Origin of the sequence: Erythrobacter westpacificensis, from assembly GCF_039542285.1 — a bacterium.
In the GTDB taxonomy this organism is placed as follows: Bacteria; Pseudomonadota; Alphaproteobacteria; order Sphingomonadales; family Sphingomonadaceae; genus Alteraurantiacibacter; species Alteraurantiacibacter westpacificensis.
On sequence record NZ_BAABHV010000017.1, the window covers coordinates 1 to 56,407 of the forward strand.

At 63.1% G+C, this 56,407-nt stretch carries 58 protein-coding genes (1 of these 58 cut by a window edge); 34 read left to right on the forward strand and 24 right to left on the reverse strand.

Going from position 1 to position 56,407, the window contains the following annotated elements; all coding sequences use genetic code 11:
- The 7 genes from ABFX23_RS10905 to ABFX23_RS10935 all read right to left on the reverse strand — a co-directional run.
- The coding region (locus ABFX23_RS10905; protein WP_346033088.1) for a DUF305 domain-containing protein at positions 1–422 on the reverse strand (422 nt) is incomplete at its 3' end.
- Positions 419–832 carry a potassium channel family protein gene (locus tag ABFX23_RS10910; protein WP_007163852.1) on the reverse strand — a complete coding sequence of 138 codons (414 nt, stop codon included), beginning with the start codon at positions 830–832 and terminating at the stop codon, positions 419–421. The genes ABFX23_RS10905 and ABFX23_RS10910, both read right to left, overlap by 4 nt.
- Positions 829–1,578: a glutaredoxin family protein gene (locus ABFX23_RS10915; protein WP_090480206.1), complete on the reverse strand. Its 750-nt coding sequence runs from the start codon at positions 1,576–1,578 to the stop codon at positions 829–831. The genes ABFX23_RS10910 and ABFX23_RS10915 overlap by 4 nt, the downstream gene beginning before the upstream one ends.
- 112 nt (positions 1,579–1,690) lie before the next feature.
- Complete coding sequence (locus ABFX23_RS10920) at positions 1,691–2,974, reverse strand: APC family permease (RefSeq protein WP_232725834.1); 1,284 nt, start codon at positions 2,972–2,974, stop codon at positions 1,691–1,693.
- A 281-nt stretch (positions 2,975–3,255) separates the two neighbouring features.
- A complete protein-coding gene (locus ABFX23_RS10925; RefSeq protein WP_007163855.1) occupies positions 3,256–3,531 on the reverse strand; it encodes a hypothetical protein in 276 nt (91 codons plus the stop codon).
- A 44-nt stretch (positions 3,532–3,575) separates the two neighbouring features.
- Complete coding sequence (locus tag ABFX23_RS10930) at positions 3,576–4,043, reverse strand: DUF411 domain-containing protein (RefSeq protein WP_346033089.1); 468 nt, start codon at positions 4,041–4,043, stop codon at positions 3,576–3,578.
- Positions 4,040–4,726 carry a class I SAM-dependent methyltransferase gene (locus ABFX23_RS10935; RefSeq protein WP_251105522.1) on the reverse strand — a complete coding sequence of 229 codons (687 nt, stop codon included), beginning with the start codon at positions 4,724–4,726 and terminating at the stop codon, positions 4,040–4,042. The genes ABFX23_RS10930 and ABFX23_RS10935 overlap by 4 nt, the downstream gene beginning before the upstream one ends.
- A gap of 148 nt (positions 4,727–4,874) precedes the next feature.
- Between ABFX23_RS10935 and ABFX23_RS10940 the strand changes: the two genes are divergently transcribed.
- From ABFX23_RS10940 to ABFX23_RS10970, 7 genes are all read left to right on the forward strand, one after another.
- A complete protein-coding gene (locus ABFX23_RS10940; RefSeq protein ID WP_346033090.1) occupies positions 4,875–5,171 on the forward strand; it encodes a hypothetical protein in 297 nt (98 codons plus the stop codon).
- A gap of 3 nt (positions 5,172–5,174) precedes the next feature.
- The gene (locus ABFX23_RS10945; RefSeq protein ID WP_346033091.1) at positions 5,175–5,609 is read left to right on the forward strand and encodes a periplasmic heavy metal sensor; all 435 of its coding nucleotides are present in this window, start codon (positions 5,175–5,177) and stop codon (positions 5,607–5,609) included.
- Positions 5,610–5,624: 15 nt separating this feature from the next.
- Positions 5,625–6,182 carry an RNA polymerase sigma factor gene (locus tag ABFX23_RS10950; protein WP_156777181.1) on the forward strand — a complete coding sequence of 186 codons (558 nt, stop codon included), beginning with the start codon at positions 5,625–5,627 and terminating at the stop codon, positions 6,180–6,182.
- A gap of 48 nt (positions 6,183–6,230) precedes the next feature.
- The gene (locus ABFX23_RS10955) at positions 6,231–8,081 is read left to right on the forward strand and encodes a copper resistance system multicopper oxidase (protein ID WP_346033092.1); all 1,851 of its coding nucleotides are present in this window, start codon (positions 6,231–6,233) and stop codon (positions 8,079–8,081) included.
- Positions 8,078–9,394, forward strand: a complete 1,317-nt coding sequence (locus tag ABFX23_RS10960; protein ID WP_007163862.1) for a copper resistance protein B — start codon at positions 8,078–8,080, stop codon at positions 9,392–9,394. The genes ABFX23_RS10955 and ABFX23_RS10960 overlap by 4 nt, the downstream gene beginning before the upstream one ends.
- Positions 9,395–9,485: 91 nt before the next feature.
- Positions 9,486–9,971 (forward strand): YybH family protein, encoded by a 486-nt coding sequence (locus ABFX23_RS10965; protein WP_007163863.1) that lies wholly within the window; start codon positions 9,486–9,488, stop codon positions 9,969–9,971.
- A 53-nt stretch (positions 9,972–10,024) separates the two neighbouring features.
- Entirely contained in the window at positions 10,025–10,726 is a 702-nt protein-coding gene (locus tag ABFX23_RS10970) for a PepSY domain-containing protein (protein WP_007163864.1), read from the forward strand.
- 13 nt (positions 10,727–10,739) lie between these two features.
- Here the strand turns inward: ABFX23_RS10970 and ABFX23_RS10975 are convergent, their stop codons facing one another.
- Both ABFX23_RS10975 and ABFX23_RS10980 read right to left on the reverse strand, forming a co-directional pair.
- Positions 10,740–11,180, reverse strand: coding sequence for a hypothetical protein (locus tag ABFX23_RS10975; protein WP_346033093.1), 441 nt, complete (start codon positions 11,178–11,180; stop codon positions 10,740–10,742).
- Positions 11,181–11,273: 93 nt separating this feature from the next.
- Positions 11,274–11,561 carry a hypothetical protein gene (locus ABFX23_RS10980; protein WP_007163866.1) on the reverse strand — a complete coding sequence of 96 codons (288 nt, stop codon included), beginning with the start codon at positions 11,559–11,561 and terminating at the stop codon, positions 11,274–11,276.
- Between the two features lie 223 nt (positions 11,562–11,784).
- On the opposite strand from ABFX23_RS10980, the gene ABFX23_RS10985 reads away from it, so the two are divergent.
- On the forward strand, positions 11,785–12,174 hold the full coding sequence (locus ABFX23_RS10985; protein WP_346033094.1) for a hypothetical protein: 390 nt from the start codon (positions 11,785–11,787) through the stop codon (positions 12,172–12,174).
- 215 nt (positions 12,175–12,389) lie between these two features.
- Positions 12,390–13,019 (forward strand): DUF2231 domain-containing protein, encoded by a 630-nt coding sequence (locus ABFX23_RS10990; protein ID WP_346033095.1) that lies wholly within the window; start codon positions 12,390–12,392, stop codon positions 13,017–13,019.
- A 646-nt stretch (positions 13,020–13,665) separates the two neighbouring features.
- Here the strand turns inward: ABFX23_RS10990 and ABFX23_RS10995 are convergent.
- Both ABFX23_RS10995 and ABFX23_RS11000 read right to left on the reverse strand, forming a co-directional pair.
- Positions 13,666–15,480, reverse strand: a complete 1,815-nt coding sequence (locus ABFX23_RS10995; protein WP_346033096.1) for a DEAD/DEAH box helicase — start codon at positions 15,478–15,480, stop codon at positions 13,666–13,668.
- A gap of 187 nt (positions 15,481–15,667) precedes the next feature.
- Entirely contained in the window at positions 15,668–16,267 is a 600-nt protein-coding gene (locus ABFX23_RS11000) for an SDR family oxidoreductase (RefSeq protein WP_346033097.1), read from the reverse strand.
- A gap of 146 nt (positions 16,268–16,413) precedes the next feature.
- Between ABFX23_RS11000 and otsB the strand changes: the two genes are divergently transcribed.
- The 3 genes from otsB to ABFX23_RS11015 are packed head-to-tail and all read left to right on the forward strand — an operon-like array spanning position 16,414 to position 20,366.
- Positions 16,414–17,160 carry a trehalose-phosphatase gene (otsB, locus tag ABFX23_RS11005; RefSeq protein ID WP_346033098.1) on the forward strand — a complete coding sequence of 249 codons (747 nt, stop codon included), beginning with the start codon at positions 16,414–16,416 and terminating at the stop codon, positions 17,158–17,160.
- Positions 17,157–18,956: a glycoside hydrolase family 15 protein gene (locus ABFX23_RS11010; RefSeq protein ID WP_346033099.1), complete on the forward strand. Its 1,800-nt coding sequence runs from the start codon at positions 17,157–17,159 to the stop codon at positions 18,954–18,956. The genes otsB and ABFX23_RS11010 overlap by 4 nt, the downstream gene beginning before the upstream one ends.
- Positions 18,957–18,965: 9 nt before the next feature.
- On the forward strand, positions 18,966–20,366 hold the full coding sequence (locus ABFX23_RS11015; RefSeq protein ID WP_346033100.1) for an alpha,alpha-trehalose-phosphate synthase (UDP-forming): 1,401 nt from the start codon (positions 18,966–18,968) through the stop codon (positions 20,364–20,366).
- Positions 20,367–20,386: 20 nt separating this feature from the next.
- Here ABFX23_RS11015 and ABFX23_RS11020 read toward each other — a convergent pair whose 3' ends face one another.
- Together ABFX23_RS11020 and ABFX23_RS11025 are read right to left on the reverse strand one after the other, a co-directional pair.
- Positions 20,387–20,830, reverse strand: coding sequence for an MAPEG family protein (locus ABFX23_RS11020; RefSeq protein ID WP_346033101.1), 444 nt, complete (start codon positions 20,828–20,830; stop codon positions 20,387–20,389).
- Between the two features lie 79 nt (positions 20,831–20,909).
- Positions 20,910–21,884 carry a threonine ammonia-lyase gene (locus ABFX23_RS11025; RefSeq protein WP_346033102.1) on the reverse strand — a complete coding sequence of 325 codons (975 nt, stop codon included), beginning with the start codon at positions 21,882–21,884 and terminating at the stop codon, positions 20,910–20,912.
- 124 nt (positions 21,885–22,008) lie between these two features.
- On the opposite strand from ABFX23_RS11025, the gene ABFX23_RS11030 reads away from it, so the two are divergent.
- On the forward strand, positions 22,009–23,064 hold the full coding sequence (locus ABFX23_RS11030) for a 1,9-bis(guanidino)-5-aza-nonane synthase (protein ID WP_346033103.1): 1,056 nt from the start codon (positions 22,009–22,011) through the stop codon (positions 23,062–23,064).
- Between the two features lie 56 nt (positions 23,065–23,120).
- Here ABFX23_RS11030 and ABFX23_RS11035 read toward each other — a convergent pair whose 3' ends face one another.
- On the reverse strand, positions 23,121–24,059 hold the full coding sequence (locus tag ABFX23_RS11035; RefSeq protein WP_346033104.1) for a DUF3137 domain-containing protein: 939 nt from the start codon (positions 24,057–24,059) through the stop codon (positions 23,121–23,123).
- An 88-nt stretch (positions 24,060–24,147) separates the two neighbouring features.
- On the opposite strand from ABFX23_RS11035, the gene ABFX23_RS11040 reads away from it, so the two are divergent.
- Entirely contained in the window at positions 24,148–24,705 is a 558-nt protein-coding gene (locus ABFX23_RS11040; protein WP_346033105.1) for a LemA family protein, read from the forward strand.
- Between the two features lie 137 nt (positions 24,706–24,842).
- Positions 24,843–26,048: a type III PLP-dependent enzyme gene (locus ABFX23_RS11045; protein ID WP_346033106.1), complete on the forward strand. Its 1,206-nt coding sequence runs from the start codon at positions 24,843–24,845 to the stop codon at positions 26,046–26,048.
- A gap of 30 nt (positions 26,049–26,078) precedes the next feature.
- Here ABFX23_RS11045 and ABFX23_RS11050 read toward each other — a convergent pair whose 3' ends face one another.
- The 4 genes from ABFX23_RS11050 to murI all read right to left on the reverse strand — a co-directional run bounded on the left by ABFX23_RS11050 (position 26,079) and on the right by murI (position 31,109).
- Complete coding sequence (locus ABFX23_RS11050; protein ID WP_346033107.1) at positions 26,079–26,618, reverse strand: hypothetical protein; 540 nt, start codon at positions 26,616–26,618, stop codon at positions 26,079–26,081.
- Positions 26,619–26,698: 80 nt separating this feature from the next.
- Positions 26,699–28,864, reverse strand: a complete 2,166-nt coding sequence (locus tag ABFX23_RS11055) for a putative bifunctional diguanylate cyclase/phosphodiesterase (RefSeq protein ID WP_346033108.1) — start codon at positions 28,862–28,864, stop codon at positions 26,699–26,701.
- Between the two features lie 117 nt (positions 28,865–28,981).
- Entirely contained in the window at positions 28,982–30,202 is a 1,221-nt protein-coding gene (gene hemA, locus ABFX23_RS11060; protein WP_346033391.1) for a 5-aminolevulinate synthase, read from the reverse strand.
- A 106-nt stretch (positions 30,203–30,308) separates the two neighbouring features.
- Positions 30,309–31,109: a glutamate racemase gene (gene murI, locus ABFX23_RS11065; protein ID WP_346033109.1), complete on the reverse strand. Its 801-nt coding sequence runs from the start codon at positions 31,107–31,109 to the stop codon at positions 30,309–30,311.
- Positions 31,110–31,221: 112 nt separating this feature from the next.
- Between murI and plsY the strand changes: the two genes are divergently transcribed.
- From plsY to ABFX23_RS11095, 6 genes are all read left to right on the forward strand, one after another.
- Positions 31,222–31,821: a glycerol-3-phosphate 1-O-acyltransferase PlsY gene (gene plsY / locus ABFX23_RS11070; RefSeq protein WP_346033110.1), complete on the forward strand. Its 600-nt coding sequence runs from the start codon at positions 31,222–31,224 to the stop codon at positions 31,819–31,821.
- Complete coding sequence (gene dprA, locus ABFX23_RS11075; RefSeq protein WP_346033111.1) at positions 31,818–32,915, forward strand: DNA-processing protein DprA; 1,098 nt, start codon at positions 31,818–31,820, stop codon at positions 32,913–32,915. The genes plsY and dprA overlap by 4 nt, the downstream gene beginning before the upstream one ends.
- Positions 32,908–33,279, forward strand: a complete 372-nt coding sequence (locus ABFX23_RS11080; RefSeq protein WP_346033112.1) for a hypothetical protein — start codon at positions 32,908–32,910, stop codon at positions 33,277–33,279. The genes dprA and ABFX23_RS11080 overlap by 8 nt, the downstream gene beginning before the upstream one ends.
- 87 nt (positions 33,280–33,366) lie before the next feature.
- Entirely contained in the window at positions 33,367–35,946 is a 2,580-nt protein-coding gene (gene topA / locus ABFX23_RS11085) for a type I DNA topoisomerase (protein ID WP_346033113.1), read from the forward strand.
- Positions 35,946–36,128, forward strand: a complete 183-nt coding sequence (locus tag ABFX23_RS11090) for a hypothetical protein (RefSeq protein ID WP_346033114.1) — start codon at positions 35,946–35,948, stop codon at positions 36,126–36,128. The genes topA and ABFX23_RS11090 overlap by 1 nt, the downstream gene beginning before the upstream one ends.
- Before the next feature lie 60 nt (positions 36,129–36,188).
- Positions 36,189–37,595, forward strand: a complete 1,407-nt coding sequence (locus tag ABFX23_RS11095) for an MFS transporter (RefSeq protein ID WP_346033115.1) — start codon at positions 36,189–36,191, stop codon at positions 37,593–37,595.
- Between the two features lie 350 nt (positions 37,596–37,945).
- Here ABFX23_RS11095 and era read toward each other — a convergent pair whose 3' ends face one another.
- Genes era through lepB form a run of 3 tightly spaced genes read right to left on the reverse strand, consistent with a single transcriptional unit; the run spans position 37,946 to position 40,313 of the window.
- Positions 37,946–38,848 carry a GTPase Era gene (gene era / locus ABFX23_RS11100; protein ID WP_346033116.1) on the reverse strand — a complete coding sequence of 301 codons (903 nt, stop codon included), beginning with the start codon at positions 38,846–38,848 and terminating at the stop codon, positions 37,946–37,948.
- Positions 38,845–39,516 (reverse strand): ribonuclease III, encoded by a 672-nt coding sequence (gene rnc, locus ABFX23_RS11105; RefSeq protein ID WP_346033117.1) that lies wholly within the window; start codon positions 39,514–39,516, stop codon positions 38,845–38,847. The genes era and rnc overlap by 4 nt, the downstream gene beginning before the upstream one ends.
- Positions 39,513–40,313, reverse strand: coding sequence for a signal peptidase I (lepB, locus tag ABFX23_RS11110; RefSeq protein WP_346033118.1), 801 nt, complete (start codon positions 40,311–40,313; stop codon positions 39,513–39,515). The genes rnc and lepB overlap by 4 nt, the downstream gene beginning before the upstream one ends.
- Positions 40,314–40,554: 241 nt before the next feature.
- Between lepB and pgi the strand changes: the two genes are divergently transcribed.
- Positions 40,555–42,063 (forward strand): glucose-6-phosphate isomerase, encoded by a 1,509-nt coding sequence (pgi, locus tag ABFX23_RS11115; RefSeq protein ID WP_346033392.1) that lies wholly within the window; start codon positions 40,555–40,557, stop codon positions 42,061–42,063.
- A gap of 90 nt (positions 42,064–42,153) precedes the next feature.
- Positions 42,154–42,822, forward strand: coding sequence for an EF-hand domain-containing protein (locus ABFX23_RS11120; RefSeq protein WP_346033119.1), 669 nt, complete (start codon positions 42,154–42,156; stop codon positions 42,820–42,822).
- A gap of 101 nt (positions 42,823–42,923) precedes the next feature.
- On the opposite strand, the gene ABFX23_RS11125 is transcribed toward ABFX23_RS11120, so the two are convergent.
- Entirely contained in the window at positions 42,924–44,165 is a 1,242-nt protein-coding gene (locus ABFX23_RS11125; protein ID WP_346033120.1) for an NRAMP family divalent metal transporter, read from the reverse strand.
- A 296-nt stretch (positions 44,166–44,461) separates the two neighbouring features.
- Here ABFX23_RS11125 and ABFX23_RS11130 point away from each other — a divergent pair, with 296 nt between their 5' ends.
- The 7 genes from ABFX23_RS11130 to ABFX23_RS11160 all read left to right on the forward strand — a co-directional run bounded on the left by ABFX23_RS11130 (position 44,462) and on the right by ABFX23_RS11160 (position 51,699).
- The gene (locus ABFX23_RS11130; protein ID WP_346033121.1) at positions 44,462–45,856 is read left to right on the forward strand and encodes a DEAD/DEAH box helicase; all 1,395 of its coding nucleotides are present in this window, start codon (positions 44,462–44,464) and stop codon (positions 45,854–45,856) included.
- An 81-nt stretch (positions 45,857–45,937) separates the two neighbouring features.
- On the forward strand, positions 45,938–46,954 hold the full coding sequence (locus tag ABFX23_RS11135; protein ID WP_346033122.1) for a hypothetical protein: 1,017 nt from the start codon (positions 45,938–45,940) through the stop codon (positions 46,952–46,954).
- 143 nt (positions 46,955–47,097) lie between these two features.
- On the forward strand, positions 47,098–48,447 hold the full coding sequence (gene gorA / locus ABFX23_RS11140) for a glutathione-disulfide reductase (RefSeq protein WP_346033123.1): 1,350 nt from the start codon (positions 47,098–47,100) through the stop codon (positions 48,445–48,447).
- A gap of 75 nt (positions 48,448–48,522) precedes the next feature.
- Positions 48,523–50,055, forward strand: coding sequence for an acyl-CoA carboxylase subunit beta (locus ABFX23_RS11145; RefSeq protein WP_346033124.1), 1,533 nt, complete (start codon positions 48,523–48,525; stop codon positions 50,053–50,055).
- A gap of 53 nt (positions 50,056–50,108) precedes the next feature.
- Positions 50,109–50,558: a DUF488 domain-containing protein gene (locus ABFX23_RS11150; RefSeq protein WP_346033125.1), complete on the forward strand. Its 450-nt coding sequence runs from the start codon at positions 50,109–50,111 to the stop codon at positions 50,556–50,558.
- A 32-nt stretch (positions 50,559–50,590) separates the two neighbouring features.
- Positions 50,591–51,136: a DUF421 domain-containing protein gene (locus ABFX23_RS11155; protein ID WP_346033126.1), complete on the forward strand. Its 546-nt coding sequence runs from the start codon at positions 50,591–50,593 to the stop codon at positions 51,134–51,136.
- A 35-nt stretch (positions 51,137–51,171) separates the two neighbouring features.
- The gene (locus ABFX23_RS11160; RefSeq protein WP_346033127.1) at positions 51,172–51,699 is read left to right on the forward strand and encodes a DUF421 domain-containing protein; all 528 of its coding nucleotides are present in this window, start codon (positions 51,172–51,174) and stop codon (positions 51,697–51,699) included.
- Here the strand turns inward: ABFX23_RS11160 and aroB are convergent.
- Positions 51,696–52,805, reverse strand: coding sequence for a 3-dehydroquinate synthase (gene aroB, locus ABFX23_RS11165; protein WP_346033128.1), 1,110 nt, complete (start codon positions 52,803–52,805; stop codon positions 51,696–51,698). The genes ABFX23_RS11160 and aroB overlap by 4 nt on opposite strands.
- A complete protein-coding gene (locus ABFX23_RS11170; RefSeq protein WP_346033129.1) occupies positions 52,796–53,371 on the reverse strand; it encodes a shikimate kinase in 576 nt (191 codons plus the stop codon). The genes aroB and ABFX23_RS11170 overlap by 10 nt, the downstream gene beginning before the upstream one ends.
- An 81-nt stretch (positions 53,372–53,452) precedes the next feature.
- Between ABFX23_RS11170 and ABFX23_RS11175 the strand changes: the two genes are divergently transcribed.
- The 4 genes in view from ABFX23_RS11175 to ABFX23_RS11190 are tightly spaced (at most 10 nt apart) and all read left to right on the forward strand, a layout consistent with a single transcriptional unit that may run on beyond the window.
- Entirely contained in the window at positions 53,453–53,593 is a 141-nt protein-coding gene (locus ABFX23_RS11175) for a hypothetical protein (RefSeq protein WP_346033130.1), read from the forward strand.
- The gene (locus tag ABFX23_RS11180; RefSeq protein WP_346033131.1) at positions 53,590–55,440 is read left to right on the forward strand and encodes a hypothetical protein; all 1,851 of its coding nucleotides are present in this window, start codon (positions 53,590–53,592) and stop codon (positions 55,438–55,440) included. Before ABFX23_RS11175 ends, ABFX23_RS11180 begins: the two co-directional genes overlap by 4 nt.
- 4 nt (positions 55,441–55,444) lie before the next feature.
- Positions 55,445–56,323, forward strand: a complete 879-nt coding sequence (locus tag ABFX23_RS11185) for a tyrosine recombinase (protein ID WP_346033132.1) — start codon at positions 55,445–55,447, stop codon at positions 56,321–56,323.
- A 10-nt stretch (positions 56,324–56,333) separates the two neighbouring features.
- Positions 56,334–56,407, forward strand: partial view of an acetyl-CoA carboxylase carboxyltransferase subunit alpha gene (locus ABFX23_RS11190; RefSeq protein ID WP_346033393.1) — the 5' portion only. Its footprint extends 886 nt past the window's final position; 74 of the gene's 960 nt are visible here — the first part of the coding sequence; its start codon is at positions 56,334–56,336; the stop codon falls past the right edge of the window.

Sequence of the window (56,407 nt, forward strand, 5' to 3'; positions counted from 1 at the left end):
ATGATCGCTTGAGCGAGTTCGCGCACGCGAGGATCTTTCAGGCTCGCGCGTTCGCTGGTCATGATCGCGATTGAGTGGTGCGGGATCATTGCTGCCATATATTCGGTATCGTCAACGGTGGTCTGGCTGCGCACCAGCCATAGTGCGAGCGCGAACACAAAGGCCCCGACGCCCAGGATGATCAAGTTCTTGGTCCGGTCCTTGTACATGCCCCACATGAAGAGCAGCATGACAACCATCATCATCGCGCCCATGACGAACATCATCCAGAAGCGCGTTTCGCTCCAGAAAAGATCATCGACGGTAAAGGTGTTGGCATACATCAGGAAGAACATGATCACGGTCGAGGTCGACACCATGGCCATGAATCGCCAGTAGCTGCCGCCCCCTCCCTTGTCCGAGTGGGAGGTCTTTTCGGTCATGCTTTTTCTCCTTTTTGCATCATGGTCCAGAATAGCTGCGCCGAGCAGCTGATGAGAGCGAAGCCGGTAAGGGCCTCGACGCCGGCGAGAACTCTCAGGTGCTCGGTCGGATAAATGTCGCCCAGGCCCAGTGTGGTCACGTTGATGAGCGAGAAATAGAAGTAGTCCATCCAGTCCATGGAAGGCGCCTTGTCGAACCCTCCCAGGCCCCATTGCGCGCCCAGCCAGAAACCTGCGGCAAAAAGAATCGCGACCAGGAAATGCGACGCGAGCACGAGTAGCGAGACTGCAAGCTTTCCCAGCGTATCGCGGCGGCGATCGAGAAGCCGGTGGCCGACACCCAGAATGGCAAGGTGGGAAGCGACGGCTGCAAGGAACAGAAAGACGGCGAGAAGGAGCGCGGTGATCATGCGAGAAGCTTCGCGCCCATCCACAGACCCATTCCGATCATGAACAGATTTTCGGTCAGCGAGACGAAGCCGAGCGGCACATTGCTGCCCCCACCGACGCAAGCGCATTTGAGCTCACGCTTGTCGATGTAGACAGCCTTGAAGACGCTGACAGTGCCGACGGTGCCAATGAACAATGCCAGCGGGGCCGAGAGCCAGGTCAGCGCGCCTGCGGTCATCAGAATGCCGGCAGCGGCTTCGCCGAACGGGTAGACGAAGCCATAGGGCACCCAGCGCCGTGCGAGCAGATCGTAGTTGAGGAACATTGTCGAGAAACTGCGCACGTCCTGAAGCTTCTGGACGGCGAGCAGGGTCATCGACAGGCTGACGAACCATTCCGCGGCCCGGACGGTGAACAGATCGTCAAAAAACGCCCAGCTCAGCCCTAGCGCGAGCAGCAGCGCGACCGCGAAAATCGCAATGACCGGCTGATAGCTGGTCTCGCCTTCCTCTGGCTGCGAACGGCTCTTGCCGAAGAACTCGCGGACATCGTCATAGCCGCCAATGCGCTTGTCTTCGATAAAGGTCTGCGGGGTGGTCTCGACGTTGTGCTTGTCCTTGAATGCGTCGGTTTCCTCCCTGCTGGTCAGGTGATGATCCTCGACCTCGAAGCCTTGCCGTGTGAGGAGATCGACCGTCTTGATGCCATAGGGACAGACATGGTCCTCCATGACCATACGGTAGACCGCCGCTGTTCGGGTCGTCATGAATCGCTCCATCTGTTTTGCCTGACGTTTCTCGTGCTCAACGCCGGTTTTCGGTGAACGGTTTCGAAAAAGCCCGGCGTAAAAGCGGCAAAGCTGGTTGAAGAAGGTGCCATCACCTTTTCTCTCCTGACCCATCATCTTCAGGAGATGCGGGCGCTTCGGAATTGCGCGAGAGGTAGATCCATTCTCCCACGAAGACTGCGACGATGCCGATCGCCGCGTAGGCGACAACGGCAGGATCGCTGCGCAATTTGGCCGCGGTAAAGGCTGCGAGGACCACGCCATCTGCCGCGAGCGCTGTCAGAAGTATTGTTGCGCGCGCGCCGACTTCCTTGCGCAGGTGGCGCAGGACGCCCCAGTGAACCAGCATATCCATGACGAGGTAGAAGAAGGCGCCCAGCGAGGCGATCCTTGACAGATCGAACAGGACGGCAAGCGTCCCGGCAATGACCACCGTATAGACCAGCATGTGGCTGCGAATCCCGCCGCTCATGCCGAAATGGCTGTGCGGGATCATCTTCATATCGGTCAGCATCGCAAGCATGCGCGACACGGCAAATACGCTCGCTATCACGCCCGAAGTGGTGGCGGCGATCGCGATCGCCACGGTGAAATAGAAGCCCAGTTCTCCCAGCGCCGGACGCGCCGCAGCCGCGAGCGAATAATCGCGCGCCTCGACGATCTCGGATATGCTCAGGCTCGAACCCACCGCCACTGCGACAAGCAGATAGATCACGATGCAGACGGCTATCGAGATCATGATGGTTCGGCCGACATTCTTGTGCGGGTCAACGATTTCGCCGCCGCTATTGGTAATCGTGGTGAAGCCTTTGAAGGCGAGGATCGAGAAAGCAACCGAGGCGAGCAGGGCTTCTGCATTGGTCAGCGAAACGGACTGCGAAAATGCGCCTGATGAAAATCCGCTGGCCCAGATCGCCGCGACTGCGAACAGCGCGATACCGCCGATCTTGATGGCGGACATGATGAGCGAGAAGCCGCTTACCGACTTGTTGCCCGCTGCATTGACGAGATAGGCGAAGATGATGAGTGCAAGCGCTGCCAGCGAAACGAGCCACCCGCTGCTTTCGAGGCCAAACGGGCGCAGCGCGTAAGTCGCAAAGGTGCGGGCCACGAGGCTTTCATTGATGACCATCGACAGAGCCATCAGGAGCGATGCCGACGCGGCAATGACGCCGGGTCCGTAGGCCTTCTGCAAGATCATCGCGATGCCGCCCGAAGACGGCCATTTGTTCGACATCTTGATATAGCTGTAGGCCGCCAGCGAAGTTACCAGCGCGCCGGCGATGAAAGACAGGGGGAAGAGCGGACCGGCGAGCTCGGCGATCTGCCCGGTCAGCGCGAATATGCCGGCACCGATCATGACGCCGGTACCCATCGCAACGCCGCCCAGCAGGGTTATCGAGCCAGCCGTTTCGCTTTGATTCTCGTGCTCATGGTCTTGCAAGACTTTCCCCTGTCGATGGTCTCCCGTGAAAGAAAGATTATGTCGACCAGTACGTTCGCCCTTGCCGCGTCCCTCAAAAAACTTTCAGGACAAAGCCGGAGAGTTGCGTTTTGCTCGGGGCGCTCGAGCAAATTGCGGCCTAAAGCGGACTGCCTGCGCGACCGAAAAACGCTCCGCGAGTTTCAAGGCAAGCGGCCATCGCCGCCGATCTGCTACGTCCTGAATCGGTTCCGGAAAAATCGCAGCATTGGCACCCCAATGATCGCGATGTACCAACCGTACAAAAAGCTGCCGAGAGCGCCTGCCAGAAAGCCCGAGATGGTCAGCCATTCGAACCCGGGAAGCAGCGGCGCCCACGCTTCGTGCATGTGCGCCTGTTCGGGCGCGAGCAGGCCGAAACCGATGCAGATCAGGTAGCTGAAAAGCAGGAAGAGGCTGAGTGTCCAGCCCCATATCAGTATTGAGGTTTTGACCGAATAGTCTGACATGATGGTCCTCCGTTAGAGTTGGCGCTGAGATGGCTTGTCCATGGTCACGGGTAGGATGCGAAAACGCGCTGCCCGCCTGAGCCGAAGGCGATGACATCATACGGCTGCACCCGGTCCCCGGCTTCCATTCCGGGCGAGCCAAGCGGCATTCCGGGCACGGCCAAGCCAGCAACGCCTTCGGGTCGTTCGTGCAACAGCTTCGCGACCGCACCGGCGGGAACGTGGCCTTCAATGATATAGCCATCGACTTCCATCGTGTGACACGACCACAGATCCTGCGGCACGCCCTTGGCTGTCTTGAGCGCAGCCATGTCGTCGGTGTCGACCGAGGCGACCTCTGCTTCGAGCCCATGTTCTACGTGACCGGCCCAGCTGAGACAGCAGCCGCACCCTGCGTCGCGGAACATGGTGTAGGTGGCCGCCTGAGCCGCACTCGAGCAGGCTGCAAGGGCGAGGAGGAGCGAGGCCGCCAGCGAACGGCGCAGCGGTCTCGAGTCTTTCATGAGGTTCATTGAACATTGCCTTTCTTGATGCCGCGCCAGAGAGAAATGGTTCCGGTCGCGGTATGGATACGATCGAGCAATTCGGCGTCCGCGAAAATCTCGGCGAGCAATTTCTCGACGGCTCCGTCGGCGCTCGGCTGGGTGTCCTTCACGCCGTCGAGTAGCTGAACGCTCGAACGGAACAGCGCGCGCATGAGTGGAGCATCCTGCCCCATATAGTCAGCAATCAGCGCCATGCCCCCGGGGGCCAGCAGGTTCTCGATCTGCTCGAGGATCGCGCGTTTTTGCGAAACGGGCACCTGGTGAAGGACGAGGGTGCTGACGATCTTATCTGGTTGCCAGCCGCCGGAAAGCTCGAGACTGTCAAGAAAGCCGTTGTGCCACCGGACCATATCGACTCCGGCACCGAATTTGCGCTGCGCAATTGCCAGCGCTGCGGGGTCTGGCTCAACGCCGATGAAGCCGGCTTCGGGGCAGTTGGCCATCAGCGCCCTTAGCAAGGTCCCGGTGCCGCACCCGACATCAATGACCTTGTCGCCGGGCACCAATGCGGCCTCCTCGACGATTGCGCGGCGCCACCGGCTCTCGCGCGTAAAAAATGCGATCGCGCCATCATAGAGCGGCGTGAGCCAGCTTTTGCCAAGCGGCGGAGTGAACTCGAGCTCTTTTGGCGGAACTGCCGCATCTTTCATGCCATGGCTCCCATTCGATGTTGGCACATAGCGCTTCCGCCAGACCTACACTTCTTACGCACCGCCGCCCCGCAGCCCTCAAAAAAGAAACTTGAGGGTTTGCGCGAAGTGTCGCGTATAGAAACCGTGCAACCGACAGGAGCAAGGGATGCGTGATAATCAGACACTCGATGCGATGCTCGGCAACATGGCCTCGCAGGAGGCTGGCGACGTGCCGCCCGACTTCATGAACGGCGTCTGGCAGCGCGCGGGACAGCTTGGCGAAATTGCCGATCAGCGGCGCAGAATGGCCTTGTTCGCCGGTCTGTTTGTCGTCGGCCTAACGGCAGGCGCAGGGACCAGCGGATGGCCGTCCGAAAACGGCGCTCCTACAGAAATTGTTGGCGAGAGCCTCGTTGGCGGAGAATCCCTGTCACCCGCTGCATTGCTTCATGTGGGGTCATAGACGTTGAAGAAGTTTCACCTTGTCCTTGCGGTCCTGCTGGCGGCGCTCGCCGGATGCCTAGGAGCGCTTGCCGCCGATCGCTGGGCCAACAACGATGCCGAGGGCGGCCTGCACCAGTTCGTGCACGATGAGCTGTCGCTCACGGCTGACCAGGAGGAGCGGCTCGATGCGCTCGAAGCGCGTTTCGCGGTAGAACAGGCAAGGCTCGAAGCCTCTGCGCGCGCAGCCAACGCACAGCTCGCCCAGGCAATGGAAACCGAGCACGAATACGGGCCCGAAGTCAGTGCCGCGATCGACGAGGTGCATGCGCGCATGGGCGATTTGCAGAAAGCGACCGTGCGGCACGTCTTCGATATGCGGGAAATTCTCGATCCCGATCAGCAGCTCCAGTTCGACCGGAAAGTGTCCGCGGCCCTCACGCGCGATCCGCGTGACTGATCAGCCTTGGCAGCGGTGGATGACACTTCGAACGAAGCGCTGATCGGGCGGGCAATAGCCGGTGACAAGCGGGCGTTCACAGCTCTCGTCGAGAGCGAGATCGCCCGGTTGATCGCGCTTGCCACGCGTATGCTGGGTTCACCATCGCAGGCCGAAGATGTCGTCCAGGACGGTCTCGCGTCGGTCTGGCTGACACGTCATCGCCTCGATCCGAGCAAGCCCATCGGTCCCTATTTGACGACAATCGTTCTCAACCGGTGCCGCGACAAGCTCCGCCGCAGGAAAGTTATTGGCTTCCTTGGTTTGCCGGATGGGCGGGAAGCCGACGCCGTTGCCGACGATGCCCCTAATCCCGAAAATGTTGCCGGAGCCCGCGAACAGCTGCGGCTGGTCCAGGCCGAAATCGGGCGCTTGCCGGTGCGCCTGCAAGAGGCGCTCGTGCTGGTCACTGTCGAGGGGTACAGCCAGGCCGAGGCTGCCGAGCTGCTCGGCACCACCGAGAAAGCCGTCGAGACGCGCATCTATCGTGCGCGCAACCGGCTGAAGGAGCGGTTCGAAAAGTTTGAGGGGTAGGGCAGCTGACCGCGTATGTGACGGTATACGCATTTTCAGGAGCCCCCTATGCCTGCCCTCAATCGCCGAAGATTCCTTGGAACAAGTGCTAGCGGGCTGGGCCTGCTTGGTCTCTCCGGTGCCATGCCGGCCTGGGCGCGCGGCGCGGACATCCTTGCAGGAAACGCCCGCAAAGGGCTGGATGAAGTATCCGGGCCGAATATCGACCTCACTGTCGCGCGGTCTGCCTTTGCAACCGGCAACAGACGCGGCGGCGCCATCGCCGTCAACGGCACGATCCCCGGCCCGTTGTTGCGTTTGAAGGAAGGCACGACCGTCCGATTGAACGTCCATAACCAGCTCGAGGAAGACACCTCAATTCACTGGCACGGTCTGCTCGTGCCGTTCCAACTCGACGGGGTGCCAGGTGTAAGCTTCCCCGGCGTCAAGCCCGGAGAGACCTTCACCGCTGAATTCCCGGTGCGCCAGTCGGGCACCTATTGGTGGCACTCGCATAGCGGGTTGCAGGAACAGGCCGGGCACTACGGCGCTATCGTGGTCGATCCCGCCGGACCCGATCCGGTGCGGGCCGACCGCGAATATATCGTGGTGCTGAGCGAATTCAGCGAAATGTCGCCCCACACGATCTTCGACAAGCTCAAGAAGGGGGAAGGCTACTTCAACTACAAACAGAACACCTGGACCGACGACTATCCGCTTTCGGGCGAGGATCGCCGTATGTGGGCCAGGATGCGCATGATGCCTACCGACATCCTCGATGTGTCGAGCGCTGCCTACACTTACCTTCTTAACGGTCACGGACCGCTCGACAATCTGGAATATCTCTTCCGTCCGGGCGAGCGCGTGCGGCTGCGCTTCATCAATGCCGGAGCCATGACCTTTTTCAATATCCGTATTCCCGGTCTGCCGATGACTGTCGTGCAGGCGGACGGGAAGGATGTCGAACCGGTCGAGGTCGACGAGTTCCAGATCGGCGTCGCCGAAACCTACGATGTCGTCGTGACGCCGGGCGAGCAACAGGCCTACACGCTGGTGGCCGAGTCGATGGACCGCTCGGGCATGGGCATTGCGACGCTGGCGAGCACGCCCGGCGCGCGCGCCGCCATCCCGTCGCTGCGCGATCCCCCGCTGCTGACCATGGCCGATATGGGCATGAGCGGCATGGACCACGGAGCCGGCGAGAGCGATGCTGGTATGGCCGGCATGGACCATGGCGCCAGCGGGATGGCCGGAATGGATCACGGATCGAGCGGAGCGGCTGGCGCGGATGGGATGTCCGGTATGGATGGCGGTTCGGCGGAGATGGCCGGAATGGCTGGCATGGCGGGAGGTATGCAGATGCGCGATACATCGCTCCTGCCTCCCGACGTGCAGGTCGGGCCCGGCCTCGACATGGTCTCGATGAACCCGGTCGACCGTATGGGCGACCCCGGCATCGGTCTCGCCGATGTCCCCCACCGCACGCTTGATTATCGCAAGCTACGCTCGCTGACACCTCATCAGGAGGGCCGGACTCCCTCGCGGCGGATGGAAATCCATCTCACCGGGAACATGGAACGCTACATGTGGTCGTTCGACGGCAAGAAGTTCTCCGCCGTCTCCGACGAGCCGATCCGCTTTGCCTATAACGAACGCGTGCGTGTCAAATTGATAAACAACACGATGATGGCGCACCCGATCCACTTGCATGGGCACTTCTTCGAACTGGTTAACGGCGCACCTGCCGATCGTCAGCCGCTCAAGCACACGGTTAACGTGCAGCCGGGCGGCAGCGCGCAGTTCGACCTGACGGCGGACGAGCCGGGCGACTGGGCCTTCCACTGCCACCTTCTCTACCACATGCATGCCGGGATGTTTCAGATCGTCACTGTCGCCAATCCCGATGGGAGCGAAGCATGAAGATTCGTATTACCAGCCTGCTCGCATCGATCGCAGTCGGCTCAGTTCTCGCCTCCCCCGCTGCGGCGCAGCATGCCGGTCATTCGCCCGCGGAGCCGCAGCAGAGCGCCGAGGCGCAGGCTGACGCCAAGACAAAGTGCGAAGAAGAAGCCCAGCGCCATCGCGCGATGGGGCACCCGGTAGCCGAAGGAGCTTGCGAACCAGTGGCCCAGCCTGAAGTTGCCATGGATCATTCGACGATGGACCATTCGACGATGTCTCATGGTTCGACGACCGCTCAGGATGGTCATTCGGGCATGGCAATGCCGATGGACGCTGCCCGTCCGGAGACTACACCCGGGAGTCATGAAGGAATGGATCATGGCTCGATGCCGCATGGCACGCCTGCCGAAGGCGCGATGGATCATTCGCAGATGAACCAAGGCGACATGGGTCAGGCGGAAGCCAGCAACTCGTCGATGGACCATGGGCAGATGGATCACAGCCAGATGAACCATGGGCAGACGGGATCGCAGGACATGCAGGGCATGGACCATTCGGCGATGCAGATGGGCTCGAACGACGATATCCCGCTGCTGCCGCCTCCTCCCGAAGCCGGGAGCGGTCCCGCGCGCGCGGCGGTCGCGATCTGGGGCGAGGAAGCCATGAACGAAGCGCGGCGCGAACTTGTCCGCGAGACCGACGGCGGGATGCGCTTCTGGTTTCAGGGCGACCGGCTCGAATACCGCGCCCGCGAGGGAGTGGATGGATATCTTTGGGACATCCAGGGCTATTATGGTGGTGATATCGACAAGTTCTGGTTCAAATCCGAGGGCGAAGGCAGCTTCGGTGAGCCTGTCGAGGGAGCCGAAGTCCAGGCACTCTGGAGCCGGGCGATCGCTCCCTTTTTCGACCTACAGACAGGTGTGCGCCAGGATTTAACAGGACCCGAGCGCACCCATGCTGTCATTGGCATACAGGGCATTGCTCCCTACCAGTTCGAGGTCGACGTTGCAGCGTTCGTATCGAACAAGGGTGATGTAACCGCGCGCTTCGAGGGCGAGCTTGATCAGCGCATCACGCAGCGGCTGATCCTCCAGCCGCGAGCCGAAATCGCTCTTTCGGCTCAGGATATTCCCGAACTCGGCATTGGCGCTGGCCTCGACCGGATCGAGGCAGGTCTGCGTCTTCGCTACGAGTTCGCACGCGAATTCGCGCCCTATGTCGGCGTCTCCCAGGAGTGGCGGATCGGTCAGAGTGCCGATTTTGCACGCGCCGCAGGGGAAGACCCTAGCGTGACGAATTACGTCGTGGGCATGCGATTCTGGTTTTAAGAGAAGGAAATATACAATGAGGACAAGACTATCCCTAAGCGCGGTCGCCCTGGCCTTGGCTGCAGGGGGCACTCCCGCCCTGGCACAATCCATGGACCATTCGGCGCATTCGGAACATTCGGTATCAACGCCGATGGACCATACGGAGCAGGGCATGAACCATGCCGAGCATATGGCTGCGATGAACGACGACGTCGCTGGGGCAGAAGCGGTTCTGACATCATATCGCGATGCCCTGACGTCGCGCGATGCAGAGGCCATGGCCGCGCTGTTTGCCGAGGAATCCTTCGTTTACGAAAACGGCAAGGCGGAAGGCAGCTTCACGCACTACATGGAGCATCACCTGGGACCGGAACTCGATGCAATAACCAGCTTCACCTTCGGCGAACCGACGCTCGCAGTCACCCGGATGGGACATATGGCTTATGGCCGCGAAACTTACACCTATCGGATCGAACTGGCCGACGGCCGCGTAATCGACCGCGAAGGGGTTGCGACCTCGGTCCTCGCTCATGATGCAGATGGCTGGAAGATCGTTCAGTACCATTCGTCGTCACGCGCACCGCGTAACAACTGATTTGATCGGGGGAACACCGATTGGCGTTACGCTCTTTCAAGCTGCGTCTTCATGTGCTGGGCAGCAAGCTTCACAAATGGCTGGCGATCTTTGTCGGCGTCCAGGTGCTCCTGTGGATGATCACCGGGGCGCTGATGTCGTTTCTCGACATCGAAGAGGTTCGGTCCGAACATGTCGTTTCGCGCGCGCCGGAGGTCCTGCCCGCTGATGCTGTCATGCCCCAATGGCTCGATAGCAGCGAGGGGGTGGTTTCCCTTGCGACGCGCGCGGTCGGCGGCAGGGCAGTAACCGAGGTCCGCCGGGACGATGGAAGCGTCACGCTCCGCGACCCGGATAGCGGGATGCTCCTCTCGCCCCTTCCCGCCGCGAGTGCACGGGCCATCGCCCGACGTGCCTGGACCGGGCCATCGACCACCATAGCGACCACACGCCTCATCGAAGACGCTGTCGGGACCGAATTCCGGGGTCCGTTTCCGGCGTGGCAGATCACCTACGGCGATGAGGACAATACCCGCGTCTACATCGATGCATCGAGTGGCTCGGTGCTCGCTGCCCGCAGCGACACCTGGCGCCTGTTCGATTTTATCTGGGGGCTGCATATCATGGACTGGACGCAGCGCGACCGCATCAACAGCTGGTGGCTGCTACTGTTCGGGATCGGCGGGACGATTATCGCGGTTTCGGGCTTTGTCCTGCTTGCGAACCGGTTTCCCAGGATCAGGCGGCGGGCGAAACATGTGCCGAATGCACCCTGAAGCCGCTCCCAGTTTAATCAGGTTCGGCTCGGGCAAAGCAGACCAGAAGGATCGTTAGCGCCGGCACGATCGTCCACATCGCGATCGGGATCAGCGCTAGTCCCGTCACTGGCTCGTGCGGCATCAACTCGCTGTAGCGCCAGCTCAGGAAACTGTTTGCCGGAAGCGATGTGGCGATCATTTCGACGGCGATCGCGACGACAAGCCCGAAGCCGAAATAGACCGCATAGGGCATTTTGGCGGCTTGCCAGGGCCATGCGTGCCCGCCACGTAATGCTGCAAGGCTATAAGCTGTCAGCAGGATCACGCCATCGCCCAGGCTTGCAATGCCGCAGCGAATGGTCCGCTCGAAGGGTTCGAGATCACCCGGTTCGAAGAATGGCATCTGGAAAATCTCCCAGACGAACGCGACCAGGCTCCCGCAAATAAGGATCAGCCAATGGGTTCTGGTCATGCTGCAGGTACGCCGGAATAATCTGCGCCAGCAAATAGCAAGCGGCCGGATTTCCACTTCCTGCATAGCGCCTTCGCTGCCCCAAAGCCCGGATCAGTCATGATTTTCGCGGCCCTCCGACTCGGCCATGCGAGCAGCGCGTTTGAGAAATTTCCGCATGTCACCTGCTGCCAGTTCGGTAAGCGGGTGCCGGCTCGCATCGGGGCGCGGTTCGATCATGTCCGCACGTTTCCTAATCTGTTCGATCTGTTCATCGCTCGCCCCGGACAAAAGGCCAAGAACTATGTTCTCGAGAGTAATGAGGCGAATGCGCATTTGCACCAGATCGGCATGATCGGGCTCCGGGATATCCCAGCTGCCGTTCTCATTGACCGTGCTCACGACTGCTTCTCCGACGGCTCTGCTGGCACCATGATACTCCCCATTCGTCGTTATCGGCTTCTCTCAAAAAGGTGGCCGAAAAACAGCACCGCTGCAACCGGCCGTGCTTCGGCCCACCAGCCCCACCGCTGCTGCGGATTGTTTGAGGGGAAGAGATGGCGGCTGCGTAAAGAGGATGACTGCACACAGCATCCACCGCAAGACCGACGAAAGGAAATCGACCATGAAACTGACAGTTCTAGCTTTCGCGCTCGCCACCGGCCTGGCAACCACCCCGGCAATGGCCCGGCAACAGCATGACCACGGGGATCAAGCGGCGGCGCAGCAGCAGTCACACGCTGGCCATATGATGCAGGATTCGGCGGCCATGACGGCCCACCGCGAGAAGATGGCTGAAATGCGCGCGCTGATGCAGCAGGCCCACGCGGCGAGCGATCCTGCCGAACGCCAAAGGCTTATGGCCGAACATCGTGCAAAAATGCAGGAACACATGACGGGCATGATGCAGGGGGACAACGCCGATATGATGGCGGCCTGTCACCAGCGCATGATGATGATGCACGACATGATGGAGCAGATGGCGGCTCACCAGAACATGCCGCAAGACGATTAGGAGGCGGTGGCCGGGCTCTCGCTTAGTGCCTGAGCCTGGCCACACTCTTACCAGGGCGCGGTGCAAGGCAGGAGGTCCGACCATCTCGTGAGTAAAATTTGAACCCTCACGCGTCGACGATCGCCGCGCTCTATCACCGCAAGAGATGAAGGTTCGCAGAGCATTACAGACACAATAGGTTGCACGACCATCGCCAAGACCGGAGCCCGTAGAGAATGAAACGAATACAATTCATGGCTATTGTGGCCGCCAGTCTGCTCTGGATAAGTCCGGCCCAGGCCCATGGCGACGAGGAACATGGCGAAGCGGCCAGTGCTGTCGTCTCCGATGCGGCGTCAAAAGATATCCAGGCTGCGCAGGGGCACGGCGACACGGCTGCTGATCATGACGGGGCGAAGGGACAAGATGCAGACGAAGGCGACAAGGGCGTGGTCGGTGTGCTCAAGTCGCTGCATCCCGCCACCGTACACTTTCCGATCGCCTTGTTCTTTATGGCAGCTCTCACCGAGCTATTCATCATCGCACGGAAGGGCACAGGCCTAGAGCCGGCAGTGCGCGTACTTGTTTATGGCGGTGCCGCCGGGGCGGTCGCGGCGGCCATATTCGGTTGGATCCATACCGGTCTATGGTTCGGCGGAGATACCGCGATGCAGGTTCATCGCTGGAACGGAATGCTGATCGCCGTCCTCGGTCTGGCGATGGCCTATCTGGCGAGCCGTGCTTCCGCGAGCAGGACCCCGCTTCGCGCCGCAATCTTTGCCATGGCCGCTCTCGTGCTGGTGCAGGGCTTTCTGGGCGGCGAGCTTGCGCACGGTGCCAATCATCTTGGTATCTCCTGGCTTTGAAGGATAGGATGATGCGCAGATCAAATCGGAACGCGTTTGTTGCCCCCCTTTCTGCGGCGGCATTGGGGCTAGGGCTCGCTGCCTGTGATCAGACGCAGGACACTTCATCAGAAGCTGAAGCCTTGCCACTGTATACGGCCCCGCCGACCGAGAGCACAGGTGCTGGCGAAGGCGAAAGAGACAACGCTGCCTCTCCCGCTGGAGAGGCCAACACGAACCGGTCGGGTGAAGCTGCGACTGCCGGTAGGCAACCAGACCGACCGGCGAGCACTCCGGTAGTAGCGTCGTCCCCTGCGGCCACTCCCCCGCCGGTGAATGCCCAGCCTAGCAACACACCCGATCCTCATGCGGGCCACTATATGCCATCCATGCCCGACCATGACATGCCCTCGATGTCCGATCAGGCGGATGGATCGTGACCTGGCGTTTCGCCTTCTGATCGGCCCAAAAACGGCCGACGCTCGTTTTACCAGTCACTACGAATAACAAGTCGTCGTTTGCCAAAGGCGCTTTATCTCATCTGTCCGATTTTGGGGGTATTGATGGGGGTATTTGCAAGACGACTCAAAAAGTTTATTAGGTAAATCAGCACGTTATATGCTCTCTATATTTCCCTCCTCCGCTACCATTCCCGAAAAACTACCCTTCAGTTTCGCTTCCCCTTGGGTGACGGCTTCTGGCCGCGGTGCGGCTTCGTGGGCTTTCCTGCCGGACGGCGCTTCTTGTCCTTGTTTTCGAAGCCGTCCTTGCCCTTGGCGGACTTGCCGAATGCGGGTTTCGCCTTCACGCGGGGCCCTGCGGCGTTGTCGCGACCCATGCGGCCCTTGCGATTGCCGCGAGCCACTTCGCGCGGGCCGGTGTCCGAGCGTTCGATGTGCACCGGCTCCTCGTCGCCGTCGGCCAGGGCCGAGCGGGTGGCGGCATCGGCGAACTTGTCGGCGATCTGGCGCGGGATCTGGAAGAAGGTCTCCTCAGGGCCGATCCGGATGGCGCCGATCTCGTTACGGGTGATGTGACCGCGGCGGCACAGCAATGGCAGTATCCAGCGCGGATCGGCGTTCTGGCGGCGACCAAGGTCCATGCGGAACCACACGGTGTCCTCGAAACCCGGGCGGTGGCGCTCCTTCTGCGCTTCGCGGCGGGCTTCGGGGGTATTCGCGATCAGATCTTCGGGCTCAGGCATGGAGGCGCGATGCGCCTGCACGAGCATCGCCGCGATCTCTTCCGGCGAACGCTCGGCCAGCAGGCGCTGCGCCAGTTCGCGATCCCCGTCGTCGACTTCGACGGGTTGCAACAGCTTTTCCATCAGCCGATCCCGGTCCTTCGCCTTGATCGCGTCCCTGTCCGGCGTGTCGATCCACTCGGCGCTGACCTTGGCGTGGCGCAGCATCGATTCGACGCGGCGGCGCCGCGAGAACGGCACGATCAGCACTGCTGTGCCCTTCTTGCCCGCGCGTCCGGTGCGGCCCGAGCGGTGCTGCAGGGTCTCCGCGTCGCGCGGAATCTCCACGTGGATGACAAGGCTGAGAGATGGCAGGTCGATCCCGCGCGCGGCGACGTCCGTTGCCACGCACACGCGGGCGCGGCGATCCCGCAGCGCCTGCAAGGCCTGGTTGCGCTCGGACTGCGAGTGTTCACCGGAAAGAGCGACGACGGCAAAGCCGCGCTCCTGCAAGGTCGCGTGCAGGTGGCGCACCTTCTCGCGCGTGGCGCAGAACAGGATGGCCGTGTCCGCCTCGTGATAGCGCAGCAGGTTGACGACCGCGTTCTCGATTTCCGGCGGGGATACTGTCACCGCCTGGTAGGAAATATCGCCGTGGCCACGGCCGTCGCTGATGGTGGCGATGCGCAGCGCGTCTCGCTGGTAGCGACGGGCCAGTGCCTCGATGGGCCTGGGCATGGTGGCGGAAAACAGCAGCGTGCGGCGCGTTTCCGGCGTCGCGTCGAGGATTTCCTCCAGCTCTTCGCGAAAGCCCATGTCGAGCATCTCGTCGGCTTCATCCAGAACCACGGCGCGCAGGCCCGACAGGTCGAGCGCGCCGCGTTCGAGGTGATCGCGCAAGCGGCCCGGCGTGCCGACCACGATGTTCGCGCCCCCGCGCAATGCCTTGCGTTCAGCCTGCGGGTTCATGCCGCCGACGCAAGTGGCGATATGGCCGCCCGCCTTGGCATAGAGCCAACCGAGTTCGCGGCTGACCTGCAACGCCAGTTCGCGCGTGGGAGCGATGACGAGGGCGAGGGGGCCTTGCGCGTAATCGAAGCGATCACCATCCCCCAGCAGTTCGGCTGCCATGGCAAGGCCGAAGGCGATTGTCTTGCCGGAGCCGGTCTGTGCGGAAACCACCAGGTCGCGCCCGGCGGCCTGGTCTTGCAACACCTCGGCCTGGACCTGTGTGGCATTCTCGTATCCGCGGTCTTTCAGGGCCGCATCGAGACTGGCGGGGAGTTCGGGAAATTTCATCATACGCGCTCATATGCGGGCACCCTCCGCAGGAGCGGGGGAGCGTCGGGTTGGCTTCGGAAAGCGGGAGGGGGCACGTGCTGCCGCACTCTGGTGCCGCGCCCCATAGACGCTCGCGACGCATTTGGCTTCAAAAAAGTGGGCGGGGACCGTCTGCGTTCTTGGTTCCCGACCACACCGGAGATGATCAAGCCAGGCTTTCCATCAGGAAAACCTTGTTCTTCAACGCTTCGTCACTGGTCGCCCGCGCGAGGATAGCGGCCACATCGCCCCGCGCGGCCTCGCCATGCGGATCGACCTCGTCTCCAAGGCGCACGTTCCGCTCGCCATCTTCGTCGGTGAGCGCCACGGGCCGTACGATCGTATAGCTGAGTCCGGAATTGATAAGGTGTTCGTCGGCGTCATGCTTTGCGTAGAGATAGTGAGACAGGTCGGATTCCGGATCGGGATCGCCAGCGCCGACCGAACTCAACATCACGAAATGCTGCGTGCCGACCGCTGCCGCGATGTCGATGAGGTTTTTCGCCCCGTCCCGGTCGATCTTGTCGGTCATGGATTCGTCGGTATCTCCGCCCGAACCGGCCGCGAAGACGACCACGTCCGCTCCATCGCAAACGTCACCGTCAAGGTCTCCCAGATCGGCCTGGCGCAGCCTGGCGTCGCTGGGAAGAACGCTGGTGTCCGACGATTCGCGGTGCATCGCGATCACCTGGTGGCCAGCGGTCTGCAATTGGCGAGCGAGGCGAGAGCCGGTCTTGCCGGTAGCGCCAGCGATGAGGATGTTCATGAGGGTTACTCCTTTTCCTTGGGACTCCGCGCCGCCTCGGGCGCAGGTGCCGTGTTCTCGAGTTCAACGTGCCGAGGCGGCGATTGTGCCGAGTAAGGGGCCTGGAGTTCTTGACCCGGTGGCATGCCTCGCTAGACCACCCGCCGATGACGCAACTGCCACCTCCGCCCGATTTCGCCAGACTGCTGGAAAGCGGTTTGGACGAGCGGCCCCTGGCGCTGTTCCTCGATTTCGATGGTACCCTTGTCGACCTGGCGCCCACGCCCGACGGCATCGAGGTGCCCGAGTACCTTGCCCGCAGCCTGCACGAACTGGGCGAGCGTCTGAACGGGCGGCTCGCGCTGGTAAGCGGGCGGGCGATTGTCGACCTGGAGAAGCATCTCGGGCCCGTGAAATTGGCCTGTGCCGGTTCGCACGGCAGCGATTGCCGGGGCGCGGATGGCATGAATATTGGCGAGATACCCGATGGGCTGCCGCCGAAACTGCTGGCTGAAGTCGCGGAATTTGCCGAGCAGAGCGGCTTCGCGCTGGAAGACAAGCCGCACGGGGCGGCGCTGCATTTCCGGTCCGATCCCTCGCTGGAGGACAAGGGGCTGGCCTTTGCGAAGCGCGTGGCCGAGGAAGGCGATCTCGACATCAAGCGCGGCAAGTGCGTGATCGAACTTGTCGGGCGCGGGGCGAACAAGGGTTCGGCCTTGCGCGCCTTCATGGAAAAAGAGCCGTTCGCAGGCGCTCGCCCGGTCTTCGTGGGCGACGATATCACCGACGAGGATGGCATGCGCGCCGCGACCGACCTGGGCGGTTACGGCGTGATCGTGGGGGACCGTGAGCCGACTTGTGCCAAATACGGCCTTGCAAGCCCTGCTGCAGTGCACCATTGGTTAGGGCTGTGACAGCACATCAAAGCAATCTCGACCTTTGGCCGATCGGCAACTGCCAGGTTTCCGGCCTTATCGACAATCGCGGCGGAATAGTCTGGGGCTGCGTTCCCAGGGTGGATGGCGATCCCGCCTTTTGCGCACTTCTCAACGGCGAATCGCAGGACGTGGGCGTCTGGCGGTTCGAGCTGGAAGGCCAGTGCAACACGCACCAGGAATATATCCGCAATACGCCGATCCTCGTCACCCGGCTCGAATCACAAGATGGCAGCGTCGTGGAAGTGCTGGACTTCTGTCCGCGCTTCGAACGTTCGGGCCGGATGTATCGTCCCGTGGCCTTTGCCCGGATCGTGCGACCCATCGCGGGCAATCCGCGGATCAGGGTCGTGCTCAACCCGATGCGAAATTACGGCGCCGAAGTGGCCGATACCACCAGCGGCACCAACCACATCCGATATCTCACGCAGGGGCAAGCGCTGCGCCTCTCCACCGATGCGGCGGTCGGCTATATCCAGGACAAGCGGACCTTCCGCATCGAGGACGATACGCACTTCTTCCTTGGTCCGGACGAGCCTTTCGTCGGCAACCTGCGTGAGCAGGTGCGCCGCATGGAACAGTCTACGCGCAGCTACTGGCAGAACTGGGCGCGCAGCCTGGCGACACCGTTCGAATGGCAGCAGGAAGTCATTCGCGCCGCGATCACGCTGAAACTATGCCAGCACGAGGAAACGGGCGCCATCGTGGCCGCCCTGACCACCTCGATACCCGAAGCGCCCCATTCGGAGCGCAACTGGGACTATCGCTACTGCTGGATCCGGGATTCCTATTACACGGTACAGGCCCTGAACCGCCTTGGCGCGCTCGACGTGCTGGAGAAATATCTCGCCTATTTGCGCAACATCGTCGATTCGGCAAAGGGCGGGCAGATCCAGCCACTCTATTCGGTGATGGGCGTTGCCGAACTCAACGAGACGACGGCCAGTTGGCTCGCGGGTTATCGTGGCATGGGGCCGGTGCGTGTAGGCAATGCGGCCTACAAGCAGATCCAGCACGACTGCTACGGCCAGATCGTGCTGCCAACGGTGCAGGGCTTCCTCGACAAGCGCCTTTTGCGGATGGCGGACGACCGCGATTTCGAAAGCCTGGAGCAGGTGGGTGAGATGGCGTGGAAGATGCACGACCAGCCCGATGCCGGCTTGTGGGAATTCCGCACCCGGCAGGAGGTCCACACCTATTCCGCCGTGATGAGCTGGGCCGCTTGCGACCGTTTGGCCACGGCTGCCCATTACCTAGGCAAGGACGACCGCGAGGCATTCTGGCGCGAGCGCGCGAACAAGATCGCCGCAACGATCGAGGCGAAGGCCTGGAAAGAGAACGGGGAGGGCGGTCATTACGGCGCCAGCTTCGAAAGCGACTACCTGGACGCGAGCCTGCTGCAATTGCTGGAACTGCGTTTCATCGACCCGGACGACGACAAGTTCCTCTCCACGTTCGAGATGATCGAGCGCGACCTTCGCCGGGGCGAGCACATGCTGCGCTATGCGGCGGAGGACGATTTCGGGGCGCCCGAGACCGCGTTCAACATCTGCACCTTCTGGCTGATCGAGGCGCTGGCGCTGATGGACCGGAAGGACGAGGCGCGGACCCTCTTCTGCACCATGCTGGACCATCGCACCGCGTCGGGCCTGCTGTCCGAGGACATGGATTTCGAAACCGGGGAACTGTGGGGGAACTTCCCGCAAACCTATTCCTTGGTTGGTATAATCAACTGCGCCTCGCTGTTGTCGAAAAGCTGGAACACTGTTCGCTAGGAGGCTGAAATGCCGCGTCTTGTTGTCATCTCGAATCGCGTCGCCGTACCCAAGGCCCGCGGGGTCGCAGGGGCACAGGGCGGGCTTGCCGGTGCGCTCAATTCCGCGCTGAAAACCAATGGCGGCATCTGGTTCGGCTGGTCCGGGCAGGAGACCGAGGAGTTTACAGGCTCGATCAACTACGTCCGCTCCGCCGAGGGCGTGACGACGGCGACGATCGACCTCGAACACCAGGATATCGAGGAGTATTACAACGGCTACGCCAATTCGACGCTGTGGCCGCTGTTCCATTACCGCATCGACCTGACCCAATACGAACGCGAATTCGGTAAGGGCTACGAGCGCGTGAACGAGCGGTTTGCGGAAAGCGCGCTACCCCTGATCGACGATGGCGACCTCGTCTGGGTTCACGATTATCACCTGATGCCGCTCGGCGAACGCCTGCGCTCCATGGGCGTGAAGAACCGCATGGGGTTTTTCCTGCACACGCCGTGGCCGCCGTCCAACCTGTTCGTCTCGCTGCCCTATCACGAGCGACTTGTTAAGGCGCTGCTGCACTACGACCTTCTCGGCTTCCAGTGCGACGCCTGGCTCGACAGTTTCATGCACTATTGCTGGAAAGAACTGGGCGCCAAGGTCGATTACAAGACAGGTGAGATAACGCTCGACGGACGCACCACGATCGCCCGAGCCTATCCCATCGGCATCGACTTCGATTTCTTTACCAGCAAGGGCGAGACCGGCGAGGCCCGTCAGGCCGCGCAGCGCCTGCTTTCCTCCACGCGCCACCGCACGGCGATGATCGGGGTGGACCGGCTGGACTATTCGAAAGGTCTGCCCGAGCGATTGGACGGCATTTCCCGGTTCTTCGACCGCTATCCGGAGCGGGTTCGCGACCTGGTGTTCATCCAGATCGCTCCGCCCAGCCGGGAGGATATCGGCAGCTACCAGGAAATTCGCGCCACGCTCGAGCAGAAGACCGGCCAGATCAACGGCGCTCGGTCCGACGTGGACGTTGTGCCGGTGCGCTACGTGAACAAGGGCTATCCGCAGGAGGAGCTGTTCGGTTTCTACCGCGCGGCCAAGATCGCGCTTGTCACGCCGCTGCGTGACGGGATGAACCTTGTCGCCAAGGAATATGTCGCGGCGCAGGATCCCGAGGATCCCGGCGTACTCATCCTCTCGCGCTTCGCCGGTGCGGCCCAGCAACTCGATTGCGACGGGGAAGGTGCACTGCTCGTCAATCCGCACAGCTCGGACGACATCTCACACAATATCCGCATCGCGCTGGATATGTCGCTGGAGGAGCGCAAGGCGCGCTACGAGAAGCTGATCGTGACGGTGCGCGATGAAAACGTGCAGCGCTGGACCGAGAACTTCATCACCGATCTGGCCGAGGACGCGGGCTGACGCGCTTTTGCCTGACGCCGTTAGAGTGTCAGCAAGAGGGCCCGCACGCCGAGATAGGCGAGCGCCAGAGTGGATAGCAGGAACAGCGTGAAACGCACCGGCAGCGTGTTCACCAGCGACTGCCACAGAGAGTGGGCGATCCGCAGGCCGGTATAGATCCACGCTGCGATAACCGTGTCCTGAGAACCGCCGGCAATCGCGAGGATGACGACGACCGCGTAGAACAGCGTGGGCTGTTCCATCAGGTGCGTATAGTTGTGCGCTTTCCAGTTCACCTCGTCCGGGATGCGACCTTCGAGATCCTGCCCCCGCGCGCCGGGCTTGGCCTTGCTCAGTCCCGCGCCGCTGCCGCCGCTCTTGCCCATCTTCGCCATTGCGGGAAAGCGGGTGAGGGCCATCCATACGAGCATGACGATCGACCACACGATCAGCACCGCTGCGGGCGCGAGTATCTGGGTATTCATGGCAATGGCTCTCCCCTTGATTGGGAAGAAGACTGCGTGCCGTCAGTTAGATTGTCAATTGAAACCCAATTTCAGGCGCTCAGCCCTCGGCGATAGTCCGCGCAAATTGCTGCGGATCGACATTGCCGCCGGATAGAATGATCGCGGTCGTACCATCAAGTTCGGCTTTCCCTGTCAGGGCAGCGGCAAGAGCCACCGCGCCGCCGGGTTCCAGCACCAGCCGCAGGTTGGCGAATGCAAAACGCTGGGCGTTGCGCACCTCCTCTTCGGATACGCGCAGGCCGTATTCGCAGCGATCCTTCAGGACGCCGAAATTGATCGGGCTGGTCTGGAACGTCTGCAAGGCATCGCAGGCTGTGGCCGGTGGGTTGCTGCCAACGGAGTGGATTTCGCCTGTTTCGAGGGAGCGGCAGACGTCGTCCCATCCTTCCGGCTCCACCGGCACCACGAGGGCATCAGTGCAGGCAAGGGCAAGTCCGGCGGACAGTCCGCCCCCGCCGCAGCAGGCAAGGATGCGGGTCGGGGCGGGCGCGCCTTGTGCGGCAAGCTGTTCGAGTATCTCGATCCCGGCGCTCCCCTGGCCTTCGATCACCCAGGGATCGGCAAAGGCATGGGCGTAGGTCGCCCCTTTCTCGGCGGCGAGGTTCTGCGCGATTTCCTCGCGGTTCTCGGTCATGCGGTCGTAGGTGACGACACTCGCCCCCAGTTCCCGCGTGCGCGCCAGTTTTATCGGCGGGGCATCCTGCGGCATCACGATGGTCGCATCGATCCCCAGACGCCGTGCCGCCCACGCTATGCCCTGCGCGTGGTTGCCGCTGGATACGGCCACGACCCCGCGGGCCCGCTCCGCCTCATCAAGCGCGGTCAGCCGGTGCCAGGCCCCGCGAATCTTGAATGCGCCGATGGGTTGCAGGCACTCGGCCTTCACCCACACCTTCGCCGAGCCGATCTCGAGCGGAATCAAGGGGGTAGGTGGCAGGATCGCAGCCATCTTTGCGGCGGCTTCCAGCACCCCTTCGCGGGTGGGCGATCTTTGTGGCTGTGCTTCGCTCATGGGCGCGTTATTACGGCTTTACCAAAGCCGCGCCAGCACCTAATGGCGCGCGCCGCTTGACCGCGGAACCCACGCAGCCTGTTCCCCGTTGTTCCGGGGAATACGGACAGGAGAATTTGAAAGAATGGCCGACAGCAAGATCAACGACACGCGCAAGAAGGAACTGCTTTCCACCGAGGTCGAACATATCGACATCACCAGTTTCGATGCCCGTCCGATCATCGATTCGATGAAGAAGATGAGCTTCACCAGCCGCGATCTTGCCAACGCCACGGGCATCTACAACCAGATGCTGGCCGACAAGGACTGCACGATCTTCCTCGTCATCGCCGGTTCCACCAGCGCGGGCGGCTGCATGGATGCCTATGCAGAACTCGTGCGCTCCAACATGGTGGACTGCGTGGTGGCGACAGGCGCAACTATCGTCGACATGGATTTCTTCGAGGGGCTTGGCCACAAGCACTACCAGGCGCTGGAAGTGCCCGACGACGATACGCTGCGCTCGCTCTACATCGACCGTATCTACGACACCTACATCGACGAAGAGCAGTTGCAGGACTGCGACTTCACGATCAACAAGATCGCCAACGAACTGCCGCCGGGGCCGTACTCCAGCCGCGCGTTCATCCGCGAAATGGGCAAGTACCTGTCCCAGCACGGCAAGAAGGAAAACAGCCTCGTCAAGCTCGCCTACGAGCACGACGTGCCGATCTTCTGCCCCGCGTTCGTGGACAGCTCCGCCGGATTCGGCCTGGTGAAGCACCAGGTCGACCAGATGGAAAAGGGCGAGCCCTACCTGATGATCGACGCCGTGGCGGACTTCCGCGAACTGACCGACATCAAGATCAAGGCCGGTGAATCGGGCCTGCTGATGGTGGGCGGCGGCGTGCCGAAGAACTTCATCCAGGATACCGTCGTCTGCGCCGAGATCCTCGGTCACGAAGACGTGGCCGTGCACAAGTACGCCGTGCAGATTACCGTGGCCGACGTGCGCGATGGTGCCTGCTCCTCGTCCACGCTCCAGGAAGCGGCGAGCTGGGGCAAGGTCTCCACCGCAATCGAGCAGATGGTGTTTGCCGAAGCCGGTTCCGTCATCCCGCTGCTGGCGAGCGATGCCTACCACCGCGAACATTGGAAAACCCGCGACAAGCGCCGCTGGGCCCAAATTTTCGACAAGTAGGGCTGTTCGACAAGTAAGACTGTTCGACAAGCAAGTCTGCCGACGGGGCGGGGCGCTTAGCGCTCCGCCTCGTTCAGTTGTGCGCACAGGTCCGCCATCGCCATGAACTGGTTGACGCAGGTCTCCACCATCTCGCGGTCACGGTTGTGATCGAGGTGGCCGCTTTCGAACATGTTTTCGCTCTTCAGCACGATGGTAAGCTCGCCGTCCTTGAACAGCGTCTTGATGTCCTTGCCGTGGAAGGCGTTTTCCAGCGCGATAAGCCGCTCGATATAGGTCGGATGGACGAGGTATCGCGCTTCGGTCTGGTCGCTGGTGAAGACGGTGAAGGCATCCTCGAAATCGGGGTGCACCATGTCGGCTTTCTGCAAGGTTTTTCCGCCGACTTTCAGCGTGTCCTTTTCCCCGAAGAACAGCAGCTTCGTGTGACGGCCCGATCGCTCGACGAGAGTGGTGGCGTGGAACCTGCGCGCGAAGCCTATGGTGATTACGGGGCCGCGAAATACCGTCACCCAGCGCCGGTTCTTGCCGCTGCCGCGCTGCTCTTCCAGGTGCGCCTCGTGCAAGGAGAAAGGCTTTCCGGCCATCTCGCCCCACCACAGATCCTCGAATTTCGAGCGATCATGGCTGGGAAACATCTTGTGCGTCTTCGCCCGCATGAATCCGTGGCCCTCGGTGCAGTCGTGCCGGTAATCCAGCCCAAGCGCCTGCGCGATTGCGGCGTTGATGCCAGACTTGGTCTGCTTCTTTGCCTTGTTGATCGGAATACGGCTCCACCACCATGCGCCCATGGCGATTACTGCAGTGATGAAGAACCGGAAATCACCCAGCGGGGAGAACCACACGAAGCCGAGGATCGGCAAGGCTATCGCCGCGCAAATGACGTAGCGCCCCCGCGTGCTTTCCCTGGCCACCTCTCGCACGGCAATCTGCCGTTGCAGGAATTGCCCTAACTCGCCCTCCATCAGGGCATCTACGTCGGGTCGCTCGATCATTCATCCCCCCTGACGGTGCCGATAACCGTTGCCTTCGCCAGCCTTCATGGCACACATTTATTTAACAAGGGTAGGCTAGGGGGAACACATGGAACTGATAATCTTGCTCGCCGTGATCGTGGTGCTGCTGCTCGTGCTGGTCGGTATCTACAACCGACTGGTCGGCCTGCGGCAGAACGTGAAGCAGGGCGCGGCCGATATCGATGCGCAGTTGCGCCAGCGGCACGACCTGATCCCCAACCTGGTTAACACCGTGAAAGGCTACGCCGGGCACGAGCAGGAAACGCTGGAACAGGTGATTGCCGCGCGCAACACCGCGGCGAAGGGCTCCATCAATTCAGCCGACGAGGCGCAGCTTCGCGTCGCACTTGACCGCTTGCTCGCTCTTGGCGAAGCCTATCCCGACCTGAAAGCGAGTGCCAATTTCCAGGAATTGCAGCGCGAGCTTGCCGACGTCGAGGATAAGCTGGCAGCTTCCCGCCGGGCACTGAATGCTGCGGTTTCGCGCTACAATACGGCGATCGAAACCTTTCCCGCGGTGCTGTTCGCCGGCGCAATGGGCTTCGAGCACGCGGATTTCCACCGTCTCGACGATAGCGAAAAAGGCCTTGTGGATCAGGTGCCAAACGTGAGTTTTCAGGACTGACACTCCGCGGCGGAACGGTCCGTCCGAATTCACTTGCAATTCACCCTATCGGGCTTAAATGCGCGGCTCCGCTGCCCCAAGGGATTCCCACCGCAAGGCAGCTTTATGTCGAATTCGTCGTTAGGGGGTCCCTTGAATTGCTCCAATATCCTGATGCCAAGGCTGTAGTTCGCGCCCTCGAGCCGGACGAACCCGTGACACTACTGCGTCCGCACGCAGCATCGCGCGCGGCCCGATTCTTCACCGAGAAGTTTCCGGGCAAGGCGATGTATGCCGTAAAGGCGAACCCTTCTCCCGACCTGATCCGCATCCTGTGGGACGCGGGCGTGACGCATTATGACGTCGCCTCCATCGCCGAAGTGCGCATGGTGCGCGATGCGCTGCCCGATGCGACACTGTGCTTCATGCATCCGGTGAAGACCAAGCGCGCCATTCGCGAGGCCTATTTCGAGCACGGGGTGAAGACCTACAGCCTCGATACGCTGGAAGAACTGACGAAGGTCGTGGAAGCGACCACTGCCGAGGATGGCACGCCTGCCAAGGACCTGAACCTGCTGGTTCGCCTGCGTGTTTCCTCGGAGCATTCCGAGCTTTCCCTGGCTGCCAAGTTCGGCGTGGACCTCGTCGACGCAGCGCCGCTGCTTCAGGCCACCCGCCAGCATTGCGACGCGCTGGGCATCTGCTTCCACGTCGGCAGCCAGGCGATGACCCCGTTTGCCTACGTCCAGGCGCTGGAGCGTGTTCGCGCCGCCATCGTGGAGGCTGCGGTTACCGTGGACATCGTCGATGTCGGCGGCGGTTTTCCGAGCGTCTATCCTGATCTCGATCCGCCCGCGCTGGAGGATTACTTCCAGCTTATCCACCAGCACTTCGAGGCGCTGCCGATTTCCTACTCGGCGGACCTCTGGGCGGAGCCGGGCCGCGCGCTGTGCGCGGAATATTCCTCTATCATCGTGAAGGTGGAAAAGCGCCGCGGTGACGAGCTTTACATCAACGACGGTGCCTATGGCGCGCTGTTCGATGCAGCGCATGTCGCCTGGCGCTTCCCCGTGGTGGCGCTGGAGGACGACCTTCTGAAGCCGCTCACGGAATTCTCGTTCTACGGTCCCACCTGCGACGATGCGGATTTCATGAAGGGCCCCTTCATGCTGCCCGAGGATATCCAGGCCGGCGACTATATCGAGATCGGCATGCTGGGTGCCTATGGCGCGGCCATGAAGACCAACTTCAATGGTTTCGGTGCCACCGAGGCGGTGCACGTGGCGGACGAGCCGATGTTCAGCCTCTATCGCGGGGATCGCCCCGATCCGCGCAGCAGCGACAACGTGGTGAGCCTGCGCTGATCACCGGCGCAGGCTCACCGACGAGGGCCATCAATCGAACATGCTGATGCCGCGCGACTCGCGTTCGGTCGAGCGGTGCAGAATGCCCTCGGAAGGCAGTTCCGGCTTGAACGCATCGTGGCAGCCCTCGCAGTTCTCGATCAGCCGGTCGCCGATTGCCCGCCAGGCTTCCACGTCGGTCGATTGTGCCTCGGCCAGGGGCAGGGCATCCTGCCCGATGAGAGTGAGCTGGTCGGACCACTCCTGCCAGGATTCCTCGGCAGTCCACTGCGCGTCGAACTCCCCGCCGCCGGGAATCTTCATCACCTGCCCGCCCAGGATCATGTCGTAGGTGGCGCTGCGAACGAGATCCCAATCGAGTTCGTCCTTGGGCATGTCGCCGTTTCCGACAGTCCAGATGTAGTCCGCCGAATTGTCGATCAGGCCAACCATCGTGGCGTTTATGCTCACCGGCAATTCCGTAAGTGCAGGGCCGGACGAAGCGGTATCTTCGGCTACCGGCTCAGCCTCGTTGCACGAAACCAGCGCAAGGGCCGTCATTGCCAGTCCGACGCAATTGTGAATACGCATAGTCATCTCCCGTTCCGCAACCTCGCAAAGAATATCGGAAGTCGTGCGGGAGCGCGCATTGATGCACGTCAAGGACTGGTTCAGCTTCGAGCGACCGTTACCTGCATGAACTGTGGCTGGCTCTTCTGCCCATCGCCGCCCAGCATGGAATTGGGGTAGTTGCCCGGCGGCAGGGAGGTAAGCGGCATGCCCGCGGCAGCAAGCGCGTAGGGCGATACGCGGTGCCGGGTGCACAGGCCGCCCGAGCCATCGTTGATGAGCGGCGTTTCGAATTCGACGCCGATGGTGGCATCCGCGCTGCGGCGCACTTCGCACACCACCAACTGGCCGCCGCCAAGGTCGAGCACCAGGCCCGTGCCCACGGGAACGCCGACAAGGCCTTCGATCCGGCTACCGGTCTTGCTCAGATCGCGCATCACGGCTTCGTAGCGGTGATCCTCGTGGATTACGCCGATGCGACGGAAAACGCTGCGCCGTTCCGGGCGATAGGTGTCCGGGCCGCTCGGCTCGATCCGGTATCCGCCGCTGGCGATCTCGGCGAGAATATCTTCCTGCGGCCGGGCCTTGGAGTAGATCCAGCCCTGGATGTATTTCGCACCCTTCTCGCAAACGAGGTTGAACTGGTCGAAAGCTTCGACGCCTTCCACCGTCACATCCATGCCCAGCGCATCGGACAGGCCGATGATGGCGGAGATGATCTTGGCGCTGTTCTGGTCTTTCTGGGTGCAGCTGTCGACGAAGCTCTTGTCCACCTTCAGCTTGTCGAACGGGGCGGAGCGCAAGTAGCTGAGCGACGAGTAGCCGGTGCCGAAATCGTCGAGAGCAAGGCGTACGCCCAGGTGCTTGAGCGCGTTGAAAGTCTTTTCCGTGGCTTCGAGGTCGCCGACGAAGATGGTTTCCGTCAGTTCCAGCTCCAGCCTGTCCGGGTCGATCCCGGTTTCAGCCAATGCTTGCGTCACGATGGCGACAAAGCCCTTGTTGGCGAACTGCTTGGCAGACACGTTGACGGCAACCCGCACATTCTCGGGCCACGCCATCGCATCCTCGCATGCGCGGCGCAGCGCCCATTCGCCCAGCCGGTTGATGAGGTCCGAATCCTCGGCAACCGGAATAAAATGGTTCGGCGGGATATTGCCCTTTTCCGGGTGCTCCCAGCGCATCAGCGCCTCGAAGCCGACGATGCTGTTGTCCGCCGTGCTGACGACGGGCTGGTAATGCAGCTTGAGATGGTTTTGCTCCATCGCCTCGCGCATGTCGTCCAGCATGATCTGGCGTTCCTGCTCGACGTCCTTCAGTTCCGCCGAATAGAAGCGATACATGCCGCGCCCGCCGTTCTTCGCAGCATATAACGCGAGGTCGGCAGAGCGGGTCAGTTCGTCGCGCTCCAACCCGTCGTAGGGAGCGATGGATATGCCGACCGAGCAGCCGATGATCGCGCGTTTGCCTTCCACCTGATAGGGGGAGGAAAGCATCTGGATGATCTTGTCGGCCAGTTCGCCCAGTTCTCCGCGATCGTCCACATCGGGCAGGATGACCTGGAATTCGTCGCCGCCAAGCCGACCGATTTCTCCGCGGTTGGCAATGACGGCGCGCAGGCGGTCTCCTACCTGGCGCAGCAGGTCGTCGCCCGCCGGGTGGCCCATGGTGTCGTTGACGTACTTGAACTTGTCGAGATCGAGCAGCATCAGCGCGCACGCACGCTTTGCGGTCTTGTAGGCGGCGAGGGTCGAATCGAGCCGCCGGTCCATCCGGTGGCGATTGGCGAGGCCGGTGAGGGCATCGAACTCGGCCATGCGCGAGTCTTCCAGCTTGCGCTGGAAAGCGACAGTGATGTCCTTGGCGCTGCCGCGATAGCCCTGAAACGAACCGTCAGGGCCCGTCTTGGGATGGCCGGAAAGCGACCACCAGCGCGGCTTGTCGGACTTGCCCACGAAGCGCACGACGAGATCGGTCAGCTTGTTGCGTGCCGAAAGCTGGAAATTGAGCGGGCGGTCGGATTTTTCGTCGGGATTGTCGCGATCGATCTCGAACAGGGTCGAGAGGGGCTGACCGAGCAACTCGTCGGCATCACGGTCGAGACAATCGATGGCTTTTTCGGACAGGTAGACGAGACGGCCTTCGGTGTCGCTGGCCCAGATCCAGCCGATGCCGGCCTGCTCGAAGTCATCGAGCACCTCGCGGCGCAGGGCTTCGTTATCCCTGCTCCGGCTACCGGCAAAACCTCTCAGAAGGCTCGAAACCGCCATGTTGCTCCATCACCCAAAACTGCGGGTCAATGGTCTGACCCGGCATCAGCTTTGGCGAACAATGGTTAACATGGCGCTAAATCTGGCCGATATTCACACCGTAACAGGCGGGATTAATCAGGCAGCTTCGCGCAGTTCGAGGTCCAGCCGGTCCCAGATTTCGACAAGCGCGTCGGCCAGTTCGTCCATCATTGCCTCGGAGTGGGCGGGACCGGGCGTAAAGCGCAGCCGCTCCGTACCGCGCGGCACGGTGGGGAAATTGATCGGCTGCACATAGACGCCGTATTCCGCCAGCAGGATATCGCTGATTTTCTTTGCGCGAACGGGGTCGCCAACCATCAGCGGCACGATGTGCGTCGTGCTGTCCATCACCGGCAGGCCCTTGCCGCGCAGCTTCTGCTTCAGCATGGCGGCAGCGGCCTGCTGCCCGTCACGCTCCACGCTGCTCTGCTTCAGGTGGCGGACGGAGGCGAGCACGCCTGCGACCAGCACGGGGCTGAGCGAGGTGGTGAAGATGAAACCGGGCGCGTAGGAACGGATGCAGTCGATAACCTTCTTGCTGGACGCGACATAGCCGCCCATCACGCCGAAAGCCTTGCCGAGCGTGCCTTCGATCAGGTCGATACGATGCGCAGCGTTGTCCCGCTCCGAAATGCCGCCGCCGTGATCGCCGTACATGCCGACGGCATGGACTTCGTCGATGTAGGTGAGGGCGTTGTACTTCTCCGCCAGGTCGCAGATCGCGTGGATCGGGGCGACATCGCCGTCCATCGAATAGACGCTTTCGAAAGCGATGACCTTGGGCGTCTCCGGGTCTTCCGAGGCAAGCAACTGCTCCAGATGCTCGACATCGTTGTGGCGGAAGATGCGCTTCTCGCAGCCGGAATTGCGGATGCCCGCGATCATGCTGGCGTGGTTCAGCTCGTCCGAGAAAATGATGCAGCCCGGCAGCAGCTTGGCGAGCGTGGAAAGCGTCGCATCGTTGGAAACGTAGCCGCTGGTGAACAGCAGCGCGGCTTCCTTACCGTGCAGGTCGGCAAGTTCGTTTTCGAGCTGGATATGATAGTGCGTGTTGCCGCCGATATTGCGCGTGCCGCCGGAACCCGCGCCGACATCATGCAGCGCTTCTTCCATCGCGGCGACGACCTTGGGGTGCTGGCCCATCGCAAGGTAATCGTTGGAGCACCACACCGTGATCGGCTTCGGGCCGTTGTGCCCGGCGAAACAGCGCGCATTGGGGAAGGCACCCTTGTTGCGCAGGATGTCGATGAAGACGCGGTAACGCCCCTCGGAATGCAGGCGGTCGATGGCCTGGTCGAAGATCTGGTCGTAGTTCAGCGTACCTGTCCAAACTGCGCCGCTACCGGACTCGCGGCTCTTTCTGGCGGCGGATTTAGTCAATAAGTGCGCAGGTTTGAAGCACGAAGTTTGCGAACCGTTCGCATTAAAGTGGCAGTATTCTGCCGATTCCGTATCGTTCAAGTCCGCCGCGAAGAGCTTCGTTATCTTGTCCATCACCCGTCACAATCGCAAAGTCATCATCCTGCCGGTCGAATGACTGGCCTTGCGTGAGGTAGGCGATGCGGCGCGCGATTCCTTGCGCTCCGTCAATGAACTGCACTTTGTTGCCGAAAGCTCCGGCCAGTTCATCCTGCACCAGCGGGAAATGGGTGCAGGCGAGAACGACGGTGTCGATCTCTTCTCCACCCGCCTGCTGGCGCAGGCCCTCGGCAGCGGCGGTGAAGATGGCGGGATCGGGAGTGCCGCCGCGCAGCTTAAGTTCCGCCGCGGCGACAAGGTCGGGCGCGGCATGGCGCAGCAACAGCTTGCCTTGCGCGAATTTCGCCTCGAGGTTGTCGACATAGGCCTGGCGGATGGTGGCGGCTGTGCCGAGCAAGCCGATCGTGCCGGTCCGTGTCATCTCGGCAGCGGGCTTGATCGCGGGCACCGTGCCGACGATCGGCGTTTCCAGCACCTCGCGAACCATGCCCAGCGCGATGGTGCTGGCGGTGTTGCAGGCAATGCAGATCAGGCGAGGGTGGTATCGCTCGGCCAACCGGCCCAGCAGGCCGGCGACGCGCGCGGCAACTTCGGCCTCGGTTTTCTCGCCGTAGGGAATGCCCGCAAGGTCGGCTGCGTAGATGACCGGCGCATCGGGCAATTCGTGCCGCAGCTCGGCAAGCACGGTGAGGCCGCCGAAACCGGAATCGAAAAGCAGGATGGGGGCTGTGGGCTGAACGTCCAAGACAAACTCCGTACGGGCCGAGCTTGTCGAAGCCGGGCACTTCACTTAGGCGCTCAACTAGAGGAAAAGACGGCCCTTCGACAAGCTCGGGGCGAACGGTTATGGGGCATTGATGGAACAGTTTCTTGGATTGCTGCTGGGATATGCCTTCGGCTCGATCCCGTTCGGCCTCCTGCTGGCCAAAGCGGGCGGCATGGGCGACATCCGCAGCGTCGGCAGCGGCAACATCGGCGCGACCAACGTGCTGCGGACGGGATCGAAGAAGCTGGCTGCGGCAACGCTGCTGCTCGATCTGGCGAAAGGGCTGGTGCCAGTCCTGCTTGCCAAGGCCATGTTCGACCAGCCGGAGACTGCCCTAGGCCCCGTCCCTCTCGCTGCCCTTGGCGCGGTTCTGGGGCACTGCTTCCCGATCTGGCTGCGCTTCAAGGGCGGAAAGGGCGTTGCCACGAACGCCGGCGTTTCGTTCGGTCTCACATGGCCGATCGGGCTTGCTTACGCACTGGTCTGGATCGCCGTCGCCTACCTTTCGCGCATCAGTTCACTGGCGGGGATGTGCGCGGTAATAGCCGCCGCAATCGCTGCCGCTGCCCTGGGATATGCTGCCTACGTCCCAGCGCTCGCGATCATCGCCGTGCTCGTGCTGTGGCTGCACCGCGCGAACATCGGCCGCCTTGTTCGCGGTGAGGAGCCGAAGATCGGACAGGGCAAGTGACCGCGGAAAAGCTGTCGCAGGAGGAAGCGTTTGCCCGCATCCAGCTGCTGCGTTCGGCCAATATCGGGCCTGTCAGTTATGCCCAGCTCCTGCGCCGCTTCGGCAATGCCCGCGATGCTGTCGAGGCGTTGCCGGACCTCGCCGCTCGCGGTGCCAAGCGGAACTACAAGGCCGCCCCGCGCGACAGGATCGAGCGCGAGGTGCAGGCCGCGCGCAAGACCGGGGCGCGCTACCTGTTCCACGATCAGCCGGACTATCCCGCCAATCTTGCTGCAATGGACGGCGCGCCGCCTATCGTTACGATGCGCGGCGACCTGTCGCTGGCCTCGCGGCCCTGCGTCGCGATGGTCGGCGCTCGCAACGCATCTGCCGCGGCAGTGAAGCTGGCGCGAGACTTTGCGCGTGAACTGGCGGCGGAGGGCTTCGTGGTCGTCTCCGGCCTCGCCAAGGGTATCGACGGAGCCAGCCACGAAGGCGCCTTCCCGAATACCATCGGCGTTATCGCCAGCGGTATCGACATCGCCTATCCCGCTCAGCACGCCAAGTTGCAGGAGCAGATCGCCAGCGAGGCCCTGCTGATCGCGGAAGAACCGCCGGGAACCGAGCCGCGCGGACAGCAGTTTCCCAAGCGCAACCGCATCATCGCCGGGCTTGCCGTCGGAACCCTGGTCGTGGAAGCCGCGCCGAAGTCCGGCTCGCTCATCACCGCAAGGCTGGCAGGCGAGGCGGGGCGTGAAGTGATGGCCATTCCCGGCCACCCGGCAGACGCCCGCTCCCACGGTTGCAACCAGTTGATCCGCGAAGGCGCCGTGCTTGTGCAGTCCCCGCAGGACGTGGTCGAACTGCTGTCGGGCTTCGACGGCCAGCCCCGCTCAAGCGTGCGCGAAGCCGCTTTCGATTACGCGTTCAGCGAAGCCGACGAGGACCTTCCGGCAGACGACATCGCCGCCATCCTCTCCAGCGCGCCCGTTGCGGTTGACGAATTGGTCCGCCAGTCCGGCACGACGCCGGGCGCGGTGCAGATGGCGCTGCTGGAGCTGGAGATTGCCGGGCGGCTGGAGCGGCACGCCGGTGGGAGAGTAAGCCTTGCCTGATACGCCGAATTCCGCCGTCACTTTCGCGCGGCGCGTCTATATCATAGCCGCGATCTACGGTTTCCTCGCCGTGCCTGCCCTTTACTTCACCGACGCGCCCGATCCCCACCGGCTGCTCTATTTCGCCTTCGCCGGAATCGCGCTCGTCTTTCAGGGCGTGTTCCTCGTCATCGCCCGCGACCCGCGGCGCTACGCCGCTTTCCTGCCGCTGACCGTGTTCGAGAAGGTCAGCTTCGGCATTCCCGCGCTCGCTTTCTGGTCGCAGGGGCAGGCGGCGGACGACATGGCGCTGGGCGGGGCGGTGGATCTCGTCTTCGCCGCGCTCTTCGTTGCCGCGTGGCTGAAGATGCGAAAGGCGGCTTGACGAATCCGGCCAAGGGCCACCACCTTCGCGCGTACGTACACGTGAGGCTCGCGCTGCCGGGCCGGACATCAGGATAGTTCAGTCACAATGCAACTCGTCATCGTTGAGTCGCCCGCCAAGGCGAAAACCATCGAAAAATACCTCGGCAAGGACTTCAAGGTTCTCGCCTCCTACGGCCATGTTCGCGACCTGCCGCCCAAGGACGGTTCGGTGCGACCGGACGAGGACTTCGCGATGGACTGGGAGGTCTATGCCGACCAGCGCAACCGGGCGCAGGTGAAGGCGATCGCCGATGCCGCCAAGGAGGCCGACCGCCTGATCCTCGCCACTGACCCCGACCGCGAGGGCGAGGCGATCAGCTGGCACGTGATGGAGCTTCTGAAGAAGCGCAAGGCGCTGCCGACCAAGGTGGATCGCGTCACCTTCAACGCCATCACCAAGACCGCCGTGACCGAGGCAATGAAGAAACCGCGCGAGCTCGATCAGGACCTGATCGACGCATACCTGGGGCGCCGGGCGCTGGATTACCTGTTCGGTTTCACCCTTTCGCCCGTGCTGTGGCGCAAGCTACCGGGTGCAAAATCGGCAGGCCGCGTGCAGTCCGTGGCGCTGCGCCTGATCTGCGAACGCGAGCGAGAGATCGAGGTGTTCCGGGCGGACGAATATTGGTCCGTGGTCGCCAAGATGGAAGAAGACGGCACCGCGTTCGACGCGCGCCTCGTCCGCTATGACGGCAAGAAGCTGGAGCGGCTTTCCATCGGCGACAAGGGCACGGCCGATGCTGCGAAGGCTGCTGTCGAGAACGGCAATTTCAAGGTCGAGGAAGTCGAGACCAAACCGGTGAAGCGCAACCCCGCGCCGCCGTTCACCACCTCCACCCTGCAACAGGAGGCCGCGCGCAAGCTGGGCTTCTCCGCCAGCCACACCATGCGCTGCGCCCAGACCTTGTACGAAGCGGGCGCGATCACCTACATGCGTACCGACGGTGTGCAGATGGACATGAGCGCGATCATGGCCTGCCGCGATGCGATCGCGGAGCGGTTCTCCGATGACTATCGCCCGGAAAAGCCGCGCTTCTATTCCACCAAGGCGAAGAACGCGCAGGAAGCCCACGAGGCGATCCGGCCCACCAATTTCAGCAAGGATCGCGCCGGGTCGGGCGACGAAGCCAAGCTTTACGAACTGATCTACAAGCGCGCGATGGCGAGCCAGATGGCCACCGCGCAACTGGAGCGCACCACTGTCACCCTGCGTGAGGCGACCGGCAAGCACGAGCTCCGCGCCACCGGGCAGGTGGTGAAGTTCCCCGGCTTCCTGGCGGTCTATTCCGAAAGCTTCGACGAGAAATCGGAAGAGGACGACGACAACCTGCTGCCGATGATGCGCAAGGGCGACAGCCCGGCGAAGAAGGCGGTCGAGGCGACCCAGCACTTCACCCAGCCGCCGCCGCGTTTTAGCGAGGCATCGCTGGTGAAGCGGCTTGAGGAACTGGGTATCGGGCGTCCGTCTACTTACGCATCCACCATCCAGACGCTACGTGATCGCGATTACGTGCGAATGGAGAAAAACCGTTTCTTTGCAGAGGATTCGGGCAGGCTTCTGACAGCATTTCTCGAGCGCTTCTTCCCCCGCTATGTTGCCTACGACTTTACGGCGGAGATGGAGGACGAGCTGGACGAGGTTTCCGGCGGGCGCTTCCAGTACAAGACGCTGCTGGAAAACTTCTGGCGCGACTTCAAGCCCAAGAGCGACGAGGTGATGGAGCGCCAGCCTTCGGAAGTGACCGAGGTGCTCGACACCTTCCTCGAAGATTTCCTCTTTCCCGAACGTGAAGATGGCCACCACCCGCGCTGGTGCCCCTTGTGTGCCGAGCAGGGCCGCGAAGGGGGCGAACTGCACCTGCGCGGTGGCCGCTACGGCGCCTTCATCGGCTGCGTGAACTATCCGGAATGCAATTTCCGTCGCAAGTTCGGCCAGCCGGGCGGCGAGGACGGCAGCAACGATGGCGTAATGGGCGAAGATCCCGAAACCGGCCTGCCGGTGGAGCGCAAGACCGGTCGCTTCGGCCCCTACGTGCAACTGGGCGAGGGCAAGGACGCAAAGCGCGCCTCCATCCCGAAGGATATCGACGATTTCGACCTGGAATGGGCGCTGAAGCTGCTCGCCTTGCCGCGCGTCGTCGGGCAGCATCCCGATACCGGCAAGGATATCGAGGCGGGCCTGTGGCGCTATGGCCCCGCTGTTCGTCACGAGGGCACCTACGGCAAGCTGCAGAACACCGCCGAGATCTTCGAGATCGGCATGAACCGCGCGGTGGACCTGCTGGCGCAATCGGCCAACCGCAAGGGTGGTGGGCGCGGCAGCCGCGAACCGCTGAAGGTGTTCGGCAAGAACGACGCGGGCGACGAGATCAAGCTGATGGACGGCCGCTATGGTGCCTACGTCACCGACGGCACCACGAACGCAACCATCCCCAAGGATACCGACAAGGACCAGCTTACGCTTGAACAGGCGCTGGAGCTGATCGCGGCGAAGGCAGCAAAGGGGCCGGCGAAAAAGAAGCGCAAGGCTCCTGCAAAGAAGAAGACCGCCGCGAAGAAGAAGGCACCGGCCAAGAAGAAAGCGGCCCCGAAGAAGGCGTCGGCGAAGGCGACCGAGGAAAGCTGATGGCGAAGGAGCAGTTCGAACGCCACAAGCAGCCCTGGAACGGTGAAGAGGCGGGCAAGCTTAAACTGCTGGCCGGCAAGGGGCAGGGGCTGAAGCAGATCGCCAAGGCTTTGAACCGCAACGAGGAATCGACGCGGGACTTTGCCAAGAAGAACAAGATCGCCATAGCCAAGAAGCGCTGAACGCAGACTGCGGACTTTTTCGCACTTGCACAATTCTCAACTCGGTCGCACATGGTGGCGATGCAGCGCCACGGCACATTCTCCCACACTCCGCAGACGAGGAAGGTCGCGGATGATCACGCGGGCTTACCCACGCCGCGCCGGTGGTGGGCGATTGCCGCAATCAGCTTCGGCACCGCGCTGCTGGTGATTGACGGTGCGATTGCCAACGTCGCGCTGCCCACCATCGCCCGTGAACTCTCGGTCAGCGAGGCGGCCGTTACCAACGTCGTGACGGTCTACCAGCTCGTGCTGGTGATGCTGCTCCTGCCATTCTCCTCTCTCGGAGATCGGCTCGGACACAGGACGCTCTACCAGGCAGGGCAGGGGCTGTTCATGGTCGCTTCCGCTGCCTGCTTCTTTGTCGAAAGTTTCACCGTCCTGCTGCTGCTGCGCGCCGTGCAGGGCCTCGGTGCTGCAATGGCATTGAGCGTATCGGCGGCGATGCTGCGCCAGATATACCCGGCCAGCAAGCTGGGTACGGGCATGGGCGTCAACTCCGTGATCGTGGCGAGTTCCGCTGCGCTGGCGCCAACACTGGGCGGCTACATCGTCGGCAACCTGCCGTGGCAGATCGTGTTCGTGGCCGCCGCGCCGATGGCTGTCGTCTCGCTCCTGATGGGCCGATCGCTTCCCGATCCCGAACCGCGAGAGCAACCCCCGAAGTGGCGCAGCGCCGTGCTGAGCGCGTTGACCATGCTGTTCCTGGTGGGCGGCATCCAGCTCGGCACGCACGACGCGCTGGGCTGGGGCATTGCGACATTCGTTGCAGGCGTGGTCCTGCTGCTGCTGCTGATCCGGCGCGAACGGCGGCGGGATGCTCCGGTGTTTCCGGTCGACCTGCTTTCGAAGCCGGTCCTGGGCCTTTCGGCACTCGCCAATTTCTGCAGTTTCATTGCCGCGGGCGCGCTGATGCTGGGCCTGCCGTTCCGTCTGGAGATCGGCATGGGCTACGATCCGCAGACCGTTGGCCTGCTGCTGCTGCCGTTCCCGCTGACAATGCTTGTCGTCTCGCCCATCTCTGGCTGGGCGTCGGACCGGATCGCGGCCACAAAGCTGGGCGTGACGGGCATGAGCATCGCGATTGTCGGGCTGCTGCTGCTCGCCACCATGCCCGATCAGCCGGGCGAGTGGGGCATCGCCTGGCGTCTCAGCCTGACGGCGCTCGGCTTCGGCCTGTTCTTCAGCCCCAATTCGCGCCTGCTGATCGGCCGCGCGCCGCGTGATCGGGCCGCGGCGGCAGGCGGCCTGCTCTCCACCTCGCGCCTGTTCGGTCAGACGATGGCGGCAGTCGTGATCGGCATCGTGCTGGCCAGCGGTCTGGGCCTCGGCCCGACCCCGCTCTACGTCAGCTGCGCGCTGGCGGTGGTGGCAGCGATGGCGAGCGTGCTGCGCTTCTCGCAGCGGGACAATCCGGCGAACGGGTAACTGTTGCTTTAGAAGCAAGAGATTTGAGTGTCACCGTAACCTTGCGGCATCCTTGTAGCCGCAGCTCACACATTTGCGGTCTATCGGCCAAATTGCGAAGGGTAGCATGAGTGTGAAGTAGCGCTCGTTACAATTGCGACACCTAAGGAAGGATAAGACTGCCAGGACAAAGAAGCTTAGCATAACCAAAAAAATCGAAACCAGAAGTCCAAGCGCGTACCCCACGGCAACTGCATCCGTCACATCGAAGCTCATAAGAACAAACGCACCGCCAAATGCCAAGACAAATGGGATATAGACCAAAATGAAGGAAACCCAGAACCGCAGGCGTTCGTATCTTAGTGAAATTATCACTTCACCCAGTCCAGCCCGATTTCCTCGTAGACCTCGCGGTTCTCGGCCCATTTCTCGTCCACTTTCACGTGGAGGAAGAGATGGACCTTCACGCCCAGCATTTCCGACAGTTCCTTGCGCGCTGCCTCGCCAATGGCCTTGATGCGGCTGCCCTGCTTGCCCAGCACGATGGGCTTCTGGCTATCGCGCGAGATCACGATCTGCTGGCGCACTTCAACACTGCCGTCGGGACGCTGGGTGTAGCTTTCGGGGCGCACGGCGGCATCGTAGGGCAATTCGTCGTGCAACTGCTGGTAGAGCTGTTCGCGCGTTACTTCGGCGGCCAGCAGGCGCTCGCTGGCGTCGGAGACCTGATCTTCCGGGTAGTGCCACGGGCCTTCCGGCATCAGCGAGGCGAGCTGCTGTTTAAGTTCGGGCACGCCGTCGCCGGTGAGGGCAGAGACGAAGAACACCTCGCTGAAATCGGCGAGCTGGGTGAGCTCCTGCGCCAGTTCCAGCAGCGGCTCTTTCTTGGAGACATCGACCTTGTTTAGGACGAGGATCTTGCGCTCCTTGCGGTCCTTCAACTGCTCCACCAGCGGCATCAGTTCGTGGCGGCGCTGCTTCACGGGGTCCACCACCAGCAACACGGCATCGGCTTCCACCGCGCCTTCCCACGCAGCGCTCACCATCGCGCGGTCGAGGCGGCGTTTCGGCTCGAAGATGCCGGGCGTGTCGACCAGGATCATCTGCACGTTATCCAAGAGGGCAATGCCCAGCAGGCGCGCGCGAGTGGTCTGCGCCTTGGCGCTGGTGATGGCGACCTTCTGGCCGACGAGCTGGTTCACCAGGGTGGACTTGCCCGCGTTGGGCGCGCCGATCACGGCGACAAGACCGCATTTCTGTTCGGACTGCGTCATCCGTATTTCTCCATGAAAAGCCGCGCGGCTTCGGTTTCTGCCTCGCGCTTGCCGCTGGCCGTCGCTTCGACCGCGCCGACCTTGTGAACGCTGACCTGCACGGTGTAGCGGCGGTTGTGATCGGGGCCGGAGGTGTCGGTGACGGAGTATTCCGGCGGGCGCCGCTGGTTCCCGGCGGCCCATTCCTGAAGCGCGCTCTTGGGATGCTTGCGGCGCCCCGTTTCGCCGTCGAACACTTCGCGCCAGAGGTCGCGGATCAAGGCGCTCGTGGGATCGAAACCGGCTTCGAGGAAGTTCGCGCCGATCAGCGATTCCATGATGTCGCCCAGCACGTTGTCGCTATCCTGCGCGCCGTCCTCGCGCGCCTGCTTGCCCATGCGCACGTGTTCGCTGGTGCCGATCGTGCGGGCGCGGCCGGCGCAGGTCTGCTTGCTGACGAGCGCGTTAAGCCGCTGCGCCAGCTTGCCTTCGGCGCTGTTGGAGTGGGCGTAGAGCCAGTCGGCGATGGTGAGGCCCAGGACGCGGTCGCCGAGGAACTCGAGCCGATCGTAATCCTTCGCCTCGCCAAGGCTGCCGTGGGTCAGCGCCTCGTGCCACAGCGCCTCGTCCTTCACGGTGAAGCCGTGGTTCTCCAGCCATTTGCGCGTGGCGGGTTCGAGCGTGCTCATATGCCTTCGAAGATCCGGTTCCAGCGCACGCCGTTGCCCCACGACCAGTACATGAAGCTGGCTTCGGCCACGAGGTTCTCGGTCGGCACCAGGCCCACCCAGCCGCCGGAGACCGACGGACGGCGGCTGTCCTGCGAGTTATCGCGGTTGTCGCCCATCATGAACACGTGGCCATCGGGCACGACGACGGGCGGGGTGTTGTCCACGCCCACTATGCCGAGGTCCAGCACGTTGTAGCTGACGCCGTTGGGCAGCGTTTCGCGGTACTGCGGATAGCGGCAGGCGGGCATGCCGGTCTCTGTCTGCATAGCGAAGCGGCCGGAATAGCAGCGCTCACCCACAGGCAGTTCGACCACGAAATCCTCGATCCGCTCTTTCGGCACCGGCTCACCGTTCAGCACCAGCTGGCCGTCCACCATCTGCACGGTGTCGCCGGGCAGGCCGATCACGCGCTTGATGTAGTCGCTCTTGTCGATGGGATGCTTGAAGATGGCAACGTCGCCATGCTCCGGCAGGCTGGCGAACACCCGGCCCTCGCCCACGTCCACGTCGAACGGCAGCGAGTAGCGCGAGTAGCCGTAGGACCACTTCTGCGCGAACAGGTAGTCGCCCACCAGCAGGCGGGGCATCATGGATTCGGAAGGAATGTTGAAGCTGGTGAAGACGAAGGTGCGGAACAGCAGCACCACGATCACCAGCTTGATCAGGAACCAGCCGAAGCTCTTCCAGTCTTCCTTTTCTTCCGGTTTGGCCTTTTTCGGCTCCACCACTTCGCGCGGGGTTACATTGTCTGTCATCGGCGGCGGTCTTGTTGCGAGAGGGCGCGCGCGTCAAGCGCCGCCTTCCCAAAAGTCGACGGATGGCCGATGCGGACGGTCTAATGTGGAACACCTGGAACACTGTCCTGAAGGAGAAAACAGCGCCTCTCCCACCCGTCTTCGCAAATGCACAAAAAAGCCCCGATTTGCGGTTTCCATTCATGGCGCGAGGGCCTAGCCATGCGAAGAACCGGTAGGAAAGGAATCGCCCCCAGTGAGCATGACCCGCGACGAAGCCTGGAACGCCCTGGCCCTGCATCCCGACCCCACGCTGGAGGAGCTTTTCGCCGCCGATCCGGACCGCGTGGACAAGCTGACCGGGCGGATCGAGCTTGGCGAAGTGGGCATCCGTTTCGACTGGTCGAAAACCCACCTGACCGACGAGCTGCTGGCCGAGTTCGAAGCTCTGGCAGAGGCATCCGACTTCGGCGAAATGCGCGACAGGCTGTTCGGCGGCGAAGTGGTGAACCCAACGGAAAACCGCGCCGCGGAACACTCCGCCCTGCGCGGGGTGGGGCAGGATGCCAGCGTCGAGGAGGCAGAAGCCCTGCGAGAGCGCATGAAGCTGCTCGTCGGCGCGATCCACGAAGGCGCGCTGGGCGAGGTGAAGCACCTGATCCACGTCGGCATCGGCGGCAGCGCGCTCGGCCCGGCGCTGGCCGTGGACGCGCTGGGGCGTGACGACCCGAAGGTCGACGTTCACGTCGTCTCCAATATCGATGGCGTCGCGCTGGAAGAAGCCTTCGCCGCCTGCGATCCGGCCACCACGCTGATCGCGGTCGCCTCCAAGACCTTCACCACCATCGAGACCATGACCAACGCCCACTCGGCGCTGAAGTGGCTGGCGGACAACGGCGTTTCCGATCCCACGGGCCGCGTGATCGCGCTCACCGCTTATCCTGAAAAGGCCGTGGAGTGGGGCGTGGACGAGACGCGCATCCTGCCTTTCGCGGAAAGCGTGGGCGGGCGCTATTCGCTGTGGTCCTCCATCGGCTTTCCCATCGCCATAGCCATCGGGTGGGACGATTTCCAGGCCATGCTGGACGGGGCCGCCGCGATGGACCGGCATTTCCGCGACACCGACGGGCGGGCCAACCTGCCGCTGCGCGCCGCTTTTTCGGACCTGTTCTACCTGCGCCTGCGCGGCTGCCAGACGCGCGCCGTTTTCGCCTATGACGAGCGGCTGCGCCTGCTGCCCGACTACCTGCAACAGCTGGAAATGGAATCGAACGGCAAGCGCGTGACCGTGCACGGGGAGCCGAGCGGCCCGACCGCGCCGATCACCTGGGGCGGTGTGGGCACCGATGCGCAGCATGCCGTGTTCCAGTTGCTGCACCAGGGCACGCACATGGTACCGATAGACTTCATCGCCAGCATCGAGCCGGGCGACATGCTGGACAGCGCCCACCATCACATCCTGCTGATGAATTGTTTTGCGCAAGGCGCCGCGCTGATGGCGGGCAAGCAGAGCGACGACCCGCACCGCAACTATCCCGGCAACCGCCCTTCGGCCACGATCCTGTGCGACGATCTGGATGCGACCACTTTCGGCGCGCTGATCGCCTTCCACGAACACCGCGTGTTCGCCGCTGCCGTGATGCTGGACATCAACCCTTTCGACCAGTTCGGCGTGGAGCTGGGCAAGGAAATCGCGAAGAAGATCGAGAAGGGCGGGGAGCGGTTCGATGCCAGCACCGAAGCGCTTCTGAAAGTGTCCGGACTGGGGTAGCGCGCCCTACCGCTCGGATAACTGACAACTTTTTCGGATAGATCGTTCCCGCCATGCGTTGCGCCGATGTAACGAATGGAAGGAAGAAACATGAGAAAGATGCTGATGGCCACGATGGCCTCCGCCGCCGTACTCGGTCTTGCCGCGTGCGGCTCCGAAGACGTCGAGAATACTCCTGTCGACGATATCGACGAGATCGTCGACGAGGACGAGCCATATCCCGTGGGCGGCGAACTGAACGAAGAACAGCAGGCCAACTACGACGCGATGGACCGCCAGGCGGTGAGCGATGAATACGACGCCAACATGGCGGACATGCAATCCGAAATGAATTCGGGCGGTGGCATGGCCGATGGCTCGATGCAGTCGGGCTCGATGGAAGACGGCGCGATGTCCGGTTCGGGTTCGATGGAGAGCGATAGCATGTCCGAAGGCGACGCCATGTCCGGCGGCGCGTCGATGGACGATGGCGATGCCATGTCCGCTTCGTCCGGCTCCTCGATGCCCGCGCGCAGCGCGATGGACTTCAGCTACCTCGACCGCAACGACGACGGCCAGCTCTCGGTCGCCGAATATGCGATCTGGGCACTGCCGACCAATCCCAATCCGCCCGAACCGAACGATGCACTCGGTCCGCACCTGACGCAGGACGAGATCAACGAAGCGGGACAGACCTTCTTCTACTTCGATGACGACGGGGATTCCTACCTGTCGCAGGAAGAGTTCCAGGATGCCCGCAATTCCGGCCGGGTTGCCTGATCCATTAGAGAAGTTCGTCACGCTGGGGGCGGCGGAAGCGATTCCGCCGCCCCTTGTTCTTGTGGGGGCGAAGAGTGCGAGCCGGTGGCCGGACGGCCGACCTAGAGCAGCACGAAATACATGATGGCCAGCGCCATCATCACAGCGATTGCCGCAATGCATAGCGCCTTCATCGCGGCGCCGGGGCGCGCCTCGTCAGGCATGTCGCACCGTGTCACCACCAGCAGGTTCAGCAGCGCAATCATCGGGGCGACGACGAAGGTGGCTGACGTCACGAAGTCGAGAAACACCGTGAATTCGCGCATCAGGGTGAATAGCGCGACCACGGCAAGGCCCACCAGGATGATGCAGGCGTAGAGGTATCCGCGCCTCGTGGTGCTCTGCTCCTCGCGTCCTTGCCACACGGCCAGCGCCACGGGCACCGCGCGGCAATAGGCGTCGAGCGCGGCGATCACCGTGGTCAGCATCACCGAGAGCGCGGCAATCGAAGCGAGGACAGCGGCGCCCGGACCCAAGGCCTCGCGGTAAAGGCCGATCAGTTGCGCAGCAAAGCCCGGCGCATCGCTGACAGGCGCGATGGCCTGCGAATGCATGACGCCCGCGCCCATGATGCAGAAGCATACGGCCATGAATGCCGTCATCACGTAGGGCCAGCGGAAGGTCGCCCGCGCTTCCTCGATCCCCGGGTGGGCTTCGGGCGGCAGGCTGCGATCTGCCTCCACTTTCCACACGGATACGATGACGGAAACGTCCATCGGGTTGGGCATGAAGCCGGCCAGGGCCACGATGAACAGCAAGGCCATCGTTTCCTGCGTCCAGGCGAAGTCGGCAAGCGTGCCCCATTCGACGCGGGGCAGCACCATCGCGGTGGTGATGAGGGTGGAGATGACGAGGAAGGCCAGCATCACCGCGTTCACCCGGTCCAGCAGGCGATAGCCGCCCACCAGCAGAAGGGCCGACGCCGTCACCAGCACGATGGACGCAAGCGCGGGCATGGAGATGGTCAGGCCGAAGACGGCTGCCACGATCCCCGCCGTCGCCGCCGCCAGCGCCGCCCAGACGATCGGCACCAGCGGGATCACCGTCACGAGAAACAGCGCCAGCGCCCACATCCCCAGCTCGCGATAGCCGGTCAGCAGCGACGCTCGCCGGGCATGGCTGAAATCCACGCCGAAGCGGAAGGCGGGGTACTTGAGCAGGTTGGCGAGCACGATCACGATGATGAGCGCCGCCCCGAACATGGCGCCCGCACGCGTCGACTGGACGAGGTGGGAGGTGCCGATGGCAGCACCGGTGAACAGCAGGCCCGGCCCGGCCATCCGCCGCAGTATCGATGCTTGCACCGTGCGTCACTCCCCCAATTCCCTTCTCGAATGCTGCGCCGATCCGGCCCCCGAGGCAACCGGAATCGCGTCGTCTGCGCGTGAAACCGATTGACTTATCGCCCGCTCTTCACCACATGCCGCCCATCGAAGCGCGCGCCAGCGTGAAGCGGTGGACGAGACAAATCCCACCCCGGCAGCCCTTCGGTCCTTTTTCCAAAGCTTCCCTTTTCACGCGGGCGGTTTTCAAACCCCGCGATGGCGCGCGCCGTGCAGGCTGCGTGCCTGTCGCATATATTGCGAGTTAAACACGTATAATGACTATCCAATTTTCCGATCTCGGGCTGTCGCAGCCGGTGATGCAGGCCCTCGACATGCAGGGCTACAAGGAACCCACGCCCATCCAGGCACAGGCCATCTCGCCCGTGCTGGAAGGGCGCGACCTTCTGGGCATCGCGCAGACGGGCACCGGCAAGACCGCGGCTTTCATGCTTCCCAGCATCGACAACCTGCGCAAGGCCGATAACAACATTCCCTTCAAGTCCTGCCGCATGCTGGTGCTCGCCCCGACGCGCGAACTGGCCGGGCAGATCGCCCAGAGCGCCAAGGACTACGGCGCGCTGGCGGGCCTGAAGGTGCATTCCATCGTCGGCGGCACGTCGGTGAACAAGGATCGCAACAAGCTGCACCGCGGCTGCGATATCCTGGTGGCAACGCCGGGCCGCCTGCTCGACCTGATCGACCAGAAGGCCTTCAACCTCTCTGGCCTCGAGATCCTGGTGCTGGACGAAGCCGACCAGATGCTGGACCTGGGCTTCATCCACGCCTTGCGCCGCATCCGCGAGCTGGCCCCGGCCGATCGCCAGACGCTGTTCTTCAGCGCCACGATGCCCAAGCAGATCAAGGAGCTGGTGAGCGGCTATTGCAACGACCCGGTGCAGGTATCCGTAACCCCTGCCTCCAGCACGGCGGAGCGGATCGACCAGTACCTGTTCATGGTGCAGCAGGACGAGAAGCAGACGCTGCTGGAGATGATCCTGCTCGAAAAGCACCCGACGCCGGGCGAGTTCGAGCGCGTGCTGATCTTCACTCGCACCAAGCACGGCGCGGACCGCGTGGTGAAGAAGCTGGGCCAGCGCGGCATCCCCGCCAACGCCATCCACGGCAACAAGAGCCAGCCGCAGCGCGAACGCGCGCTGAGCGAGTTCAAGTCCGCCAAGACGCCCGTTCTCGTCGCGACCGACGTTGCCGCGCGCGGGATCGACATTCCCGGCGTCAGCCACGTGATCAACTACGAGCTGCCCAACGTGCCCGAGCAGTACGTCCACCGCATCGGCCGCACCGCGCGTGCGGGTGCCGACGGGGTGGCGATTGCCTTCTGCGCCGAGGACGAACGCGCTTACCTCAAGGACATCAACAAGCAGACCGACGCCAGCTTCGAGCGCCTGCCGCTGCCGGACAATTTCCGCGCCGTGGTGGAAGGCGTCGGGCCGACCAAGCCCGAACCGCGCCAGCCGCGCCAGCGGGTGAAGCCCAAGCCGCGCGGTGCCTCGGCCGACCGCCTGAACGACAAGCCGCAGGGCAATCGCGGTAGCGGCAACCGTCGTCGCGGTGGCAAGCCCGGTGGTGGCCAAGGTCAGGGCGGTGGTCGTCCGAACCGCGGCCAGCGTCGCGGCGGTCGCGGCCGTTCGCAGGGTTCCTCGCAAGGATAAGAATGCCAAGGATAGCCTAATCTTAACCACGCGCGCTCTAGGACACTTTCGTACTGGAGCGCGCGAGGGATAAGGCTACGTATGATCAGGACGAAGACCGCTATTGTCGTTGGCGCAGGTGCCGCGGCCGAAGTGGAACTGCTGGGCCAGCGCGAGATGCTGGGCAAGATCGCGCAAGGCTTCGATTTCCAGCGGCTCGGCAGCGACCTGGCAACGCCGGAGATCGAGCAATTCGACAAGCTTTTCAAACGGGTGAAGGGCGAAGGTGAGAACCTGCGCGATGCCGGGATGCGCATTCGCGCCGGCTCTCGTCTTTCCAGTTCGATCCACGCGCTGTTGCAGCAGCACGGCGAGGACAAGCACGTGAAGGCCGCGGGCAAGCTGGCCATTGCGCATTTCACCTTGCAGGCAGAGCGCCAGTCCGCGATGGAGGCAGAACCGCGCGATCCGGGCGACATGCCATTCCGCGGGTCCGAAAACTGGCTGTTCCAGCTCGGTTACATGGTGGTGGACGGGGTCTCCCGCTCCCGCGCAGAGCACTGTTTCGACAACCTGCATATCGTCAATTTCAACTGCGACCGCTCCATCGAGCATTACATGCCGTGGGTGCTCCATTCCGGTTTCGGCATGCCGATCACCGAAGCGCAGGACCTGTGCGCGGAGAAGCTGAAGGTCGTGCAGCCCTACGGCCGTGCCGGCCGGCTCGAATGGCAGACCGGGTCCGATGAGGAGGCTGAATGGGGCGCGGACAATCCGAAGGCCCTGTTCAAGGTTGCCGAGGGCATTCGCACCGCCAGCGAGTTTTCCGAGGATCGCCAACTGAAGGCTTCCCTGCAGGCGGGACTGGCGAACGCGCGCCGTCTTGCCTTCATCGGTTTCGACTTCAATTCGCTCGATACCTCGCTGCTGTTCCAGGAACGGTTGACCCACGGTCCGGACGTGCTTGTGGCGCTTCGCGAAGGTGAGAAGGAGAAGGTCGATACCATCAGCCGCGTGCTGAGGAATCTCGGCGGCATCGCGCCAGAAGCACTGGTGGCCATGCATGTGGGGCCAAGCTGGCAGATGCTGGCCAACCACGGCCTCATGATCGAAAGCTGACGGCCAGCGTCCAGCAGCAGCGAACTTGAAACCCCAAGCCTGAAAACCCAAACCTGAAACCCAAAACTTGAAACCCTTGCCCCACGGCGAACGTATGGCCATGGACCTTACGAAATTGCCACAAGCAGGAGTTTCCCTCGCCCATGTCCGACTACGACTTTGACCTCTTCACCATCGGTGCAGGCTCCGGCGGAGTGCGCGCCAGCCGCGTTTCTGCCGCCCACGGCGCGAAAGTGGCAATCGCGGAAGAGCACCGCGTCGGGGGCACATGCGTGATCCGGGGCTGCGTGCCCAAGAAGATGCTCGTCTACGGCGCGCATTTCGCGGAGGACCTGGAGGATTGCCAGAAATTCGGCTGGGAGATCGAGGGCAAGACTTTCGACTGGAAGAAGCTGCGCGATAACGTGCTGAACGATGTCGACCGGCTGGAGGGCGCCTACACGGACACGCTGGAGAACCACGACGTCCAGATTTTCAAGCAGCGCGCCACCGTCACCGGCCCGCACGAGGTCACGCTCGCCGATGGCACGAAATACACGGCGAAATATATCCTGATCGCAACCGGCGCCCATCCGCGCATGCCCACCTGCGAGGGCGCGGAGCACGCGATCAGTTCCAACGAGGCATTTCACCTGGACGAATTGCCGAAGAAGATCCTGATCGCGGGCGGCGGCTATATCGCCAATGAGTTTGCGGGCATTTTCAACGAGTTCGGCTGCGACGTTCACGTCATCAATCGCGGCGACCGCCTGCTGCGCTCTTACGATGAGGGCGTGCGGGACAGGTTGCTGCAAATTTCGACGATGAAGGGCATCAAGTTCCGCTTCAACACCACCTTCGAATACATCAAGCCGTGCGATGAAGGCGGCTATTTCGTGAAGCTTTCCGATTCCGACGAGGAGAAAGCGGATCTGGTGATGTTCGCCGTGGGCCGGGTCCCCAATACGAAGGACCTGGGACTGGAAAACGCAGGCGTCGAACTGGGCGAAAACGGCGAGGTGAAGGTCGACCGGTTCAGCAAGACCAATGTCGACCACATCTATGCCGTGGGCGACGTGACCGACCGCGTGCAACTGACGCCCGTGGCGATCCGCGAGGGGCAGGCCTTTGCCGACAGCGTGTTCGGCGATGGCGATCCCGTGGCGGTGGACCACAGCTGCGTCCCCAGCGCCGTTTTCAGCCACCCGCCCATCGCCGCCGTTGGCATGACGGAGGGCGAAGCGAAGAACAAGCTGGGCAGCGTGAAGGTCTACCTCAGCGATTTCCGCCCGATGAAGAACGTGCTGGCGGGCCGTAACGAACGCAGCCTGATCAAGATGATCTGCGACGGCGAGAACGGCAAGATCGTGGGCATCCACATGATCGCGCCCGACGCGCCGGAGATGATGCAGGCCGCCGCCATCGCGGTGAAGGCCGGGCTGACCAAGGCCGATTTCGACGCGACCACGGCGATTCACCCGACAATGGCGGAAGAACTGGTGCTGATGCGCTAGGCTTCTGCCGCCAGCGCCGATTTGACCGAAACCGTTTCTCGTGCAACGGCTTTTGCCAAGTGAAGGAGAGCCGACTTGTCCGCCAATATCGCCGAAATGGAACGCCGCCGTGAAGCTGCCCGCATGGGTGGGGGCCAGAAGCGCATCGATGCCCAGCATGCCAAGGGCAAGCTGACCGCGCGCGAGCGGCTCGACGTGCTGCTGGACGAAGGCAGTTTCGAGGAACTCGATACCTATGTCGAGCACGACTGCGTCGATTTCGGAATGCAGGACCAGAAGATTCCGGGCGATGGCGTCGTGACCGGCAGCGGCACGATCAACGGGCGGCTTGTCTACGTGTTCAGCCAGGACTTTACCGTGTTCGGCGGCAGTCTGTCGAAGCGCCACGCGGAGAAAATCTGCAAGGTGATGGACAACGCCATGAAAGTCGGCGCGCCGGTGATCGGCTTGAACGACAGCGGCGGGGCGCGCATCCAGGAGGGCGTGGCCAGCCTCGGCGGCTATGCCGAGGTGTTCCAGAAGAACGTGCTGGCATCGGGCGTCATCCCGCAGCTCAGCCTCATCATGGGGCCGTGCGCGGGCGGGGCGGTCTATTCGCCGGCCATGACGGACTTCATCTTCATGGTGAAGGACAGCTCCTACATGTTCGTGACCGGGCCGGACGTGGTGAAGACCGTCACCAACGAGGAAGTGACGCAGGAAGACCTGGGCGGCGCGGTGGTGCACACCACCAAGACGAGCGTTGCCGACCTTGCGCTGGAGAACGATATCGAGGCGCTGCTGGCCGCGCGCGAACTGATCGGCTTCGTGCCGGAGAGCAACCGCGATCCGCTGCCCGAACTGCCGACCGACGATCCGTGGGACCGCGTGGAGGACAGCCTCGACACGCTGATCCCCGCCAGTTCCAACATGCCCTATGACATGCACGAACTGATCCGTAAGGTGGTGGACGACGGCAACTTCTTCGAAATCCAGCCCAAGCACGGCGCGAACATCATCACCGGCTTCGGGCGGATCGAGGGCAAGCCCGTGGGCTTCGTCGCCAACCAGCCGATGGTGCTCGCTGGCGTGCTGGATATCGACGCCAGCCGCAAGGCCGCGCGCTTCGTGCGGTTCTGCGACGCCTTCAGTATTCCGATCGTGACCTTCGTGGACGTGCCCGGCTTCCTTCCCGGCACCAGCCAGGAGCACAACGGCATCATCAAGCACGGGGCGAAGCTGCTGTTCGCCTATGCCGAGGCGACCGTGCCCAAGATCACCGTGATCACCCGCAAGGCCTATGGCGGTGCCTACGACGTGATGGCATCGAAGCACTTGCGCGGTGATCTCAACTACGCCTGGCCCACCGCCGAGATCGCCGTGATGGGCGCGAAAGGCGCGGTGGAGATCATCTTCCGCCAGGACCGCGACAACCCCGAGAAGATCGCCGAGAAGACGAAGGAATACGAAGACCGCTTCGCCAACCCCTTCGTCGCGGCATCGCGCGGCTACATCGACGAGGTGATCTACCCCCACTCCACCCGCCGCCGCATCGCGCTGGGGCTACGCAAACTTGCGGGCAAGAAGCTCGAGAACCCTTGGAAGAAACACGATAACTTGCCGTTGTAAGCATTCGCTTGCGGGACGCCGGATCGAGTCCGGCATGAAGGGGTTGGGGGAGTGTGACGAAGCAACTCACCACCATCGGCTACGCCCACGCCACGCAGAATGCGCTGATCGCCGCCTTGCGTGAGGCGGAGATCGAACTCCTCGCCGATATCCGCGCCTTGCCGCTCTCGCGCCGGGCGGGGTTCTCAAAAAACTCGCTCAAGGCGGCGGTGGAGGAAGCGGGAATCGCCTACGCCCACTTCAAGCATCTCGGCACGCCCAAGGAGGGGCGCGATGCCGCGCGCAAGGGTGATTACGCGACCTTGCGCCGCGTCTACGAGGGCCAGCTCGAATTGCCCGAGGCACTGGCGCAGATGGCCGAGATACAGGCGCTTGCCGCCGAGAAACGCACCTGTCTGCTGTGCTATTGCGGAGAGGCGGAAAAGTGCCATCGCTCGCTCCTGATCGAGCACGGATTTCCGCAAGCAGAGGTCGTTCACCTGCATCCGCAGCTACCGACTTAGGACCGTAACGCCGCCTCGTGCGTAAAGAGAGCATGTGGTTCGATACCTGGTCAGACCTGTGGCGCGTGCTGATCATCACGGTTGCCATCTATACCACCCTGATCCTGATCCTGCGCGGCGTGGGCAAGCGCTCGCTGGCCAAGCTGAACATCTTCGATCTGGTGGTGACGGTGGCGCTGGGGTCCACGCTGGCGTCCATCATGCTGAGCAAGGACGTGTCCTATGCCGAAGGCGCGCTTGCCTTCGCCGTGCTGTGCGGATTGCAATGGTTCGTCGCCTGGCTCAGCCTGCGGGCGAGATGGTTCAAGCGCCTGATCCGGTCCGAACCGCGGCTGCTGTTCAGCGACGGCAAGTTTCTCGACAAGGCGATGCGCGACGAACGCATCCTGCGCCAGGAAGTCCATGCCGAGATCCGCAATCACGGTTTTGGTGATGACGAGGACATTGCCGCCGTGATCCTGGAAACCGACGGCACCTTCAGCGTGATTGCCAGGGACAAGGCCAAAACGCGCAGCGCCATGAAAGACGTCCGGCGCGCTCCGGAGGACCCGGTCGCGAATGCGAAGCCCGCCCGTTAGGCGAACCCGTGGCAGAAAGGGAGCGATGAGCAGACATGTGGTTCGATAGCTGGCAGGACATCGGCACCATCGCGCTCACCACGCTGGTGATCTATCTCGCGCTGATCTTCATTCTGCAAATCGCGGGCAAGCGCAGCATCGCCAAGCTCAACATTTTCGACCTTGTCGTGACAGTGGCGCTCGGCTCGATCCTGGCCTCGGTAATGCTGACTGGCAGCCTATCCATAGCGGACGGGCTGGCGGCATTCATCAGCCTCGCCTTCCTGCAATGGCTGGTGGCCTACGTCTCGGTGAGACTGGGCTGGTTCAAGCAGGTCATCCGCTCCGATGCGCGGCTGCTGTTGCTGGATGGCGAATTCCTGCGGGACGAGATGAAGGCGGAGCGAGTGACGCAGGACGAGGTGGTGGCCGCCGTGCGCAAGGAAGGGCATGGCCGGATCGAGGATATCGCCGCCGTCGTGCTGGAAACCGACGGCAGCCTCTCCGTGATCGTCGATCCGCCCGCCGCCCAGTACAGCGCCCTCAGGCCGCTGCTGAAGGGTGACGATCTTTCCGAAAGCTAGTGCGCCTGTAGCTGCTCGCCCAGGAACGCGGCGATGTCCGCCATGTCCACCTGCTTGTCGACAAAGGCCTCGCCAATGCCGCGCAGCAGGATAAAGGGCAGGGTGCCTGCGTCCATCTTCTTGTCGTGCAGCATGTGGGCGGCAAGGTCGGCGCCGCTGCAGTTCATGCCGAGAGCGGCGATTTCTGAGCGCAGCCCCGCCTTGTCGATCGCGGCGGTGACGCGGGCGGCATCGTCCAGCGAGATGTAGTCCAGCCGCGCCGAATAGCGGGCTGCCAGCACCATGCCCAAGGCCACGGCTTCACCGTGCAGCAACCTGTCCGAAAACCCCGTCTCGGCCTCCAGCGCATGGCCGAAGGTGTGGCCAAGGTTGAGCAGTGCGCGCGTGCCGGTCGTCTCGCGTTCGTCCTCGGCGACGATACGGGCCTTGGCCTTCACGCTCTCTGTAACGGCATATTGCAGCGCTTGGGGATCGCGCGCGGTCACTTTCGCGCCGTTCGCCTCGCACCAGGCGAAGAAATCCGCATCGCCGAGGATGCCGTACTTGATGACCTCGGCATAGCCTGCGCCCATCTCGCGCGGGGGAAGCGTGCCCAGCGTTGCCGTATCGGCCAGCACCAGCGCGGGTTGGTGGAACGCACCCACCAGGTTCTTGCCCGCCGAGGTGTTGATCGCCGTCTTGCCGCCAACGCTGCTGTCGACCTGCGCCAGCAGGGTCGTGGGAACCTGCACGAACCCGCATCCGCGCTTCAGCACGGCGGCGGCAAAGCCGGTGAGGTCCCCCACCACGCCGCCGCCCAACGCGAAAATGTGGTCGCCGCGCTCGATCCCGCGCTCCAGCAGCCAGTCGACCAGTTTTTCCAGCACGCCCCAGCTCTTCGCGCCTTCGCCCGGCTCGGTAATGAACCAGTCGACGCCTACGCCTGTCGCGCCAAGCGCTGTCTCCAGATGCTCGCCATGGGCGGCGTGCGAATTGCGATCGGCCACGGCGGCGACGCGATCCTTGCGGATGAAGTCCTTCGCCAGCGATCCGGCATCGCCCAGCAACCCGTGGCCGACCTGAACATCATAGCCGCGCCCGGCCAGTTCAACGCGGATCACAGCCATTTGTCGAGTTCCTCTAGTATGCGTGCCACGGCCTGCAGATGCGGGCCGGCGCTGGTGGTGACGTGTAGGGGAGCCTTCGCATAGGCTGGCTCCCGCTCTGCCTTCATGCGCGTGATGATTTCCCGCGCGTTGCCGCCGCGAAGCAGCGGGCGCTTGTCGTTGCGGCCGACGCGCTCCACCAGCGTGTCGATATCGCTGTCCAGCCAGACAGCGAGCCCGTTTCGCAGGATAAGGTCGCGCGTATCGTCCTGCACGAAGGCACCGCCGCCCGTGGCGATCACGCATTCGCTGCCTTCGTCTTCCAGCAGTCGCGCGATCACGCGGCGCTCACCGTTGCGGAAATAGGGTTCGCCGAACTGGTCGAAGATTTCGGGGATGGACATGTTGGCAGCTTCGGCGATCTCGTCGTCCGCATCGACGAAGTGCAGCCCCAGCGTGCTGGCAAGCTTGCGGCCAACGGTGCTCTTGCCCACGCCCATCATGCCCACCAGCACGATCGGGCGCGTCAGGCGACCGCGAATGGAGCGGATCGTCGCATCATCGGGCAAGGGCGTGGCAATGGTCATTGCCGCAAGGCCTATAGTTGGGCTAGTCGCGCTGGCAAGCATGAGCCGCTTTGTGGTGGCCAAGGGAAGCTATTTGCAAAAGTGTCGAAACGACGGATGACGATGGTGGTGATTGTGGTGCTGGCTCTGGCCGTGTTGCTGGGCGTGGCCTGGTACGATGGCGGGCGGCAGGAACAGCGCCTGATCGTGGAGCCTGTTTCGCTGCCGGAGGGCAATTCGTGAAGCGCGCCGTATTCCTCGTCACCGCTGCCGGATTGGCCCTCACTTCCTCGCTGGCGATGGCTGGCGGTCCGGAGGACCTGCTGCCGGACATTTTCCGCGATCCGCCGCCGCAGCAGCAGCCGTCGCCAACGCCGACCCCCACGGCGACCCGCACCGCCTCTCCATCGCAGCCAGCCCCGCCTTCCGCGCCGGGCGGCAGCGGCGAGATCGTGCAACCGCTTCCCGAGGGTTCAGGTCCGTCGTCTGTTGGCCGGGTGAGCCTGCCGGAAGACTTCCCCTCGCTCGCCGAGCTTGAGCAGATGGAACCCGACGAGATCAACGACCTCCTCGGCCTGCGTCCCAAGTTCGATATTCCCGCCGCCGCCCGCCGTGCGGTGGAAGGCGTGGGCCTGATCGCCCAGGCAGAGGGCGGCTTCCCGCGCGGTTCTCTGCGCAACCAGCCCGCGCGCCTCGTCAGCTCCGCGATCCAGGCCAGCAATGGCCCGGTCGTGTCGCGGTGGGGCCATATCCTGATGCGCCGCGCGCTCGCCAGCCGACTCGATGCCCCTGAAGGAATGAGCCCGGTTGCCTTTGCCGCCATGCGCGCCCGCGCTCTGGCCAGCATGGGCGAAGGTGCCGTCGCGCGCAGCTTCGTGCAGGATATCGATGGTTCGGAATACAATCCGGCGCTGGCGGCTGCCGCCTTCGATGCATACCTCGCGACCGGCGACGTGCTGGGCATGTGCCCCGTCGCGCGGTTGCAGAGCGACCTTGTCGACACCCCTGAATGGGAACTGCTGCAGGCGATCTGCGCCGCCTACCTCGGCGAAGCGCGCAGCGCGGACCGCCGCCTGCAGCGCGCTTTCGGCACCGGCGTTGCCGAAGAGATCGACGTACGCCTGGCGCAGCGATACGCCGGCGCTGCGGGCGAGGGTGGCCGCGCCGTGAACATCGAATGGGGCGGCGTCGAGGAACTGACTCTCTGGCGATATGCCCTGGCCCGCGCCGTGGGTGAGGACCTGCCGGAAGATCTCCGCGGCGAGCTTGGCCCTGCTTACGATATTTCCGACATTTTGATCCCGGCGACGCCGCTGCTCCAGCGCGTCGACGTTGCCGACACGGCGGCCGAGCGCGGGGTGATTTCGTCTGCCGCCATGGTCGATCTCTATTCCCAGCTCTGGGCGAGTGATCGCTACGATGCGGCGGACAAGACTCTCGCCGCACAGCTGCGCGAAGCCTACGTCGCCAACAGCCCGGACCAGCGGCTCGCCGCCATGCGTACGCTGTGGGGCGATGGGCTGGACTACGGTCGTCTCGTCCTCACCGCCTATGCCGCCGCGCGGCTGCCGGTGAGCGAGGACATGGCGGACGATGCCGCGCCGCTGATCGCTTCGATGCTGACCGCCGGGCTGGACCGTAACGCGATGCGTTGGGCCAGCGTGGTATCGGAAGGGAGCGAGGCCTGGGCCTTGCTTGCGCTGGCGCAGCCGAACCAGAGCGGAAATGTCGATCGCGGCGGACTGGACAGTTTCCTCGATGACGATGGCAGCGCCAATATGCGCAAGTCCGCGTTCCTGGTGGCTGGCCTTGCCGGGCTTGGCCGGATCGACAGCGGCGATCTGGCGGATTTCTCCGAGCGCGTGGGTGTGAACCTCGCCCGGCGCAGCGCGTGGAGCGACAAGATCGGCCGCGCCGGCGAACTGGGCAATTCCACGCTCGTGGCGCTGCTCGCCGGGCTGGGGATGCAGGGCAACAGCTGGGAGCGGATGACGCCGCGCCATGTCTTCCACATCGTGCGCGCGCTCAATGCAGCGGGCCTTGAAGCCGAAGCCCGGATGATCGCCGCGGAGGCGGTCGCACGCGGGTAGGGCCGTGTCCGCCGCCATCGACAGCTTCCTCGCCATGCTCGCCGCGGAGCGGGGCGCGGCGACGAACACCTTGTCGGCCTATCGCAGGGATCTGGAAGGCAGCGAAGGCGTGGTGGGGGACCTTGCCTCTGCGTCCCGCGCAGACCTGGAGAAATTGCCCTGCGCATGGGCCGAGCTTGCGCCATCGACGGTGGCCCGCAAGGTCTCGGCCTTGCGCCAGTTCTTCGGGTTCTGCATCGACGAGGGCCTGCGGGAGGATGACCCGTCCACCGCCTTGCCAAGACCGCAGGCGCGCCGTCCGCTGCCCAAGATCCTGACACACGCCGAAGTTGCCGCGCTTTTCGAGCAGGCCGAGAGCGAAGCCGCCAGCGACAGGCCCGCCCCGGTGCGAATGCTGGCGCTGCTGGAACTGCTCTACGGCTCGGGCCTGCGCGCCAGCGAACTCGTCGGCCTGCCGGTGGCGGCCGTGCCCCGCGATGCCCCGTTCCTGACGATTACGGGCAAGGGCGGCCAGCAGCGGATGGTCCCTGTCTCGCGCCGTGCGCAGCAGGCGATTGCGCGCTGGATGGAACTCAGGGAAACCGGCTCCGCCTTCCTTTTTCCCTCGCGCCAGAGCCATCTCAGCCGCATCCGCCTCTATCAGATGCTTAAGGAACTTGCCGCGCGCGCCGATCTTGACCCGGCCAAGGTCTCCCCGCACGTGCTGCGGCATGCCTTCGCCACGCATCTGCTGGAGGGCGGTGCGGATCTCAGGGTGCTGCAGACCCTGCTCGGACACGCCGACATCGCCACCACGCAAATCTACACCCACGTCGATTCCGCGCGGCTCGTGGCGCTGGTGAATGAACGGCATCCTCTTGCAGGCGGGCGCGGAGCGGGGTAGCGGCGTAGGCATGATTTCCTACCTCGAATTCGAAAAGCCGGTTGCAGAACTGGAAGCCAGGATCACCGAACTGCGCGACGCAGC

Coding starts and splice junctions, on each gene's coding strand:
- ABFX23_RS10910 (WP_007163852.1), bottom strand. CDS start 832: ATGATCACCGCGCTCCTTCTCGCCGTCTTTCTGTTCCTTGCAGCCGTC.
- ABFX23_RS10915 (WP_090480206.1), bottom strand. CDS start 1,578: ATGACGACCCGAACAGCGGCGGTCTACCGTATGGTCATGGAGGACCAT.
- ABFX23_RS10920 (WP_232725834.1), bottom strand. CDS start 2,974: ATGGGTACCGGCGTCATGATCGGTGCCGGCATATTCGCGCTGACCGGG.
- ABFX23_RS10925 (WP_007163855.1), bottom strand. CDS start 3,531: ATGTCAGACTATTCGGTCAAAACCTCAATACTGATATGGGGCTGGACA.
- ABFX23_RS10930 (WP_346033089.1), bottom strand. CDS start 4,043: ATGAACCTCATGAAAGACTCGAGACCGCTGCGCCGTTCGCTGGCGGCC.
- ABFX23_RS10935 (WP_251105522.1), bottom strand. CDS start 4,726: ATGAAAGATGCGGCAGTTCCGCCAAAAGAGCTCGAGTTCACTCCGCCG.
- ABFX23_RS10940 (WP_346033090.1), top strand. CDS start 4,875: ATGCGTGATAATCAGACACTCGATGCGATGCTCGGCAACATGGCCTCG.
- ABFX23_RS10955 (WP_346033092.1), top strand. CDS start 6,231: ATGCCTGCCCTCAATCGCCGAAGATTCCTTGGAACAAGTGCTAGCGGG.
- ABFX23_RS10960 (WP_007163862.1), top strand. CDS start 8,078: ATGAAGATTCGTATTACCAGCCTGCTCGCATCGATCGCAGTCGGCTCA.
- ABFX23_RS10965 (WP_007163863.1), top strand. CDS start 9,486: ATGGACCATTCGGCGCATTCGGAACATTCGGTATCAACGCCGATGGAC.
- ABFX23_RS10975 (WP_346033093.1), bottom strand. CDS start 11,180: ATGACCAGAACCCATTGGCTGATCCTTATTTGCGGGAGCCTGGTCGCG.
- ABFX23_RS10985 (WP_346033094.1), top strand. CDS start 11,785: ATGAAACTGACAGTTCTAGCTTTCGCGCTCGCCACCGGCCTGGCAACC.
- ABFX23_RS10990 (WP_346033095.1), top strand. CDS start 12,390: ATGAAACGAATACAATTCATGGCTATTGTGGCCGCCAGTCTGCTCTGG.
- ABFX23_RS10995 (WP_346033096.1), bottom strand. CDS start 15,480: ATGAAATTTCCCGAACTCCCCGCCAGTCTCGATGCGGCCCTGAAAGAC.
- ABFX23_RS11000 (WP_346033097.1), bottom strand. CDS start 16,267: ATGAACATCCTCATCGCTGGCGCTACCGGCAAGACCGGCTCTCGCCTC.
- otsB (WP_346033098.1), top strand. CDS start 16,414: ATGACGCAACTGCCACCTCCGCCCGATTTCGCCAGACTGCTGGAAAGC.
- ABFX23_RS11015 (WP_346033100.1), top strand. CDS start 18,966: ATGCCGCGTCTTGTTGTCATCTCGAATCGCGTCGCCGTACCCAAGGCC.
- ABFX23_RS11020 (WP_346033101.1), bottom strand. CDS start 20,830: ATGAATACCCAGATACTCGCGCCCGCAGCGGTGCTGATCGTGTGGTCG.
- ABFX23_RS11025 (WP_346033102.1), bottom strand. CDS start 21,884: ATGAGCGAAGCACAGCCACAAAGATCGCCCACCCGCGAAGGGGTGCTG.
- ABFX23_RS11030 (WP_346033103.1), top strand. CDS start 22,009: ATGGCCGACAGCAAGATCAACGACACGCGCAAGAAGGAACTGCTTTCC.
- ABFX23_RS11035 (WP_346033104.1), bottom strand. CDS start 24,059: ATGATCGAGCGACCCGACGTAGATGCCCTGATGGAGGGCGAGTTAGGG.
- ABFX23_RS11040 (WP_346033105.1), top strand. CDS start 24,148: ATGGAACTGATAATCTTGCTCGCCGTGATCGTGGTGCTGCTGCTCGTG.
- ABFX23_RS11050 (WP_346033107.1), bottom strand. CDS start 26,618: ATGCGTATTCACAATTGCGTCGGACTGGCAATGACGGCCCTTGCGCTG.
- ABFX23_RS11055 (WP_346033108.1), bottom strand. CDS start 28,864: ATGGCGGTTTCGAGCCTTCTGAGAGGTTTTGCCGGTAGCCGGAGCAGG.
- plsY (WP_346033110.1), top strand. CDS start 31,222: ATGGAACAGTTTCTTGGATTGCTGCTGGGATATGCCTTCGGCTCGATC.
- topA (WP_346033113.1), top strand. CDS start 33,367: ATGCAACTCGTCATCGTTGAGTCGCCCGCCAAGGCGAAAACCATCGAA.
- ABFX23_RS11090 (WP_346033114.1), top strand. CDS start 35,946: ATGGCGAAGGAGCAGTTCGAACGCCACAAGCAGCCCTGGAACGGTGAA.
- ABFX23_RS11095 (WP_346033115.1), top strand. CDS start 36,189: ATGCAGCGCCACGGCACATTCTCCCACACTCCGCAGACGAGGAAGGTC.
- era (WP_346033116.1), bottom strand. CDS start 38,848: ATGACGCAGTCCGAACAGAAATGCGGTCTTGTCGCCGTGATCGGCGCG.
- rnc (WP_346033117.1), bottom strand. CDS start 39,516: ATGAGCACGCTCGAACCCGCCACGCGCAAATGGCTGGAGAACCACGGC.
- lepB (WP_346033118.1), bottom strand. CDS start 40,313: ATGACAGACAATGTAACCCCGCGCGAAGTGGTGGAGCCGAAAAAGGCC.
- pgi (WP_346033392.1), top strand. CDS start 40,555: ATGACCCGCGACGAAGCCTGGAACGCCCTGGCCCTGCATCCCGACCCC.
- ABFX23_RS11120 (WP_346033119.1), top strand. CDS start 42,154: ATGAGAAAGATGCTGATGGCCACGATGGCCTCCGCCGCCGTACTCGGT.
- ABFX23_RS11130 (WP_346033121.1), top strand. CDS start 44,462: ATGACTATCCAATTTTCCGATCTCGGGCTGTCGCAGCCGGTGATGCAG.
- ABFX23_RS11135 (WP_346033122.1), top strand. CDS start 45,938: ATGATCAGGACGAAGACCGCTATTGTCGTTGGCGCAGGTGCCGCGGCC.
- gorA (WP_346033123.1), top strand. CDS start 47,098: ATGTCCGACTACGACTTTGACCTCTTCACCATCGGTGCAGGCTCCGGC.
- ABFX23_RS11155 (WP_346033126.1), top strand. CDS start 50,591: ATGTGGTTCGATACCTGGTCAGACCTGTGGCGCGTGCTGATCATCACG.
- ABFX23_RS11160 (WP_346033127.1), top strand. CDS start 51,172: ATGTGGTTCGATAGCTGGCAGGACATCGGCACCATCGCGCTCACCACG.
- aroB (WP_346033128.1), bottom strand. CDS start 52,805: ATGGCTGTGATCCGCGTTGAACTGGCCGGGCGCGGCTATGATGTTCAG.
- ABFX23_RS11170 (WP_346033129.1), bottom strand. CDS start 53,371: ATGACCATTGCCACGCCCTTGCCCGATGATGCGACGATCCGCTCCATT.